Source organism: Amycolatopsis sp. NPDC101161, assembly GCF_044768185.1.
Classification (GTDB): domain Bacteria; phylum Actinomycetota; class Actinomycetes; order Mycobacteriales; family Pseudonocardiaceae; genus Amycolatopsis.
On the sequence record NZ_JBIWPI010000003.1, the window covers coordinates 706,960 to 764,381 of the forward strand.

Annotated in this window: 48 protein-coding genes and 1 pseudogene (2 of these 49 only partly in view); 27 read left to right on the forward strand and 22 right to left on the reverse strand. The window is 72.7% G+C overall.

The window, feature by feature from the left end:
• From ACIRSS_RS25100 to ACIRSS_RS25115, 4 genes are all read left to right on the forward strand, one after another.
• Positions 1-655, forward strand: partial view of an amino acid adenylation domain-containing protein gene (locus ACIRSS_RS25100; RefSeq protein WP_400898880.1) — the 3' end only. It extends 791 nt beyond the left edge of the window; 655 of the gene's 1,446 nt are visible here — the last part of the coding sequence; the start codon falls outside the window, past its left edge; it ends in the stop codon at positions 653-655.
• 10 nt (positions 656-665) lie between these two features.
• Entirely contained in the window at positions 666-1,043 is a 378-nt protein-coding gene (locus tag ACIRSS_RS25105; protein WP_400898881.1) for a MerR family transcriptional regulator, read from the forward strand.
• 106 nt (positions 1,044-1,149) lie between these two features.
• Positions 1,150-2,073: an NADP-dependent oxidoreductase gene (locus tag ACIRSS_RS25110; RefSeq protein WP_400898882.1), complete on the forward strand. Its 924-nt coding sequence runs from the start codon at positions 1,150-1,152 to the stop codon at positions 2,071-2,073.
• Between the two features lie 140 nt (positions 2,074-2,213).
• Positions 2,214-3,521, forward strand: a complete 1,308-nt coding sequence (locus ACIRSS_RS25115) for an FAD-dependent oxidoreductase (RefSeq protein ID WP_400898883.1) — start codon at positions 2,214-2,216, stop codon at positions 3,519-3,521.
• Here the strand turns inward: ACIRSS_RS25115 and ACIRSS_RS25120 are convergent.
• On the reverse strand, positions 3,464-4,243 hold the full coding sequence (locus tag ACIRSS_RS25120; RefSeq protein ID WP_400898884.1) for an inositol monophosphatase family protein: 780 nt from the start codon (positions 4,241-4,243) through the stop codon (positions 3,464-3,466). The two genes, ACIRSS_RS25115 and ACIRSS_RS25120, sit on opposite strands and share 58 nt — an antisense overlap.
• Before the next feature lie 128 nt (positions 4,244-4,371).
• A complete protein-coding gene (locus ACIRSS_RS25125; protein WP_400898885.1) occupies positions 4,372-5,592 on the reverse strand; it encodes an acyl-CoA dehydrogenase family protein in 1,221 nt (406 codons plus the stop codon).
• Positions 5,593-5,678: 86 nt separating this feature from the next.
• Here ACIRSS_RS25125 and ACIRSS_RS25130 point away from each other — a divergent pair, with 86 nt between their 5' ends.
• The gene (locus ACIRSS_RS25130) at positions 5,679-6,308 is read left to right on the forward strand and encodes a TetR family transcriptional regulator (protein ID WP_400898887.1); all 630 of its coding nucleotides are present in this window, start codon (positions 5,679-5,681) and stop codon (positions 6,306-6,308) included.
• Between the two features lie 26 nt (positions 6,309-6,334).
• On the opposite strand, the gene ACIRSS_RS25135 is transcribed toward ACIRSS_RS25130, so the two are convergent.
• Both ACIRSS_RS25135 and ACIRSS_RS25140 read right to left on the reverse strand, forming a co-directional pair.
• Complete coding sequence (locus ACIRSS_RS25135; RefSeq protein WP_400898889.1) at positions 6,335-7,879, reverse strand: CoA transferase; 1,545 nt, start codon at positions 7,877-7,879, stop codon at positions 6,335-6,337.
• Between the two features lie 14 nt (positions 7,880-7,893).
• Positions 7,894-9,654, reverse strand: coding sequence for an acyclic terpene utilization AtuA family protein (locus ACIRSS_RS25140; RefSeq protein ID WP_400898891.1), 1,761 nt, complete (start codon positions 9,652-9,654; stop codon positions 7,894-7,896).
• A gap of 62 nt (positions 9,655-9,716) precedes the next feature.
• Here ACIRSS_RS25140 and ACIRSS_RS25145 point away from each other — a divergent pair, with 62 nt between their 5' ends.
• From ACIRSS_RS25145 to ACIRSS_RS25160, 4 genes are all read left to right on the forward strand, one after another.
• Complete coding sequence (locus ACIRSS_RS25145) at positions 9,717-10,277, forward strand: TetR/AcrR family transcriptional regulator (RefSeq protein WP_400898893.1); 561 nt, start codon at positions 9,717-9,719, stop codon at positions 10,275-10,277.
• Between the two features lie 240 nt (positions 10,278-10,517).
• Entirely contained in the window at positions 10,518-11,051 is a 534-nt protein-coding gene (locus tag ACIRSS_RS25150) for an RNA polymerase sigma factor (RefSeq protein WP_400898895.1), read from the forward strand.
• A gap of 55 nt (positions 11,052-11,106) precedes the next feature.
• Complete coding sequence (locus ACIRSS_RS25155) at positions 11,107-12,393, forward strand: ABC transporter substrate-binding protein (protein ID WP_400898897.1); 1,287 nt, start codon at positions 11,107-11,109, stop codon at positions 12,391-12,393.
• A gap of 35 nt (positions 12,394-12,428) precedes the next feature.
• Positions 12,429-13,124: a hypothetical protein gene (locus ACIRSS_RS25160; RefSeq protein ID WP_400898899.1), complete on the forward strand. Its 696-nt coding sequence runs from the start codon at positions 12,429-12,431 to the stop codon at positions 13,122-13,124.
• Positions 13,125-13,135: 11 nt separating this feature from the next.
• Here ACIRSS_RS25160 and ACIRSS_RS25165 read toward each other — a convergent pair whose 3' ends face one another.
• A complete protein-coding gene (locus tag ACIRSS_RS25165) occupies positions 13,136-13,969 on the reverse strand; it encodes a MarR family transcriptional regulator (protein WP_400898901.1) in 834 nt (277 codons plus the stop codon).
• A 95-nt stretch (positions 13,970-14,064) separates the two neighbouring features.
• Complete coding sequence (locus tag ACIRSS_RS25170) at positions 14,065-14,514, reverse strand: hypothetical protein (RefSeq protein WP_400898903.1); 450 nt, start codon at positions 14,512-14,514, stop codon at positions 14,065-14,067.
• A gap of 120 nt (positions 14,515-14,634) precedes the next feature.
• On the opposite strand from ACIRSS_RS25170, the gene ACIRSS_RS25175 reads away from it, so the two are divergent.
• Both ACIRSS_RS25175 and ACIRSS_RS25180 read left to right on the forward strand, forming a co-directional pair.
• Entirely contained in the window at positions 14,635-16,191 is a 1,557-nt protein-coding gene (locus tag ACIRSS_RS25175) for a Na+/H+ antiporter (protein ID WP_400898905.1), read from the forward strand.
• Positions 16,192-16,261: 70 nt separating this feature from the next.
• Positions 16,262-17,533 (forward strand): APC family permease, encoded by a 1,272-nt coding sequence (locus ACIRSS_RS25180; RefSeq protein ID WP_400898907.1) that lies wholly within the window; start codon positions 16,262-16,264, stop codon positions 17,531-17,533.
• A gap of 63 nt (positions 17,534-17,596) precedes the next feature.
• On the opposite strand, the gene ACIRSS_RS25185 is transcribed toward ACIRSS_RS25180, so the two are convergent.
• The gene (locus tag ACIRSS_RS25185) at positions 17,597-22,498 is read right to left on the reverse strand and encodes an RHS repeat-associated core domain-containing protein (RefSeq protein WP_400898909.1); all 4,902 of its coding nucleotides are present in this window, start codon (positions 22,496-22,498) and stop codon (positions 17,597-17,599) included.
• A 342-nt stretch (positions 22,499-22,840) separates the two neighbouring features.
• Here ACIRSS_RS25185 and ACIRSS_RS25190 point away from each other — a divergent pair, with 342 nt between their 5' ends.
• From ACIRSS_RS25190 to ACIRSS_RS25220, 7 genes are all read left to right on the forward strand, one after another.
• The gene (locus tag ACIRSS_RS25190) at positions 22,841-25,075 is read left to right on the forward strand and encodes a hypothetical protein (RefSeq protein WP_400898911.1); all 2,235 of its coding nucleotides are present in this window, start codon (positions 22,841-22,843) and stop codon (positions 25,073-25,075) included.
• A complete protein-coding gene (locus ACIRSS_RS25195) occupies positions 25,068-26,330 on the forward strand; it encodes a hypothetical protein (protein ID WP_400898913.1) in 1,263 nt (420 codons plus the stop codon). Before ACIRSS_RS25190 ends, ACIRSS_RS25195 begins: the two co-directional genes overlap by 8 nt.
• 17 nt (positions 26,331-26,347) lie before the next feature.
• Entirely contained in the window at positions 26,348-26,884 is a 537-nt protein-coding gene (locus ACIRSS_RS25200; RefSeq protein WP_400898915.1) for a hypothetical protein, read from the forward strand.
• A gap of 37 nt (positions 26,885-26,921) precedes the next feature.
• Entirely contained in the window at positions 26,922-28,217 is a 1,296-nt protein-coding gene (locus tag ACIRSS_RS25205; protein WP_400898917.1) for a hypothetical protein, read from the forward strand.
• Between the two features lie 5 nt (positions 28,218-28,222).
• Positions 28,223-29,215: a hypothetical protein gene (locus tag ACIRSS_RS25210; RefSeq protein WP_400898919.1), complete on the forward strand. Its 993-nt coding sequence runs from the start codon at positions 28,223-28,225 to the stop codon at positions 29,213-29,215.
• Positions 29,194-30,345: a hypothetical protein gene (locus ACIRSS_RS25215; RefSeq protein ID WP_400898921.1), complete on the forward strand. Its 1,152-nt coding sequence runs from the start codon at positions 29,194-29,196 to the stop codon at positions 30,343-30,345. The genes ACIRSS_RS25210 and ACIRSS_RS25215 overlap by 22 nt, the downstream gene beginning before the upstream one ends.
• Positions 30,346-30,445: 100 nt before the next feature.
• The gene (locus ACIRSS_RS25220) at positions 30,446-30,634 is read left to right on the forward strand and encodes a LuxR C-terminal-related transcriptional regulator (RefSeq protein ID WP_400898923.1); all 189 of its coding nucleotides are present in this window, start codon (positions 30,446-30,448) and stop codon (positions 30,632-30,634) included.
• Here the strand turns inward: ACIRSS_RS25220 and ACIRSS_RS25225 are convergent, their stop codons facing one another.
• From ACIRSS_RS25225 to phoU, 11 genes are all read right to left on the reverse strand, one after another.
• Entirely contained in the window at positions 30,635-31,816 is a 1,182-nt protein-coding gene (locus ACIRSS_RS25225) for a cytochrome P450 (protein WP_400898925.1), read from the reverse strand.
• An 88-nt stretch (positions 31,817-31,904) separates the two neighbouring features.
• Positions 31,905-32,798: a sucrase ferredoxin gene (locus tag ACIRSS_RS25230; RefSeq protein ID WP_400898927.1), complete on the reverse strand. Its 894-nt coding sequence runs from the start codon at positions 32,796-32,798 to the stop codon at positions 31,905-31,907.
• The gene (locus tag ACIRSS_RS25235) at positions 32,795-34,090 is read right to left on the reverse strand and encodes a cupin domain-containing protein (protein WP_400898929.1); all 1,296 of its coding nucleotides are present in this window, start codon (positions 34,088-34,090) and stop codon (positions 32,795-32,797) included. Before ACIRSS_RS25235 ends, ACIRSS_RS25230 begins: the two co-directional genes overlap by 4 nt.
• Entirely contained in the window at positions 34,077-34,298 is a 222-nt protein-coding gene (locus ACIRSS_RS25240) for a hypothetical protein (RefSeq protein WP_400871560.1), read from the reverse strand. Before ACIRSS_RS25240 ends, ACIRSS_RS25235 begins: the two co-directional genes overlap by 14 nt.
• A 215-nt stretch (positions 34,299-34,513) precedes the next feature.
• Positions 34,514-35,029, reverse strand: coding sequence for a DUF2231 domain-containing protein (locus tag ACIRSS_RS25245; RefSeq protein WP_400898931.1), 516 nt, complete (start codon positions 35,027-35,029; stop codon positions 34,514-34,516).
• Between the two features lie 44 nt (positions 35,030-35,073).
• A complete protein-coding gene (locus ACIRSS_RS25250; RefSeq protein ID WP_400898933.1) occupies positions 35,074-35,817 on the reverse strand; it encodes an FAD:protein FMN transferase in 744 nt (247 codons plus the stop codon).
• Positions 35,814-36,242, reverse strand: a complete 429-nt coding sequence (locus ACIRSS_RS25255) for an FMN-binding protein (RefSeq protein ID WP_400898935.1) — start codon at positions 36,240-36,242, stop codon at positions 35,814-35,816. Before ACIRSS_RS25255 ends, ACIRSS_RS25250 begins: the two co-directional genes overlap by 4 nt.
• 13 nt (positions 36,243-36,255) lie before the next feature.
• Entirely contained in the window at positions 36,256-37,638 is a 1,383-nt protein-coding gene (locus ACIRSS_RS25260; RefSeq protein ID WP_400898938.1) for a ferric reductase-like transmembrane domain-containing protein, read from the reverse strand.
• Between the two features lie 48 nt (positions 37,639-37,686).
• Positions 37,687-39,066 (reverse strand): ATP-binding protein, encoded by a 1,380-nt coding sequence (locus tag ACIRSS_RS25265; protein WP_400898940.1) that lies wholly within the window; start codon positions 39,064-39,066, stop codon positions 37,687-37,689.
• Positions 39,063-39,755 (reverse strand): response regulator transcription factor, encoded by a 693-nt coding sequence (locus ACIRSS_RS25270; RefSeq protein ID WP_400898942.1) that lies wholly within the window; start codon positions 39,753-39,755, stop codon positions 39,063-39,065. Before ACIRSS_RS25270 ends, ACIRSS_RS25265 begins: the two co-directional genes overlap by 4 nt.
• 41 nt (positions 39,756-39,796) lie before the next feature.
• Complete coding sequence (gene phoU / locus ACIRSS_RS25275) at positions 39,797-40,444, reverse strand: phosphate signaling complex protein PhoU (RefSeq protein ID WP_400898945.1); 648 nt, start codon at positions 40,442-40,444, stop codon at positions 39,797-39,799.
• A 59-nt stretch (positions 40,445-40,503) separates the two neighbouring features.
• Between phoU and ACIRSS_RS25280 the strand changes: the two genes are divergently transcribed.
• The 4 genes and pseudogenes from ACIRSS_RS25280 to ACIRSS_RS25295 all read left to right on the forward strand — a co-directional run bounded on the left by ACIRSS_RS25280 (position 40,504) and on the right by ACIRSS_RS25295 (position 47,480).
• The gene (locus ACIRSS_RS25280) at positions 40,504-41,247 is read left to right on the forward strand and encodes a PIG-L deacetylase family protein (RefSeq protein ID WP_400898947.1); all 744 of its coding nucleotides are present in this window, start codon (positions 40,504-40,506) and stop codon (positions 41,245-41,247) included.
• A 46-nt stretch (positions 41,248-41,293) separates the two neighbouring features.
• Positions 41,294-41,650: pseudogene (locus tag ACIRSS_RS25285) on the forward strand (class I SAM-dependent methyltransferase); the annotation flags it as partial.
• Between the two features lie 214 nt (positions 41,651-41,864).
• Positions 41,865-44,006 (forward strand): DUF6351 family protein, encoded by a 2,142-nt coding sequence (locus ACIRSS_RS25290; protein ID WP_400898949.1) that lies wholly within the window; start codon positions 41,865-41,867, stop codon positions 44,004-44,006.
• Between the two features lie 78 nt (positions 44,007-44,084).
• The gene (locus tag ACIRSS_RS25295) at positions 44,085-47,480 is read left to right on the forward strand and encodes a TM0106 family RecB-like putative nuclease (protein WP_400898951.1); all 3,396 of its coding nucleotides are present in this window, start codon (positions 44,085-44,087) and stop codon (positions 47,478-47,480) included.
• Here the strand turns inward: ACIRSS_RS25295 and ACIRSS_RS25300 are convergent.
• Complete coding sequence (locus ACIRSS_RS25300) at positions 47,452-48,180, reverse strand: M50 family metallopeptidase (RefSeq protein WP_400898953.1); 729 nt, start codon at positions 48,178-48,180, stop codon at positions 47,452-47,454. The two genes, ACIRSS_RS25295 and ACIRSS_RS25300, sit on opposite strands and share 29 nt — an antisense overlap.
• A gap of 374 nt (positions 48,181-48,554) precedes the next feature.
• Between ACIRSS_RS25300 and ACIRSS_RS25305 the strand changes: the two genes are divergently transcribed.
• Both ACIRSS_RS25305 and ACIRSS_RS25310 read left to right on the forward strand, forming a co-directional pair.
• On the forward strand, positions 48,555-49,874 hold the full coding sequence (locus ACIRSS_RS25305) for a GH25 family lysozyme (protein ID WP_400898955.1): 1,320 nt from the start codon (positions 48,555-48,557) through the stop codon (positions 49,872-49,874).
• Positions 49,875-49,897: 23 nt separating this feature from the next.
• The gene (locus tag ACIRSS_RS25310) at positions 49,898-50,638 is read left to right on the forward strand and encodes a D-Ala-D-Ala carboxypeptidase family metallohydrolase (protein WP_400898957.1); all 741 of its coding nucleotides are present in this window, start codon (positions 49,898-49,900) and stop codon (positions 50,636-50,638) included.
• 137 nt (positions 50,639-50,775) lie between these two features.
• Here ACIRSS_RS25310 and ACIRSS_RS25315 read toward each other — a convergent pair whose 3' ends face one another.
• Positions 50,776-51,726 carry a helix-turn-helix domain-containing protein gene (locus ACIRSS_RS25315; RefSeq protein ID WP_400898959.1) on the reverse strand — a complete coding sequence of 317 codons (951 nt, stop codon included), beginning with the start codon at positions 51,724-51,726 and terminating at the stop codon, positions 50,776-50,778.
• 257 nt (positions 51,727-51,983) lie between these two features.
• On the opposite strand from ACIRSS_RS25315, the gene ACIRSS_RS25320 reads away from it, so the two are divergent.
• The 3 genes from ACIRSS_RS25320 to ACIRSS_RS25330 all read left to right on the forward strand — a co-directional run bounded on the left by ACIRSS_RS25320 (position 51,984) and on the right by ACIRSS_RS25330 (position 55,460).
• The gene (locus tag ACIRSS_RS25320) at positions 51,984-53,381 is read left to right on the forward strand and encodes a hypothetical protein (RefSeq protein ID WP_400898961.1); all 1,398 of its coding nucleotides are present in this window, start codon (positions 51,984-51,986) and stop codon (positions 53,379-53,381) included.
• 106 nt (positions 53,382-53,487) lie between these two features.
• Positions 53,488-54,633 carry an acyl-CoA dehydrogenase family protein gene (locus ACIRSS_RS25325; RefSeq protein ID WP_400898963.1) on the forward strand — a complete coding sequence of 382 codons (1,146 nt, stop codon included), beginning with the start codon at positions 53,488-53,490 and terminating at the stop codon, positions 54,631-54,633.
• Complete coding sequence (locus ACIRSS_RS25330; RefSeq protein ID WP_400898965.1) at positions 54,630-55,460, forward strand: MaoC family dehydratase N-terminal domain-containing protein; 831 nt, start codon at positions 54,630-54,632, stop codon at positions 55,458-55,460. The genes ACIRSS_RS25325 and ACIRSS_RS25330 overlap by 4 nt, the downstream gene beginning before the upstream one ends.
• Here the strand turns inward: ACIRSS_RS25330 and ACIRSS_RS25335 are convergent.
• Complete coding sequence (locus tag ACIRSS_RS25335) at positions 55,457-56,695, reverse strand: prolyl oligopeptidase family serine peptidase (RefSeq protein WP_400898967.1); 1,239 nt, start codon at positions 56,693-56,695, stop codon at positions 55,457-55,459. The genes ACIRSS_RS25330 and ACIRSS_RS25335 overlap by 4 nt on opposite strands.
• Positions 56,696-56,721: 26 nt before the next feature.
• A protein-coding gene (locus ACIRSS_RS25340) for a molybdopterin-dependent oxidoreductase (protein ID WP_400898969.1) crosses the window boundary here: on the reverse strand, positions 56,722-57,422 show its end. Its footprint extends 1,531 nt past the window's final position; 701 of the gene's 2,232 nt are visible here — the last part of the coding sequence; its start codon lies off the right edge, out of view; it ends in the stop codon at positions 56,722-56,724.

Sequence of the window (57,422 nt, forward strand, 5' to 3'; positions counted from 1 at the left end):
CTTCCGCGAGCTCGCCGGGCGGCTGCACCCGGGTTCGGTGGTGGTCAACGCTTACGGCCTCACGGAGACCACTGTGGACTCGCTCCTGCTGCGCCCGGACGTCGACGTGCTCGGCGACGCCGCGATCGTGCCGCTCGGCACGCCGATACCCCGCGTCCACGCGTACGTTCTCGACGATCGCCTCCGGCCGGTCGAGCCGGGCGGGATCGGCGAGCTCTACATCGGCGGCGCGGGCGTGGCCCGCGGGTACCGCGAGCGACCCGCGTTGACCGCGTCGCTGTTCGTCGCCGACCCGTTCGTGGCGGGTGCGCGGATGTACCGCACCGGCGACGTCGTGCGCGCCCGCGCCGACGGCAACTACGACTACCTCGGCCGCGGCACCGACCAGATCGAGCAACGGGGTCTGCGGATCGAGCTCGGCGCGATCGAGGACGCGCTGCTGCGGGAGCCGGGGGTCGTCCGCGCCGCCGCCGCGGTGCGCGACGGGCGGGTGATCGGCTACGTCGTGGGCCCCGCCGACGCCGGGCACCTGCGGTCCGCCCTCGCCGGGCGGTTGCCCGCGCACCTGGTCCCGTACCGGGTGCTCGTCCTCGACCGGATGCCGCTGCTGCCCAACGGGAAGCTGAACCGCCGCGAGCTGCCCGCGCCCGAGTAACCTCAGGGGCATGAGGATCGGCGAGCTGTCGAAGCGCACGGGCGTGAGTTCGCGTTCACTGCGCTACTACGAAGCGCAGGGCCTGCTGACCAGTTCACGTTCCGGCGCCGGGCAACGGCACTACTCCGAGGCCGAGGTCGAGCGCGTGTCGCTCATCCGGCAGCTGTTCGACGCGGGCATGTCCAGCCGCGTGATCGCGGCCGTGCTGCCGTGCGTCGAAACCCCGGGCGACCCGGGCATCGTCGAGGAGGCGTTCGCCACGATGGCGCGCGAGCGCGACCGGATCGACGCCGACATCGCCCGTCTGCAGGAGGCCCGGAACGCGCTCGACGTGGTGATGGCGGCCAACCGGCGGCACCAGGAGGGGCTGGTGACCCGGTCGGCCTGACGCTGTGACCCGCGCCTCAGCCGGTTGCCCCTGACACCGGTGTGAACGGTGAGGATGGCCGCAGAGCCCGGAAACACCGGGCCGGTCACCCGGAAGGCAGCGGAAAATGGGACAGGCATGGGGTTTCGGCGCGCACGGCGGGCCCGAGGTGCAGGAGTTCTTCGATCGCCCCGATCCCGTCCCCGGTCCCGGTGAGGTGCTGATCCGGGTCGACGTCGCCGGGGTCAACCCGCTCGACCACCTCCTGCGCGCGGGCCTGGTTCCCGGGCTCGACGGCGGGCGTCCGTTCCCCCGCGTGCTCGGCATGGAGGCCGCGGGGACCGTGCTCGCGCTGGGGGAGGACGTCGACGGGCTCGAGGTGGGGGACGCGGTCTTCGGGTTCGCCCTGTCCGGCGGCGGCACCTACGCCGAGACGACGGTGCTCTCGGCGCCGAACACCGCCCGCATCCCGGCGGGCCTGTCCGCCACCGTGGCGGCGACGCTGCCGGTCGCGGGGACGACCGCGGTGGACGCCCTCGACCAGCTCGGCCTGCCCGCCGGCGCCACGATCCTGGTGAACGGGGTCGGCGGCGGGGTCGGCTTGGCGGTCGCCCGGCTGGCCGCCGCGCGCGGGCTGCGCGTGCTCGGCACCGGCAGTGCCGCCAAGCGTGAGCACGCCGAAGCCGTCGGGGTGCGGTTCCTCGACTACACCGCCGAGGACGTCGTCGCGGCGGCCCGCGAGCTGGTGCCCGGCGGCCTCGACGGAATCGTCGACATGGTCGGTGGCGCCTCGCTGCGGGCGGTCGCCCCGCTGGCGCGCGAGCCCCGCACCGTCATCGCCGTGGGTGACCAGTCCGTGCCCGACATCGGCGGCCGGTTCGTCGAGCGGCGCCTCGACCGTGAGAACCTCGAGCGCGCCGCCCGGCTTGCGCTGGACGGGGTCCTCGCGCCGGTGGTCACGGCGGTCCACCCGTTGTCCGACGCCCCGGCCGCCCTCGCCGCCGTCGAGAGCGGCCACCCCGCGGGCAAGGTCGTCATCAAGGTGACCTGAGCGGCCCGGCTGGGCCGTTCGTGCGGCAAAGCTGCCCCCGATTACTCCCGTCCACGCCGCGGGCCGAGGCGGCCGGCCGGTCAGGTGTAGAAGGTGGTGGGGGGCTGTGGTCACACGGCCGACGGGGGAATCGGGGCGCTGTGGAGCGGACGACGTGTTGCGTCGTGGGCGGGGGACCGGCGGGCATGGTGCTGGGCTTGCTGCTCGCGAGGGCCGGAATCGACGTCACGGTGCTGGAGAAGCACGAGGACTTCCTGCACGACTTCCGCGGCGACACCGTGCATCCGGCGACCCTGCGGCTGCTCGACGAGCTGGGCCTGGGCGAGCGGTTCGCGCGGCTGCCCCAGACCCGGATCACCGACGTGGTCCTGCCCGACGGAGACGGCGGGGTCCGGCGGATCGGCGACTTCGGGGCGTTGCGCAAGTGGGGAGTGCGGCATCCGTACGTGGCGATCGTTCCCCAGTGGGACCTGCTGAACCTGCTCGCCGAGGCCGCGCGGGCGGAACCGGGGTTCCGGCTCGAAATGGGGGCCGCGGTGACCTCGCTGGTCCACGAGGGCGGCCGGGTCGCCGGGGTCCGCTACCGCACGAGCGGGCCCGGCGGCGAGGAGGCCGAGATCCGGGCCGACCTCACGGTGGCGTGCAACGGCCGGAATTCGGTCCTGCCCGCGGCGGCCGGGTTGGGCGTGACCGAGTTCGACGTTCCCTTCGACACCTGGTGGTTCCGGCTCTCGCGGCGTGAAGGCGAGCAGGTCGAACAGCTGACCCGGCGGCCGGGCCGCGGACGGTTCGCGATCGTCATCCCGCGGGAGGGCTACTTCCAGATCGGGTACGTCGCGCGCAAAGGCATTGACGGCCGGCTGCGCGCTCGCGGCATCGACGCGTTCCGGCGGGATGTGGCCGAACTGCTCCCGGAGTACGCCGACCGGGTCGGCGAGCTGGTCTCGATGGACGACGTCAAGCTGCTCGACGTCCGGCTCAACCGGCTGCGCCGGTGGCACGTCGAGGGTTTGCTGTGCATCGGGGACGCCGCGCACGCCATGTCGCCGGTCGGTGGCGTGGGCATCAACCTCGCCGTCCAGGACGCCGTCGCGACCGCGACCCTGCTGGCCGGGCGGCTCCGGCGGGGTGCGGTGCGCGAGAGCGACCTCGCCCGGGTACGGCGGCGCCGGTTGCCGTCACTGCTGATGGTGCAGGCGCTGCAGCGGATCATGCACACCGACCTCGCCGGCCCGATCCGGTCCGGGAAGCAAGCGGGGCCGCCGGGGTGGCTGATGACCGCGGCGCAGTGGGTGCCGATCCTGCGGACGTTCGCGGTGTACCTGGTCGGCGTGGGGTTGCGTCCGGAGCGAGCCCCGGCGTCCGCCCGGCGCGGCGGCACGCCGGAAGATCAGCTCGTGAGGACGTCGAGCGCGGCGGCGTGCACCCCCGGTGCGGCGGCCAGGTAGCTCTCCGAGGTGATCGTCCACGGTTTCCCGTCGAGGTCGGTGACCACTCCGCCCGCCTCCAGCACCAGCAGCACACCGCCGGCGTGGGCGCGGACGTTGTCGAACTGCCAGTGCAGGTCCATCCGCCCCGCCGCGACCTGGGCGAGCTGGTGGCTGACCGGCACCGAGATCCGGACGTAGAGCGCGGCCTTCGACATCGCGGCGAACGAGGCGGCCGTGCGGTCGGCCAAGGCGACGGCCGTGCCGGGCTGCGCCTGGCCGGTTCCGGTCAGCGCACCGTCGAGTGACTGCTTGTCGGAAACCCGAAGAGGCACTCCGTCGAGGAAGGCGCCACCGCCCTCGGAGGCGGTGAACATCTCGTCGAGCAACGGGAAGTACAGCACCGCGAGCACCGGACGGCCGTCGCGGACCAGGCTGACCCCGATGTTCCAGTCGGTCATCCCGTGCACGGCGTTGAGGTTGCCGCCCACCGGATCGATCAGCCACCACGCGCCGTCGGGCAGCGGGCCGGAGCCGTGCTCGTCGTTGAGAAAGCGCGCTTCGGGGAGGATCTCGGCGAGCGCGGGTTCCAGCACGTCGACGACGGTCAGGTCATTCGCGTGGAGCGCGTCGAGCAGCTCGGGCAGTCCCGGCTGGCGGGCGGCGGTGGAGTACCGCTTCAGCAGCCGGGCGCCCGCTTGGCGGACGGCGGCGGTCGTGGCCCGCACCAGGTCCTGGGACATGGGTATCTCCTGAGTCGATTGTCGAAAAGGGGGTGCGCGAATCTTCGGATTCGGCAAAAGCGCGACTGGTGTTTTCACCCTAGGGCGATCCGACGGCCACTTCAAATGATCGCTTTGCACTTGTGTGCTTACCCGAGCGCAACCGTGGGTGCGCTCGCCGAGGGAATCGGGACGAGCAGCCGTCCGTACTGTTCGCGGTCGAGTTCGGTGAGGAAGGCGGGGTGGCGGGTCGCGGTACCCAGATCGCGCCAGATCCGCTGCGCCGGATCGGATTCCGCGAACCGTCCGGCGCCGCCGACATCCAGCAGCTTGTCCACCGCCTGGCGGATCTGCCGCGCGGCTAACCCGCAGTCCATCCGGGAACGGGCGATGGCGACGGGAGACAACCGCGCGCCCGTGCGGGTGGCCCGGTCGACGGCGTGGGCGGTGCGCGCGGCCTGCAGGATCGCGCTGTCGATCAGCATGGCGGCGTCGGCGATGTTCGCCTGCACGGCGGGGGAGTCGATCGCCCGCGCGGGCGGTCTCCCCGCGGAGACCAGCGGCCGGCCGGCGCCGAGCCTCTCCACGACGCGGTCGTAGATCGCCATGCCCATCCCCAGCACCGGTGCGGCCAGCGCACCCATCAGGCCCTGCGGTCTCGGTACGCTCAGCGGTCCCTCGGAGGCGCCGGCCGACCTGGCCGGGAAGACGACCTGCTCCGCCGGGACGAATACGTCGTCCGCGATGATCGTGTCACTGCCGGTGCCGCGCATCCCGGCCATGTTCCAGGTGTTTTCGACCGACAGTTCGCTCGTCGCAACCAAAGCGAATCCGCTTTCCCGCCGAGACGCTCCGGCCTCGGTCACCACGGTGAGAATCGCCCAGGACGCGTGGTGGACGCCCGAAGCCCAGCCCCAGCGGCCGCTGAGCAGGTAACCGCCGGCGACCTCCCGGGCCGGCGCGGCACCGGCGGAGGAACCGCACACGGTCGCGTCGGGGTCCTCGGCCCAGACCCGATGCCTTACCTGGTCCGGGAAGAGCCAGAGAGCGATACCCGCGGTGTAGTACACCGTCAGCACCCAAGACGCCGATGAACAGCCGCGCGCCACTTCCGCGGCGACGGCCGTCGCCGCGCACGCGCCGGTCTCGTGACCGCCGTACGTCCGCGGTGTGGCGAGGCGGAGCAAACCCTCTTTGCGCAGCGCCGAAACATCGTCGTCGGGCAGTCTTCCGGTGGTGTCCGCTGTCTCCGCGTTGGCGCTCAAGGCCGGCACCAGCGATGTCGCGGCCGACACGAGCGCCAGTTCTTCCGCGGGCAGGTCGGCGGTGAGCGCCTCCAGCCGATCGTTCATGACCTTGCTCGGGTCCATCGCCGCACGTCTCCGCTCAGAATCTGACACTTGGTAGCGTTTGTGAAACTACAGTATCAGATTTGGGGTGTAGTACCATCGGCCCCGTGACCAGGCTGTCCGAGCGGGACGAACGTCGTCCCGGTGCACGCGAACTCGCCCGGCGTGCCATGCGGGCGCAGGTGGCCGAGATGGCGCTCGACTTGTTCCTGGACCACGGCTACGAGCAGACCACCATCGACGACATCTGCGCGGTCGCCGGAATCTCGCGCAGTACGTTCTTCCGCTATTTCCCCTCGAAGGAAGACGTCTTCGCGAGCGAGACCTCGACCGCGGTCGACGAGATCCTGCGGGCGTTGCGTCAGCGACCCGAGGACGAAGCCCCGTGGTCCGCGCTCCGCCACGCGATGGGCCCGCTCGTCGAGTACTACGCGAGCCAGACCGAACGCGCCCACCGACTGGCCGCGCTCGCCGTGTCGACCCCCGCCCTCGCGACGCTCCACCAGGAAAAGCAAGCGAGGTTCCGCGCCCTGATCGCCCCCGAGCTCGCACGACGGCTCGGTTCGGACCCGGACGACCCGGCCGACCCGCGACCCCGTGCCCTCATCGCCAGTGCCCTGGGGTGTCTCGAGGCCGCCGTCGCGGCTTGGATCGCCGGCGATGGAACGGAGCAGCTGGGCCGGTTGCTCGACCGCGCGATGGGCTCGATCAGCCCGGAACTGCCTGAGCTGCAGTAAGAGCTACCTTCCCCGCGCGCGCCCCTTCACGGCCGCCGCAACGCCTTGGCCAGCGCGGCGACGTCGACCTGGCGGGGCTTGGGCAGCCACGCCGGCTGGTCGGCGCCGCGCGGGGACAGCACGTTCAGGTAGTGGTGCGGGGTCCGGGAAAGCGTGATGTTCTCCGTGACACCCTGGTAGATCCCGAGTGGGGTCAGCGAAGTGAACAGCTGCGGGTCGAGCAGTTCGTGCTCGCCGCCGCTGCCGACGGCCGTCCGGACGTAGTCCCAGTCGAAGAAACCGAGCGTCACCGCCCACATCGCCGCGCGGGTCAGGGAGACGTGCACGCGGTAGCTGCCGCCTTCGGTGGCCCGGCGGGCCAGCGCCGCCAGGGCGCCGGTCGCACCGAGCCAGGCGACCAGGTAGTCGTTGATGATCGACGTCGGCGGCAGCTTCGGCTCCTCGAGGCTGCCTTCCGCGGCGACCATGCCGGTCACCGTGCCGGCGACCTGGTCGAACCCGACGCGGCGGGCCCACGGGCCCGTTTCGCCGTGGCAGCTGGCGGTGACGTGGATCAGGCCGGGCCGGACGGCGAACGCCTGGTCCGCGTCGACGCCGAGTTCGGTGAGCAGGCCCGGCCGGCGGTTGGCGTAGAAGATGTCCGCGTCGCGCAGCAGGGCGCGGAGGGTCGCTTGCCCGTCGGGGTTGCGGACGTCGAGGCGGGTCGAGCGGACGCCGACGTTGGCCGTGGCGATCAGCGGGTCCTCTTCGAACTCCATGGCACGCCAGACGTTGAGCGCGTCCGCGCCGAGCGACGCCAGGGAGCGGCCGATGCCGGCGCCGGCGATCACGTGGCCCATGCCGAGCGCGCGGATGCCGGACAGCGGGTGCGTTCCCCACTCCGGCAGCGGCTCCGGCGGGGTGTCGGCGACCTTCTCGATCTCGATCAGCGGCCGGGACGCGAGGTGCTCGAACACCGGCTCCTCGACGAACTCCTCGACGCTGCGGACCTTCGCGAACACGATCCCGTGCTCCTCGCCGAGCGCTTCCAGCTCGTCGGCGCTGTGGCGGGCGATGGCGCGGCCGAGAGCCTCGGGGTTGTCGGCGCAGTCGAGGACGGCGAGCATCTTCGACTTCAGCCCGGGGTAGATGTTGGCCGGGATGACGCGGCGGCCGTCGCGGGTGGGGTAGAAGCCGAAGAACGCGAAGACGCTGCGGTCGGACATGGCGGCGGGGTAGCCGTTGAGCGTCTCCCACTTCATCTCCGACGCCGGGGCGAGCCGGCGGATGGCCTGGCCGAGGTCGACGGTGATGTCCTGGCCGAGGCCGGTGCGCATCCGCCACAGCTTCGCGGCGATGACCGACTGCTGGGCCAGCGCGACCGCGGCGGCGCCGCCGATGCGCAGGCTGCTGGGCATCAGCGGGTCGCGCTTGAGGAAGGTGATGGTGCCGCCGCTGTCTTCGGGCGTGAAGCCGAGCGGGGCGAGGAGGGCGCGGAGCTCGGCGTGCGGGTCGAACGCGTCGTCGGTGGCGCGGTTCCGGACGGCCTCGAGCATGGCGGCGCGCAGGACGCGCGGATCGGTGGTTTCCACTGTGGACTCTCCGGTCAGGGCAGCAGGGCGGTCGGGACGTCGACGTGGCGGGCGCGCAGGAACTCGCCGAGCGACTTGCCGATCTGGTCGAGGGCGAGGTTGGCCGAGCCGCTGGGCGGGAAGTAGCCGCGCAGCACGAACGAGATGCCGTGCAGGTTCGGCTGTTCGTAGCGTTCGATGGCCACGTCCTCCGGGCAGTTCAGCAGCTCGCGGAGGCGGTCGGCGGAGAGGAACCCCGCGAGCCACGGCCACGCGGCTTCGTCGCGGGCCCACACGCCGAGGTTGGCGTTGGCGCCCTTGTCACCGGTGCGCGCGTAGACGATCTGTCCGAAGGGGACTGTCGCGGTGGGACCGCCCGGTTCCGGCTCGCTCGAGGGGGTTTCGGGCTGGCCGGTGAAGACGACGGTGTCCGGTGGGGGAGCGATGTCGAGGACCCGGCCGTCGGGCAGGTGGACCTGGTGGCGCAGGTCGGCCTGGCGGACCAGCCCGGGCCAGTAGTCGATCCGCGGCTGGCCGCCCATCGAGTACATCTGGGTCATGTCGATGTAGAAGCCGGGGATGCTGCCCAGGCCGTAGGAGCAGAACTGGTTCAGGAACCCGGAAACGGTCCTCTGATCCGGCGCGGCCACGGCGACTTGGACGGCAACGGTCGCTTGCCACTGGTCTTTCGGGTCGGGGACCGGTTGCCCGCAGACGAAGAAGTGCAGCTCCTCGACCGGGTGGTCCTGCCGCGCCCGCTCGGCCTGGGCCTTGAGGACGTCGATCTTGGCGCCGACGTCGAGGCCGGTGGGGAAGAGCCAGGTCGCGCCGCGGTAGCCGTGCTGGAAGTTGACGCCGACCTTGGTCGTCTCCGAGGCGGCGCTGCCGCGGGCACCGGTGACGCGCACGCGGCCGGGGCCCTCCTGGGCGAGCGTGATGGAGTCGGTGTGCCAGGTGACGTCCGGGTTGAGGTAGCGCGGGCCCTGGATCTCGTACATCAGCTGCGCCGTAACGGTGTCGACGGTGACCGCGCCGCCGTCGCCGCTGCGCTTGGTGATGACGAAGCTGCCGTCCTCGGCCACCTCGGCGATGGGGAAGCCGGGCAAGGTGTTGTCTTCGATGCCGGTGAAGCCGGCGAAGTTGCCGCCGGTGGCCTGCGGCCCGCACTCGATGATGTGCGCGGCGGCGGTCGCGCCCGCGATGCGGTCGAGGTCGGCGCGGTCCCAGCCGTGCCACCAGGCGGCGGGCCCGGTGACGAGGGAGGCGTCGGCGACGCGGCCGGTGATGACGATGTCGGCGCCTTCGTCGAGCGCGGTCTTGATGCCCCAGCCGCCGAGGTAGGCGTTGACCGCCAGCAGGTCGTCGACCTCGAGCGGGGCCCCGGTTTCGAGGTGGTTCAGCTGGCCGTCGGCGACCAGCTCCTTCGCGGTGTCGGTGAGGTCGTCGCCGGTCACGTACGCGACCTTCAGGCCGAGGCCTTTCGCGGTCACTTCGGCGCGGATCGCCTCGGCCAGCCCCGCCGGGTGGTAGATCCCGGCGTTGGTGACGACCTTGATGCCCTTCTCGGCGATCGCTTCGAGCTGCGGGGTCAGCTGGCGGAGGAAGAACTCCGAGAAGAACCGGCGGCGGCCCTCGGGGTTGCCGGTGAAGCCGGCGACGACCATCGACATGGTGATTTCGGCCATCGAGTCGCCGATCACGACGTCCACCGGATCGCCCTGCACGGCTTCCTCGAAGGCGGAGAACCGGTCGCCCATCGCGCCGGAGAAGTTCGCGATCCGGACGGGACGTGCCATGCCGGCCACCTCGTTTCATTGACACCTGTCGTCGAAATCGACGCTACTGCTATCGTTGACACGTGTCAACGAACGAGGCTTTGCGGGCGCCCGCCCGGACCGGCAGCGCCGATCCCCGGGCCGCGCGGGTGCGCGACCGGTTGCGCCGGGCCGCGTTCGAGCTGATCGAGGAGCGCCGGGTGGAGCGGATCTCGGTCAGCGACATCACCCAGCGCGCCGGGGTCAGCCGGCAGGTCTTCTACCAGCACTTCCGCGACCGCGACGACGCCGTCGCCCAGTCGGTGGCGGCCGCGTTCCGCGAACTCGCCCCGGCCGGTGAGCCGGAAGGCCCGCGCGCGGTGATCCACCGCCTGTGCGACTTCTCCGCGCGGCACGCGGACCTCTACCGCAACCTCTACCCGAGCGCGGCCTCGCAGCAGACGGCGAACGCCTACCGCGATCTGTTGCACCCGGCGTGCGTCCGGCTGGTCGATCACCTCCCGAACCCGGCGACCCTGGCCGACTTCGTCCTGGGCGGCATCATCGAAGTGATCCGGCTCCCGGCCGAAGCACCCGGCGGCGAGGTCGCCGCGGAATCGCTGCGTCGGCGGGTCGACGTCTGCCTGGACGTTTTCGCTTCCTGACCCGGATCCGACGAAAACCGTCAATGGCTTGACTTTTCCGCTACTACTGAATCGGTATCGGCCGATCGGGTGACATTTGTCGCGGCGGCGGGATCGGCCCGTCTGTTCAGGCATGAGCGTCGACCCCACCGATCAGGAATCGCCTGTGAATCGCACGGCCACCGGGTACACCTTCCGTCCGACGCAATTCCGGACCGTCGGTTTCCGCCCGGGCCGGCGGCTCATCGAAGGCGAGTGAGTGTGACCAGTGACTGGGAAACCGTGCCCGCCGGTCAAGGAAGGAAGGATCTTGCCGAACTCCACGCGCTCGTGAACACGCCGGTCAAGATATTCGCACGCGCTCGGACCAGCCGGGTGGACCCGGACGAGATCGTGCACGAAACCGTCCTGCGGCTGAGGCGGCACCTGGACCGCAACCCCGGCGACGAGCCGGCGAACCTGGTTCCGTTGGCGTTGAGGATCGCTCGCAACCTCGTGATCGATCACTCGCGAGCAAGCCGTCGCGAAGTGCTGCTTTCCGCGGATGACCTGATCGCCGTCGAAGCCCTCCGGGAAGACGACTTCGCGGACCGGAGCGTCGAGATCATCGACGCCCGCAACGCACTCCGCGCCCTGCCCGACGACCTGCAAGAGGTCGTGACGCTGGTGTGCCTGAACGAATGCTCGGTCCAGGAAGCGGCGCAGATCTTGGGAATCGCCGAACGGACGGCTCAGCGCCGCTACAAGAAAGGCCGAGAAAGGCTCCGGCGCGCCCTCGGGGCGCAGGGCAGCTGAGACCGGTGTGAGCCGACGAGGAGCAATGGACAAAACGAACAAGGGAGCGGGAAGCATGGTTCTCGGATGGTTCGGCCGACGCGCCGTCGAAATCGACGAGGTCGAGCTCGACCGGCGCCTAGCGGATCTTCGTCGCGCGCTGAGCGGCGCGCCACCGGAACGCGGTGCCCTCGGTCCCGAACACACCGGGCGTCGCCGCCGGTCCGGGAGCCGGGAACTGCTCGCCATCAGCGGCCACGGGCCGGGATCGCGGCAGCCGGCCCCGATCCCGGCGAAGCTGCAGGTGGTGCGGTCGCGGCAGAAAACCGGACGCCGCGGCCAAGCCGTGCACCACCTCGCGTGGGGCAGCGGACGGGCCCGCCGCAAGCGCCGGCACCAACCCGCCGCGGTCGTGCTGGTGGTCTTGCTGGCGTTGTCGGCGGTAGTGGGCGGGTTCTACTGGTACCGCGGGTCCGGGCAGCCGGCGGTACCGCCGCCGACTCTGGTCCGGGTGGGCGTGCTGCCCCTCGTCGACGTCGCGGCGTTCTACCGGTCCGTCGACGAGGGGTACTTCCGGAAAGCCGGCCTGGACGTCCGGATCATCACCGTGGCCAGTGGGCCGGAGGCGGTCCGCGGGCTCGAGACGGGCGAGCTCGACGTCGCGTTCAGCAGTTACCCGGGGATGTTCATGGCCCAGTCCACCCACGCGGCCGACTTGAAGATCATCGCGCCGGCCTACACCGCGAAACCCGGCCACCTGATGCTCGTCGGGGCGCCGAACCGGTCGTTCACGCGGCCCGACCAGGCCGCGCACAAGCGGATCGGGGTCACCAGCCGGGGCTCGATCTCGGACCTGCTCGCGATCTCGGAGATGCGGCAAGCCGGCGGGGACCCGGACAGCGTCAGCTGGGTCAGCATGGACATGCGGGCGATGGTTCCGGCGATGCGGCGCGGCGAGATCGACGGCGCTGTCGTCGCCGAGCCGTTCGTCACGATGGCCGACGAAGCCGGAGCGGTCCAGCTGCTCGATCTCGGGCTCGACCTGAACTTCGAGATCGCCATGTCCGGCTGGGTGGTGCCGGCCGGTTTCGCCGCGAGCCGGCCCGACGTGATCGACGCCTTCCAGGACGCCCTCGCCCGCGGCGTCGGCGATGTGCAGAACCGCGACGTCCGCGAGCAGGTGTTCCAGCAGGACCTGGGGGTCGACGCCCGGACGGCCCGGGAGGTCCGGGTCGGCAGCTTCCCCGCCCACCTGGACCTCGGCGATCTTCAGCGCGTCGCCGACCTGATGCTGAACCAGCAAATGCTGTCCAGGCCGTTCAAAGTCGCGTCGATGCTCCTGCCCGGGCTACCGGGCTCTTGACCGGCCACCCCACACGCCAAACCTGGAGGAACACGATGCCGAAGCTCGAGACCTTGGGCCTTCGACGGAACATCGGTCAGCTGTTGGCCCGGCTCGGTCCGGTAGCGGACGCCCTGCACTACACGATCCTCGCGGTGGACGTCGAAAGCTTCAACGCTCCCGGCCGGACCAACCCCCACCGGGTCGTCGTCCGATCCGGGCTGTACCGGGCGGTCGAGGACGCCCTGGCCGCCTCGGGCGTCCGGTGGCGAGGCTGCCATCGGACGGACCTCGGTGACGGCGTGCTCGTGCTGGCGCCGGGGGCCTACCCCAAAGCGGTTTTCGGGGAACGGGTACCGCAGGAACTGGCGAAGAACCTCGGCGCGCACAACAGTGGGCATGCTCCCGAGGAGCGGATTCGGTTGCGGATGGCGCTGCACGCGGGCGAGGTGACCCGCGATGCCCACGGCTTCACCGGATCGGCGATCATCCACGCGTTCCGGCTGCTCGATTCCCCTGCGGTCAAGGACGCGCTGGCGGGGTCCGACGGGGACATCGCCGTCATCGCGTCGAACTGGTTCTACGAAGAAGTCATCCGCCACAGCAAGTTCGGTGATCTCGCGGGCTACGTGTCGGTGTTCGCCGCGGTGAAGGAGACCGCGGCGCGCGCCTGGGTGCACGTCCCGGCCATCGACGCGCCGGCGATGTGCGTGACCAGGTCGCCCACGCGTCCGGCCTCCTCCGAGCAGTAGCGGCATCGCTCCTACGACGGGAAGGCCGTCCGGAAAGCGGCGGAAATCGGTGCGAGGTCGGCGATGAGGCAGCCGAGTTCGCCGGCGGTGAGGGCGTCGTACGGCGGCTCCGCGAGCCGGTCGGTCAGGGCCTCGACCCGCTCCTTCGTGGCTCGGCCGGCGGTGGTGAGCCAGCCGTCCGTTCCGACGAGACCGCGGTCGCGCAGGCCGTCGATGACCGCGGTCAGCTGGGCGGCGGGGAGGTGCCAGACCCGGCCGAACTCGTTGGCGGGCATGTCCACGGACAAGGCGTGGAGCACGTGGGCTTCGGTGCCGCCGATGCCTTCGGTCACCAGGGCGACGGTGTGGCCGTCGCCGCGGTGTTCGCGCAGCAGGGTGGCCGCGTGCCACAGCCGGGCCACCGGCTCCTCGGGTACCGGAAGGGCGCGCAGGGCGGCGTAGAGGGCGCGTCCCTCGACGCGGGCGCTCGTCGCCGCCTTCAGCAGCAGGTCAGCGGCGCGCGCGACGGCCGGGTCGTCGGCGAGCTCGCCGAGGATCCGCCGCATCCCGGCGACGCAGCCCCGTTCGCGGGCGGCCAGCGCGGCCTCGGGCGTGGTCAGCTCCCAGACGCGCGGGAGGTGCCGGGCCACCTCGCCGGGGGCGAAGTTGTAGAAGATGGCGTGGACGACGTCGGCCGGCACCCCGCGACCCAGCGGCGCGGCCCGGCCGGCGAAGTAGGCGTCCCACGGGTTGCGCAGGCCCAGCGCCATGAGGGCTTCATCGGCCTCGTCGGCGAAGTAGGGGACCAGGCCGATGGGCTCGACCAGGTCGTACATGCGGCGGGCGACCGGTTCCGGGTGCGACATCTCGTCTCCTGAGGTTCGTGGCGGCGGTTCACCCACTCCACGAACGGCCACCACCGGATCCGACAACCGACCTCGAGCCGATTTTCTCGACCGTCTTACTGCCAGCCGAGCTCGGTCAGCCGGTTCCGGACCTTGCCCACGGGCCAGAAGGTCACCTTGTCCAGTCGACCGGACGAGGTCCGGAACTTGAGACCGCGGCTGAAGGGGCCGCGCACCCACCGCACGCCGGTCACCTCGGCGCGGGCGATCCGGATCGGTACGAGGGTCCGGACGCGCAGCTCGATCTGGGTTCGGCTGACCAGCAGGTCGGCGAACGGCCACGTCACGTTGACGCCGTTCACCCAGGCGCCGCCCCGCAGGACGACGTCGTAGTCCTCGTCCCGCAGCGCGGCGACCTGGCGCGCGTGCTCCGAGGCCGGCGGCGGGACTTGGCCGACACCTCCGGTCTTCTCCCGCCGCCGGCTCTCGAAGAACACCGTCGTCACCAAGAGAGCGCAGAGCGCCAGCAGGACGATCCCCACCGCATGAGGGCTCTCCCACGTCACCGGCGAAGTGTCCCAAGCGCCCGGCCGATCGACCCGCACGGGCGGGCGCGTCGCGTAGGCTGATCGCGGCGCGCCGGGAAGTCTGGTCGGCATCCGGAAACCGGATCGGGAGGGCCAGCCGTGCGCGGAGTCGAAACCGTACTTTTCCTGGTGGTCGTGGCGACCGTCGTGGCCACCTTCGCGCGGCGGCTGCGCATTCCGGCGCCGTCGCTGCTGGTCGTCGTCGGGGTGGTCGTCGGGTTGCTGCCCGGTGTTCCGGCGGTGCAGGTGACCCCCGACGTGATCAGCCTGATCGTGCTCCCGCCGTTGCTCTTCGCCGCGGGGGAGGAGCTGCCGTGGCGGGACCTGCGCGCCGTCGGCCGTCCGGTCGCGGTGCTCTCGGTCGGTTTGGTGCTCTTGTCGGCGGCCGCGGTGATCGGGACCGCGGTGGCCGTGACGCCGTTGCCGGTCGGGATGGCGTTCGTCCTCGGCGCCGTGCTGGCGAGCACCGACCCCGTCGCGGTGACGGCCCTGGCGCGGCGGCTCGCGCTGCCGCCGCGGGTGCAGGCGCTGATCCAGGCCGAAAGCCTGTTCAACGACGCGACCAGCTTGCTGCTGTTCCGGGTGGCGTTGTTCCTCGCGGTCGCCGGCGGGGCCGCGTCCTGGGGCCGGACGCTGGGAGAGTTCGGCCTGCTCGCCGGCGGCGGCGTCGCGGTCGGGGTGCTGACGGCGATCGGGGCGTTCCTCATCCGCCGGCGCACCGAGGATCCGGTCCTGGAGACGGTGATCTCCCTGGTGACGCCCTACGCGGGGTACGTCGTGGCGGAGTCGGTCGGCGGGTCGGGCGTCACCGCGGTCGTCGTGGCGAGCGTGATCCTCGGGACCCAGGCCGAGCGGCTGACGACGGCGCGGATCCGGCTGCAGGTCGGCGCGGTCTACCAGACCGTGGTGTTCCTGCTGGAGAGCGTCGTGTTCGGCCTGATCGGGCTGCAGTTGCCCGCCCTCGTCCGCCGGGTGGCGGGCGGCGGTGCCTGGTGGCTGCTGCAGGCGCTGGCCATCGCGGCGACGCTCGTCCTCGCCCGGCTGCTGCTGGTGTTCGTCCTGTCCGCGCTGCGCCAGCGGCGCCTGGACGGCCGGCTCTCCTGGCAGGTGCCCGCGGTCGTGTCGTGGGCCGGTGCGCGCGGGGTGGTGCCGCTGGCCGCGGCGCTGTCCCTGCCGGTGGCCACGATGGACGGTTCGGCGCTGCCGGCGCGGGACCTGGTGCTGCTGCTGACGACGGCGGTGATCGTGCTGACGCTCGTGGTCCAGGGGTTCACGCTGGCGCCGCTGGTGCGCCGCGCGGGCATCGCGCTCGACCCCGCCGACCTGCGCACGGAGTACGCCACCGCGCGCCGGCGGCTGGCCGAAGCCGGCTTGGACCACCTGGACCACCTGGCCGAGACGGAGTCGGTGCCGGCGTTCGTGGCCGACCGGCTGCGCGCGGGCTGGCAGGCCCGGCTCGACCGCGTCCGCGCCGACGTCGAGGACCGCGGCGCGGACCTGGGCACCGGGATCGACGAACGGGCGCTGCGGCGGGAGCTGATCGACGTCGAGGCGGCCGAGCTGGCCCGGCTGTTCGAAGCCGGCGAGATCACCGACGCCACCCGGCGGCGCATCCAGCGCCTGCTCGACCTGGAACACGCCGGGCTCGAGGACTGAGCGGCGCCCGTCCACCCGAGGTTTCCGCGGAGTTCAGATATATCAATCTGGTTTGATGTATCGTCCTGGCGTGCCCGATACCGAAGTCCCGCCGCCCTCGTTGGAACGCCGGCTGGGCACGAAGGACGCCGTCGTGATCGGTCTCGGCTCGATGATCGGCGCGGGGATCTTCGCCGCCTTCGGGCCGGCTGCCAAGGCCGCGGGGACGGGTCTGCTGGTCGGCTTGGCGCTGGCGGCCGTGATCGCCTACTGCAACGCCGTCGCGTCGGCCCAGCTCGCCGCGCAGTACCCGGTGTCCGGCGGGACCTACGTCTACGGGCGCGAGCGGCTCGGGCCGTGGTGGGGGTTCACCGCGGGCTGGGGGTTCGTCGTCGGCAAGACCGCGTCGTGCGCCGCGATGGCGCTGACCTTCGCCACCTACGCGGTGCCCGGACCGGTGTGGGTGCAGCGGCTGGTCGCCGTCGCGGGCGTGCTCGGCCTGGCCGCGCTGAACTACCGCGGGATCACCAAAACCGTGGCGCTGACGCGGATCCTGGTCGGCACCAGCCTGGTCGCGCTGGCGGTGGTGGTCGCCGGGATCGCGTTCGGCGGGGGCGCGACGACCCGGAACCTCGGTGGGGTGGAGTCGCTGACCTCGGCCGGGTTCTACGGGATCGTCCAGTCCGCCGGGCTGCTGTTCTTCGCCTTCGCCGGGTACGCGCGGGTCGCCACGATGGGCGAGGAGGTCCGCGATCCCCGGCGGACCATCCCGCGCGCGATCCCGATCGCGCTGGGCCTGGCCGTGGTGCTCTACCTCGTCGTCGCGGTCGCGGCGCTGCTCGCCGCCGGACCGGACGGCCTCGCGAACGCGGCCGCCCCGCTGGTCACCGCGCTCGACGGCGCCGGTGCCGGGGGACTGGTTCCCGTGGTCCGCGTCGGTGGTGCGCTAGCCGCGCTGGGCGCGCTGCTCGCGCTCATCGCCGGGATCGGCCGGACGAGCCTGGCGATGGCCCGCGAACGCGACCTGCCCACCTGGCTCGCGGCGGTCCACCCGCGCTTCCGCGTGCCGCACCACGCCGAGCTCGCGCTCGCGGTGGTGGTTTCGGTGCTGGTGCTCACGGTGGACCTGCGCGGGGTGATCGGCTTCTCGTCGTTCGGCGTGCTGGTGTACTACGCGATCGCCAACGCCTCGGCGTTCACGCAGGGCGCGGAGAACCGGCGCTGGCCGCGGTGGCTCAACGTGCTCGGCCTGCTCGGCTGCCTGCTGCTCGTCGCGACCCTGCCGTGGGAGTCGGTGGGCGCGGGGCTGGGGATGTTCGCGATCGGACTGGCCGGCCGCGCTTGGGTGCTGCGCGTCCGCTGATGCCGCTCGAGTTCCCTTGAGCGGCATCTCCACCCGGCTGACCAACTTCCCCGGACAGCGCAGCTAACCCAACCTCGGCCGCTTCGCCGGCGGTCCGGTCGGCGACGCCGGTGGGGTGTGGACCGGCGGGAGACCCGACCCCGGCCGTTCGCTGGTCGGCGCGTGCGGCATCGGGGTGCCGTCGGGCAGGACGCCCGACGAGCCCGGGGGCAGGCCGTTCGGCGCCTGGGGATAGGACGGCCACGGGCCGCCCGTGTGGTTCGGCGCGCCCGGGTTCGTGTACGTCGGGTGGGAACCGCGGTCGGGGCGCGGGGGCATGTACTTGTCCTCGTGCGCGCCGGTGCCGGACGAGCTCTTCGAGTACTCGACCTGGCCGTAACTGCTGCCCTGGCGGTTGTAGTGCTTGTTGTCCTCGATGGGCAGCTTGTGCCCGGTCTCGTTGAAGTAGGTCCCCGCCGCCTTGTTGTGCCCCATGATGGCGTTCTTCTTGGGGACGATCTGGTCCGGCGTGCCGTCCTGGTGGTAGGTCTGGAACTGGCCGTGCTTCTGCATCCACTTGTTCTGCGCGTCGGTCTTGAGGCCGGGCGGCATCTGGTGCTTGTTGACCAGCGCGTCTTCGAACATCGGCCGGATGTTCTGGTGCGTCCAGCTCGGGTTGTCCATGCCCGCCGCCGGGCGGTTCTTCTTGTTCTTGTTCGGCCCCGCCGGCGCCGACTCCTTGTACCAGCCGCCGCCCGGGGACTGGCTGTACTTCCCGCCGCCCGGCGACTGCATGATCGGGTTGTTCCCGATGTTCGTGTCGAGCGTCAGCTTCGGCTTGCCGCAGGACTGCGGCGCGAGACCCAGCGGGTCGATCTGCCCGAACGGGTTGTCCACGTAGGCGTAGGGATTGGGCCCCGGCACCAGGCCGAGCGGGTCCGGGCTGAGGTAGCGCGCGGTCACCGGGTCGTAGTAGCGCTGGGCGTTGTAGTGCAACCCGGTTTCGGCGTCGAAGTACTGCCCGGGGAACCGCAGCGGGGTCGCCGCCGGGGAACCCGCACCGGCGGGGGCGCCGTACACGCTCGTGCGCGCGCACCACGTGATCCGGCCCTGGTCGTCGACCAGCTCCGCGGGACTGCCCGTCAGGTCGGCGACGATGGCGTCGAACCGGGTGTCCACCCACGCCTGTCCCGGCCGGGACAGGCGGCCGCGCTGCGCGAGCGGCCGGTAGTCGCCGGGCTCGTAGTCCCACACCGTCGCCTGCACGGCGTCGGGCGTGTGCCGGGCTTCCTCGACGAGCAGCTGCCCGTCCCAGGTGAACTCGACGCGCTCGAGCGGCGTCCGGCCGTCGGCGGCCAGGTGCTCCTTGGCGACGCGGCGGCCCAGCGCGTCGTAGGTGTAGTGCCAGCGGCTGCCGTCGGGAACCCCGGCCGCGACGAGCCGGTCGTCGTCGTCCCACGTGAACCGCCAGGTCAGCTTCGCGCCGCCGGGCATCGTGCGTTCCCGGAGGACGACCCGCCCGCGCCGGTCGTGCCCGTAGCGGGTCCCGCCGGCCGCGGTGACGAGCGGGCCGACGAACGTCCGCCGGCCCACGAGGTCCGGCTCGGCCGTGGGCCACGACGCTTCGGTGACGTTCCCGGCTTCGTCGTAGCGGTAGGACTCGGCGCCGCGCGGGGACCGCACCTCGGTGACCCGCCCGAGCGGGTCGAGGCCGAACTCGCGCGGACCGGCCGCCTGGTCGTGCAGCGAGACCAGCTCGCCGTCGGCCCGGTAGCCGTAGGAGCGCTGTTGGCGGGCGGCACTGGACCGGTCGGTGATCACCTGCGACGCCAGCTGCGAGTTCGGCGTCCAGGTCTGCAGCAGGGTGGCGCCGGTGCCGAGGGTGCGGCGCACTTCGCGCCCCGCGGCGTCGTGGGCGAACCGCAGGTCCCGGCCGGCGAGCCGGGCCGCGACCGGCAGGCCGGCGGCGTCGTACTCCCACGCGCTTTCCGCGCCGGACGGCGTCATCCGGTGCACCCGGCGGCCCGCGGCGTCGTAGGCGGAGCGTACCGTGCGGCCGTTGACCGTCTCGGCCAGGACCCGGCCCACTGCGTCCCGCTCGTAGCTGACCCGGGTGGTGCCGTCGTCGGCCGAGAGCAGCTGCCCGGTCGCGCTGACCTCGAACCGGGTGGTGCGGCTCCCGTCGCTCTGCTCGACGAGGTGGCCGGCGAGGTCGTAGCGGAACGTCGTGCGCTGCCCGTCGGGGCGGACGCGTTCGACGAGCCGGCCCGCCGCGTCGTAGCCGAAGGTCGTCACGCCGCCGGCGAAGTCGGTTTCCCGCACCAGGTTCCCGGCCGCGTCCCGTTCGTAGCGCCAGACCCGGCCCTGCTCGTTGGTCACCGCCTCGACCCGCAGCTCGCCGTCGTAGCCGACCGAGATCCGGCTGCCGTCCGGGAGGATCTGCGCCGTCGGCTGGTCGAAACCGCCGTATTCGTAGCGGGTGACGCCGCCGGCCGCGCTCGTGTGCATCCGGTTGTTGCCCTCGCCGTCCAGCACCCACCGGTCCTGGGTGCCGTCGGGGTTCTGGTGCCAGGCCAGCTTTCCGTCCACGGAGTAGCCGAAGCGCTCGACGCCGCCGACGGGGTCGGTGATCGCGACGACGCGCCCGAACTCGTCCCGTTCGTAGCGCGTGACGCCGCCCAGCGGGTCGGTCACCGCGACCGGCAGGCCGGCCGCGTCGTTGACGATGGTGGCCGTGGCGCCGGCGGGGTCGGTCAGCGCGACGGTGAACCCGTGGTCGTCGTAGCGGTACCGGGTGGTCGCGCCGTCCGGGGCCACGACCGCGGTGAGGTTGCCCCGCTCGTCGAACTCCTGGCGCGTCGCGACGCCGGGGGCGTCGTGGACCGTCACGGACCGCCCGTCCGCGGCGCGCTCCCAGGTGCGTTCCGTGCCGTCCGGGCGGATCTCGGCCAAGAGGTTGCCGAGCTCGTCGTAGCGGTAGCGCGTGGTGCGCCCCACCGGGTCCGTCGAGCTCAGCAGGTGGCCGCGGGCGTCCCACTCCGAGAGCGTCGCCTGCCCGAGCGGGTCGACCTCGCGGACCACCTGGCCGGCTTCGTTGAAGTGGAATTCGGAGGTGTGGCCGAGCGCGTCGGTGGAGCGGGTGACGCGGTTCTCCGGGGCGTACTCGAGCACGCAGTCCAGGAAGCCGCCCGAGCCTTCGGTGCGGACGACGCGGCCGGCGTGGTCGTAGTGGTAGCGGAACCACTCGTCGTTGCGGTCGGTCCAGCCCACGATGCGCCCCGCGCGGTCGTAGGTGTAGGTCATCGCCTGTCCCGACGGATTCGTGACCGAGACGAGGTTCCGGCGGTCGTAGCCGTAGCGGACCAGCTCGACCTCGCCGTCGCCGGTGACCGCGAACAGCGCGGTGACGAGCCCGTCGACGGTTTCGAAGCGGACGCGGTGCCCGGCGGTGTGCCGGATCTCCAGCGGCCGGCCGTCCTCGGCGCGCACGACCTCGAAGGCGTTGTCGTTGCGGTCGGTCACCGACGTCAGCAACGCGCGCCCGGCGCCCGGCGCGAAGTAGAGCAGCCGGCCCAGCTCCTGGTCGTCGACCAGGTAACCGCCGTCCGGCGCGCGCTTCAGCGGGCGCAGCGGACCGCTTTCGGCGACGACCCAGTCGTCCGTGCCCGGCGTCGGGTAGCGCAGCAGGGTGCCGTCTTCGGCGGCGAAGCTGACGCCGTGCGCGTCGGCCTCGATCCGCTGGTCCACAGTGGACACCCAGCTGCCGCCGAGGAAGAGTCCCGCGCGGTAGCCGGAGAAGTGCGTCCGCCGGAACACCAGGGGCAGCACCCCGAGCAGGCTCGCGTCGACCTCTTCCATCACCATCTGCCCGGTCGAGACGGCGACCGGGTCGGTCACGCAGACCTCGTCGCCGATCGAGCGGTTGTTCTCCCCCTGGTCGCGGATGCCCTGCGGCTTGGTGTCGTCGGGGTTGCCGCGGGAACCGGTGCCGCCCTGGTGGTTCCCCGAGGTGTCCGGGCCCTTGCCGGGCGCGCCGGACGGGGTGGTGGAGTCGCCGTGGCCCGGGGACCCGTTGCCCTTGTCCCCCGCGGAGTCGCCCTTGTGCCCGTTCGGGCCGCTCCCGCTGTGGTCACCGGCGGTGCTGGTGGAGTCGCCGCCCTTGCCCTTGGGCCCGTCGAGGCCCTTGGGGCTGCCGTTGATGTCGGCGTGCTTCGGTGTCGGCGCGGCCTTGCCCGGCTTGATGTTCTTCAGCGCCTTGCCGGCGTCGTCGAACAGCGAGCCGGCCCGCTTCAGCAGCGGCATCAGCGCCTTGAGCGCCTTGACCAGCTTGGTGGTGAGCCCGCTGATCTTCGACGCCGTCTTCGCGACCGCGGCCACCACCTGCGGGACGACCCAGGTCAGCCCGATGCCGAGCGTGAACACGACCTGCAGCGCCCAGGAGATCAGGTGCCCGACCAGTTCGGCGATGATGTCGCGCACGAGGGCCCGGACCGCCGCGACGACCTCGCCGGCCGTCTTGACGCCGCTGGCCGCGCCCTCGCTGCCCTTCTGGGCGGCGGTGAGCAGCGTCGAGGTGTCCTCGGCGCGCGTCCGGTAGGCGTCGGCCGCCGGGCCCGACCACCCGCCGAGGTCCGCCTTGACCAGGTCCACCAGATCGGCGGAAACGCTTTCCAGCTCCTTGGCGACGTTCGTCCAGGTCTCCGACTGCGCCGAGATCTCGTCCGCGTTGCCGGTGAGGGCGTTGAGGGCTTCCTTGAGCGGGCCGACGTGCTCGATGAGCCACCCGACACCGGCGGCGAGGATGGCACCGAACGGGTCCATCGCCATCGACAGCGCGTCGAGCGCGGTCCCCACGGCGCCCATGGCCACGGACGCCCAGTCGCCGCTCTCGATCGCCGACTTCAGGTCGGAGGCGCTTTCCAGCAGCGACACCCCGGAAATAGCCGTCGTCGAATCCTTGACCGGCGCAACCAGCGGATTACTCACCGCGCGGGGCCCCCTACTGCAGAGTTCACGATCAGGTCGTCGGAACAATCGACAGTAGCGAAACTCGGTCTTCCGGTGGGCGAACCGTGCCCGAAGGGGCACCCAGGAGGAGTCGGAGACGCACAGCCTGTGGAAATCGGTGCTCCCGGGGCAACCGGAACCACGCGCCGGTACCTGGCGGAAAAGCCACTGGTGACCACGGAAGCGGCCGTGTCACGCTGAATTCACATCGTCCGTCCAGACAGGACGCACGCGGAGGTTCGTGCGGCCCCGCCGGCTCCCGCGATGGCGAACTCGTCGCGCCGGCCCGGGGCTGGGGCGGTCAGCTGTGGAGGTTTCCCGATGAGCGTGCCCGTGCTCGACCCGTACGGCGAAGAAGTGACCACCGAGATGGGCGCGACATCGCCGTTCGCGCCGGTGAGCCTGTCGGGCATGGCCGAGCCCGCGCCGGCGCCGCCGCTGCCCGGTCAGGTGCTGCGGTCCCCGTTCGCGGAGGCCGCGGTCGCCGCGGGCGACGGCGACCGCGCCGCCGAAGCCACCGATGCCCTGCTCGCCGAGCTCGAAGACCCCGGTTTCACCGAGGCGCTGGAGGCGCTGGCGGACGAAGCGGCCGCCCGCCACCTCAGGTCGGTCGGCACCTGGTCGAACGACTCGGAAGCGCCGACGCTCGCCACTGCGGACACCATGCAGTGGCTGGAGCACCTGGCCGGCGAGGCCGATCGGATGCTGGGCGCGCTCGAGGCGTACTTCGGCGACCGCCCGGCGGATTCGCTGCAGGAGGGCGAAATCGAGGCGGCCACCGGGATCGACGGGTTCACCGATCCGGCGGACGTGCAGCAGCTGTTCTTCGGCAGGTTGCTGGACAAGGCGAAGAAGCTCGCGAAGGGCGCGGTCAAGCTCGCGAAGAAGGGCCTTTCCGTCGTCGGGAACCTCGCGCTGGGACCGCTGTTCGGCCAGCTGCGCCTGCTCGTCAAACCGTTGCTGGGCAAGGTGCTCGACTCCGCGATCGGCAAGCTCCCCGAATCGTTGCGCCCGTTGGCCACCCAGCTCGCCGCCAAGCTCCGCGGTGAGACCGACAGCCACGAGGAGGAGCTCGCGGACACCTTCGACCGCAGCCTCGCCGAGCTGGTGACCGCTCCCGACGAGAACGCGGCCGCGCACTTGCTGGCCGAGCTGCAACCGGCGGACGAGGACACGTACGCCCCTTCGGCCGCGCACGAACTGGACTCGGCGCGCGTCCGGCTGGCCCGCGAGCTGACCGAGGCCGACCCCGGCGTCGCGCCCATCGCGCAGCTCGAGCAGTTCATCCCCGTGGTGATGGCGGCGATGCCGTTGATCCGCATGGGTGTCCGGCTGATCGGCCGCGGCCGGATCGTCGACGGGATCGCCAAACCGCTTTCACAGCTGATCGCGAGCATGGTCGGGCAGGACGCGGCGAACCTGCTGTCGCGGCACATCGCGAGCGCCGGGCTCGGCTTGCTCGGCCTGGAAGCCGGCGGCGGCGACCCGACGCTGGGCGGCGAGGCGCTCGCCGCGGCGGCCGAGGACACCGTGCGGAAGGTGCTGACCCTGCCGCCGGAGTCGCTGGAGAACGAGCTGCTGCTGGAAACCGAGATCCAGGACGCGTTCGGGGAGGCGGCCGCCCGCCACCTCCCCGCGAACGTGCTCCGCCCCGAACTGGCCGAGCCGGGCGTCGACGGCGAGCACGGCGTGTGGCTGATGATGCCGCGCGCCACCCGGCCGTGCTTCCGCTACAAGAAGTACAGCCGGGTCATCCCGGTGCGGATCACCAGGTCGATGGCCCGCGCGGTGCTCCTGTCCGGCGGCGACTCGCTGGAACGGCGGCTGCTCGACGACGGCGCCGAGACCTGGCCCGTCGACGGCGAAGTGGAGTTGTACGAGCTCCTCCCCGGTGGTGGGCTCGGGCACGTCTCGGCGTTCGAATCCACCGACGGGCCGATCGCCGCGGCCGAGGAGTTCGAGGAGCTCACCGAGTCCGCCGCGACCGTGCTGGCCGGCAATGCGCGCCTGGCCCACGTCGGGCACCACGGCCGTTCGGGCGGGCACCGCCGGCCGGGCAGCCGCTACTTCCGCTTCCGCCACCGCGGGCGTCCGCTGCACCGCCGGCACTTCCTCGGCGTGCTGTTCGACCTCACCGCGCCGCAACCGGTGCTGCGGGTGAACCTCGTGCTCGGCGAGCGGGACACCCACGAGCTCGCCGCGCACCTGCAGCGACGGCACTTCGTCCAGGTGGTCTCGATCGTCCGCCGGCTGCTCGGCCCGGCCGCGCTGAAGGCGCTCGAACACCGCCTGACCCGGCTGATGACCAAGCACGGCATCACCGCGGAGGCGGGATCCGCGGCCCGGCTCGCCCAGCGGCTCGTCGACGGCGTCCTGCGCGCGGTGTCGGACCAGCTTCCCGCCGCCGCGGCCACCCTCGCCAAGGCAGCGCAGGACCCGGCCCCGGGCGCCACGCTGACCTTCACGTTCGGGTTCGCCGACCGGGCGGCGCTCGCCGCGGGCACCCCGGTGAGCGACCCGGCCGTCGCGATCAGACCGGGGCGCCACCGTGACTGAGGCGGTGGACCGGCAGTCGGAGGCGGAGCTGGCCCACTGGCAGCTCGCGGTCGAGGCGCTCGCCGACCTCGACACGGTGGCCGCGCCCGAGGCGTGGCAGGCACTGGAGGACTACCTGCAGCGCCAGGTCCGCGACCGGCTGTCCGAGCTGGTCGCCGTGCTGGTGGCCGAGGGCAAGGCGGCGCGCCGCCTGCTCGGCCAGGGCGGCGACCCCGGGGCGGTGCGGCAGGCGGTGCTGAAGCTGCGCACCCGGTACCTCCAGGTGGAAACGATCCTCGACTTCTACGGCCACGCGGTGAACAGCCGGACCAACCCGGCGCTGCGGGCGGTGCTGCGCGGTTACGACACGCTCGCGGGCGACAGCATGGCCGCGATCCTGACCCGCGTCGGCCTCGAGCCACCGCCCGCGCTGGTCTACCTGGACCACGGGCTGGGCGCGTCGATCCTGCGGGCCGGCATCCGGCTGTGGGACCACAGCCACCCCTCACCGGCCGCGGCGATCAAGCTGACCCGGCACAACCTGGCCTACCCGACCGCGCTGCTGCACGAGACCGGCCACCAGGTCGCCCACCTGACCGGCTGGAACACCGAGCTCGCGGACGCGCTGTCGGCCCGGCTCGCGCCGCGATCGGCCGAGCTGGCGCAGACGTGGCGGGACTGGGCCGGGGAAATCGCCGGCGACGTCCACGCCTTCGTCCAGGCGGGGTGGGCGCCGGTCGCCGCGCTGGCCAACGTCGTCGACGGTCCGACGTCCGCGGTGTACCGGACCAGGTTCGGCGATCCGCACCCGTTCCCGTTCCTGCGGGTGCTGTTCAACGTCGAGCTGTGCCGCCGCTGGTTCGGGGCCGGGCCGTGGGACGACCTCGCGGCGGCGTGGCACCACCGGCACCCGGTCGACCGGGCCACCGGGGAGAGCGGAGCGCTGGCCCGCGCGAGCCTTCCGGTGCTGGGGGACCTGGTCGACGTGTGCACGCGCATGCCCATGGCGGCGTTCGGGGGCGAACCGCTCTCGGCGCTGCTCGACCCGGGCCGGGTGTCGCCGGCGGCGCTGGGAGCGCTGGCCCGGCAGGCCGGTCCCTCGCTGCTGACCTCGGCCTACCTGAGGCGGCGCGAGCCGTTGCGGATCCTCGCCCTCTTGTCCACGCGCGCGGTGCTCGCTCCCGAAGCCGCGGCGGACCACCAGGCGGCCCTGCTGGCCTGGGTCACCTCCGTCGGTGCGGACGCCGCACCGGCCGCCCCCCATCGTGCAGCTTGACCGGAACGAGGAACCCCATGACGAATCCGAAGACCACCGAATCCCGCGCCGTCGCCGGCCGCACCAAACAGGCCGCCGCGGAGGTGGAGCCCACCGGCGAGCGCGATCCCATGCTGGCCCAGCTGGTCTCCCTGACCAAGTCGATCGGCGAACTGGCCCGGCGGCAGAACGGCTCCGCCGGTGAGCGGGTGACCGCCGCCGCGACCGACGACTCCGCGGAGCTGGTCAGAGTCCAGTTCGCCTACAACTTCCTCGGCTTCGTGCTGGGCCGGCGGGCGCCGGCCGTCTTCCAGCTGCCCAAAGTGGACGTCAAGCGGACCAGCCGCAGGCTCACCTTCACCGGTCTCGGCGAGGCGACGGTGGCGAAGGTCCGCACGGCCGGCAACGTCACCCGGCTGCTGGAGGGGCTGGTGGACGGCCAGTACGTGATCGTCGACGACGGCAAGGACGCCATCCGGGACGACCAGCGGATCGACTCGATCGTCACCTTCACCGCGCGCGACGGGGAGCCGGTCGCGATCGGCCCGTGCCTCGACCCGGTCCCGGGCGAATGAGCCCCTGAACAACGGAGACAGCGTCATGTTCTTTCCCTTGGCCAAGATTTTCGGTGCGCAGCGGGTGTTCCGCCTGCATCCCTGGCAGATCGCGTACTTCCTCGACGAGGTGTGGGGCGGGGCCCGCCGGACGCCGCAGATCCCGGACCCGACCGGGCAGTCGGACCTCAAGTTCTTCGCCACGTTCTTCGACGACGCGGTGCTCGACGCGCTCGACCTGCCGACCCAGCCGGGCGACGACACCTTCACCTCGACCGACGGGCTCAACGCGTTCCTGGCCCCGTCCGGCATCAACAACGACGTGCCGTTCAGGTTCGAGTGGAGCGGGCGGCCGAACCAGCTGTTCTGCCCGCCGCTGCTCTGGCACCACCTGGCCTACGCCTACGTCCTCGAGAGCACGGGCATCGTCGAGATCTTCGCCGAGGTCGTGCGGCGGCTGCTGGTCGGCGAGACGATGGGGGTGCTGTCGCCGGACAGCATCGCCTGGCTGCGCGCGACCGAGCAGCTGTTCTTCCGGGACAGCCCGACGTTCTCGGTGGCCAGCGTGCTCAGCGAGGTCCGCCCGTTCGACCGGACCAACCGGCGCAACGCGTACTGGCGCATGTTCGGCCTGGACCTCGCGCACCCGGTGCCGCCGGTGTGGGCCGGCTCCGGCCCGCTGGCCGACTGGAAGGCGCTGACCGGCCCGGTGAACCTCGACTTCCGGCAGAAGTGGAGCGAATTCCTGCGCCAGGTCTGGATCGGCCTGGAGAACACGGCGAACAACAGCGGTCCCAACCCGACCGACCCGGGCTACATCGCCCTGCTGTCCACCGCGATCAAGGACCTGCTGGGCAACCGCCGCCGCGGCGGCTCCCTCGCCCGCGAGGAGTTCGCCTACGTGACGATGCTGAACTGGTTCCACCTGACCATCGACACCGACACGTCGGTGATCACCGACCTGCAGGCGCAGGCGAGCAACGCGGCCGACCGGCTCGGGGCGCTCGGGCAGAAGGTGGGGATCACCCCGGCCCTGCGCTCGCGGGAGCTGTTCGACCTCGCCGAACCGATGTCGACGCTGCTGCGCGGCATCGAGCTCGGGCTGTTCGACACCGAGGAGACCGCGGCGAGCCTGTTCACCGGCAAGAACAACCTCGTGAGCGACGCGCGCTCGGTGATCAACAACTGGCAGTCCGCCACCGGCGAGCGGGTCAAGGAGTCGCCGGCCTACCCGCGTCCCGTCGTCACCGGCACCCAGCCGTTGCGGGTGCCCGTGCCCGCTTCGCCGCCGACCGGCATGAAGGCGTCCAACGGAGCGACCCTCGCGCCGTCGGTCAACGGCCGGAAGGAGTGAGGACGGTGCGCGGCTGGACACTTCCCGAACCCCGGTGGGAGTGGGAGTGGACGCACGCGTCCGTGGCCGAGCCGGCCCCGGAGCGGGAAACCCCCGCGGCACCCGCGGTCGCCACCGTGAAGACGTGGGCCGGCTCGTTCACCGTCGACCGGTACACCCTGCAGGACGTGCTGTCGGACGACATCGACCGGGTCATCGGCCACGGCGCCGACATCGGCATCGCGTTCACGCCCGGCAAGTTCGCCGACGCCGAGCGGATCGAGTTCCTCCAGCTGGCGCGGTCGGTCAAGAACGGCTTGCCGCACAACAAGTACACCGCGAACGACAAGGAGCGCCGGACCGCCGAGAGCCGGATGGTGCCCGGCGACGGCGCGCACATCGACCGGTTCCCGCGGAACCCGGCGCCGTGGTACGAGCCGGCGACCCCCGGTGCTCGCCGCCAGGACGCGAACGGGCAGTGGCAGACGACCGACGCGACGATGCACGACCAGCCGAACCTGAGTTCCGGCGACGACGGCACGGCGGCGGACACGGTGCACACCGGGCTCTGGAGCCAGCAGTTCGAGACGGCGGCCGTCGTGACGGCCGGGACCCAGAAGGGCACCTACTACGGCTCGGTGCGCTGGGGCTGGACTTGGCCGCACCGCGGACCACTCGCGCTGGTGAAGTTCGAGGTCGTGTCCGCGGGAGTGCCGTCGCCGACCTTCCTGGCGGCGGCCCGGCTGTGGAACGCGAGCAAGACGTCCGGCGACGTCCCGTCGGAAGCGGTACCGATCGCCGAAAGCCGCAAGGTGACGGCGAAAGCCGCGCGGCTGTGGGACAACCTGGCCACACGCAAGACGATCGCGACCTTGCCGAAGGGCACGCCGCTGCAGCGGCTCGACGTCCGCCCGAGGTCGCCCGTGCCGTCCCAGTCGTGGTTCTGGACGAAGGTCACGGTGACCGGCGGCGCGCACGCGGGAAGGACGGGCTGGCTGTGGCTGACCGATCTTTCCTAGCCGGCCCGAACGGATTGCTCAGCCCGTTCGCCAGTGGACTGTCCGATGTGGAGGGTCACTTCTCGCTGGAGCGCGAGCTGGAGGACTGGGCCGACACCGTGGCGCGGCTGCCGATCCTGGCTCGCACCGCACTCAAGTCGGGCAACGCGGCTCTGGCCGTGCAGCTGCTCGTCTCCGGGGGAAAACGGGACGAGAACTGGCTGACCGACGTCGTCTTCCACGCTCGGCACCCGGAGCTGCGCGGGCGGGCGATCCGGCGCGGCGAGCGCGCGTTGACGCAGGAGTGGACCGCTGTCCGCACGAGCATCGTGCGCCCGGCGCTGCAGGCCCCGGTCGTCGTCGCGGCGCCCCCGGCGGCACCGGCGCGGCAGGTACCCGAATGGCGGCGGTTGGCTCTGGCCGCGGCCGGAATCAATGCAGCCGACTGGAAACCGGACGAGGGCTTCGAGCGCCAGCGGACGATCGTCGAGCGCGTCTACGCCTATTACGCGGGACTGTTCAATCGGAACGAGAACCTGCTGTGGGCCGGGATGGCGAAGCTCGCGGGCGGCGCCGTCTACCACGGGCTGCTCGAGACGCAGCAGCAGTTCGACGCCGCCAAGTGGGGAATCGGCCAGGATCCGAGCGCCGGGCTCATCGTGAACTACGCGCACGGGCTGCAGGTCGTGCTGCTCCGGACGCAGCAGGCGATCTTCGAGGACCTGGCTTGGCAGCACCAGGCCTTCGTCCAAGCGGGTCTGCCGGAACTGGTGGCCACCGCCGGTGCGCAGGCCGACGCGTGGCGGGACATCGCTTCCGGAGATGCCGGCCGGGTCCGGCGGGGAAATCACGAACTGCTGCTGCGGGAGCAAAAAACCGTCGTGGCGCCGTTCTACGCTCAGATCCGCGACATGAAGGACTTCGACCTGATCCCCGACCAGATGTCCCGCGAAGCGCTGTCGCCGGTACCCGGCGGGAAGCCGTTCCGTGAGGTCGTCCCCGGCGGCGACATCACGGTGTTCGAAGACCGGTGGAAGTGGATCGAGGCCGACATGCTCCCGGCGTACGAACGGCTCACCCCGCAACGCCGGCGCCAGCTGGTCAACACCCCGCTGGGCGAGCTGGCCGCCCGCCGCTGGCCGCCCGGCTGACTGTCGACGGATTGTCGACGGGGCCTGGGACGCTGGGGGCGTTCGCAGGTGTGAGGGGGAGACAGTGGAAATCGCCGTGTTGTGCAGTCCGGTCGGGGTGTTGAGCGACCGGGAGCTCGAAGTGCTCGCGATCGTCGCGGAGGACAAGACGGATCGGGAAATAGCGAGCCGGCTGGTGATCAGCGAGCGCACGGTCCGGGCGCACGTCAGCCGGATCATCCGGAAGCTCGGAGTCGCGTCCAGAGTGGGCGCGGCGGTCGTGTTCGTCGAATGGAAGGTCCGCGTTTGACTACCAGGTGACGGGCAGGCTCGCGACCCCGCGCATCAGTCCACCGCGGCGCCACTCGAGGTCGTCCGCGGGGATCGCGAGGCGCAGGCCCGGCAGCCGGTGGACCAACGTCGAGAGCAGGACGCGCAGTTCCAGCCTCGCCAGTGGCGCGCCGACGCAGTGGTGCACGCCGAAGCCGAACGCCACGTGGTGGTTGACCTTGCGGCCGAAGTCCAGGTCCTCGGCCGCGGCGAACACCGATTCGTCGCGGTTGGCCGAGTCCAGCTGGACCAGGACCGCGTCGCCGGCCCGGATGGGCTGGCCGCCGATTTCGAGGTCCTCCTTGGCGATCCGTGCGAGGTCCGCGACCGTCGCCAGCGGGACGAACCGCAGCAGCTCTTCCACCGCCGACGGGATCAACTCGGGATGGGCGACGAGCGTCGTCCACCGTTCGCGGTCGGAGAGCAGCTCCACCAGGAAGCTGCCGGTGAGGTTCGCCGTGGTCTCGTGCCCGCCGGCCAGCAGGGCCACGCCGAGCATGAGCAGTTCGTTGTCGCTCAAGCGGTCTTCCTCGTCGCGGGCGGCGACGAGCGCGGTCAGCAGGTCGTCGGCGGGCTCCGCCCGGCGCTGCGCAATCAGCGTGTTCAGCGCTCCCGCCAGCCTTCCGCGCGCCTCCGTGACGTCCGCGGCGGTCACGGCTCCGCCCGAGGCGACCAGCGTTTCGGTGCACTCGCGCACCATCCGGCGCTGGTCCGCCGGCACGCCGAGCAGCTCGCTGATCACCAGCACGGGCAGCTCCCACGCCACGGCCGACGCGAAGTCGACGGGCGGGGTGAGGCCGTCGAGGAGCGTGTCGGCGATTTCCCGGATCCGCGGCTCGAGCAGCTCCACCCGGCGGGCGGTGAACGCCTTGGCCACCAGCGCGCGGATCCTGTGGTGCTCGGGCGGATCCATGGCCAGCAGGTTGCCGGCCGGTTCGAGGCCGGGACGCCCGCGCGGCACGTCCGCCCCGGCCGCGGCGGCGCGCGAGAACCTTGGGTCGGACAGCACGAACCGCGTCTGCTCGTAGCGCGTCACCAGCCAGGCGTCGCCGCCGTAGGGCATCGTGACGCGGACCGGCGCGCGCGCCTTCCGCAGCTCGGCGAACCGCGGGTGGACCTGCAGCGCCACGGCGTCCCCGAAGGGGTAGGGGTGGACCTCCATCGCCTCATCGTGGGGCACGCCCGCGCCGGGGCGTACCGCCCAACGGTGGTCCCCCCGCACTCCTTGACCAGGCGCCGCGAACGACGGGCTACCGGTCGACCGGGCGGAACACTTCCACGGGATCGAAAACCCGGACCCGGCCCGGCGGCCGGGCGGCACACGTCAACGGCCGGTCGACCGTCACGAGCCGTTCCCGGAGCAGGACAGTGCAGTCGGGCCGCGCCAGCGTGACGCGCCAGGCGCTGTCGTCCTCCCGGGTGCAGGCGACCGGGTGCAGGTCGTCCACGCCCGTCGCGCCGGTGGCCACGCGCGCGTGGTGTTGTGCCGCTTGGACGACCGGGGAAACCGAGGACCGTCCGCGCAGGGCGTCCGGGGTGAGCGTTCCGCGCGCGTAGCCGCGCACGAGGGCGAGCGCCTCGGCCGGTCCGACGCCGCCGAACGTGAACCCGTGGGGCAGCAGCACGAGGGCCGGGGCGAACCGGCACCCGCCGATGTGGCTGCACTCCCAGGTGCCCTCCGGGTCGGCCGCGGCCAGCGCCGCCGCGAGCGGGCGGCCGCGGACCGCGCAGCAGGTGTCGTGCTTGCCGTGCGCGCAGACCAGCGTCAGCGGCCGCTCCGACCGGCGCCCGGCGAGGTGCGGCACGGCCGCGACCTCGGCGTCGCCGTGGTACTCGCCGGCCCGGATCTCCTCGCGGCCGGGGCGGGCGTCGACGCGGAACCACCGGCGCGGGCCACCCGCTCCCGGGGTGCGGCGTCCCGGCCGCCGGATCAGCACGACCCGGCCGCGGGTTTCGGCCGCCCAGCCGGAAAGAGCGGCCAGCACGTCCGCGTCGAACGCCGCTAGGGCGCTGCGCTCCCACGGCCTCGCGTGCTCGACGAGCAGCCACTGGTCCGCCGGCGGCGCCGTTCCTTCGCGAGCGTCGCCCGCGGCGTCGGCGAGGTCCGCGCAGCGCGGCCGTCCGGTGAGCGGCATGGGGGTCATGGAGTGCAGGCCACGAGTACGCCTTCCCGCAGCAGTCTCCGGACGAGGACGAGCTGGTCCGCCTCGGGCAGGCCCGGGAGCGAGCCGACGCGCCACGGCTGCCCGTCGAGCGCCGCGCGCAGCGCCTCGGCCGTGGCCGAGGGCAGCGTGATCCGGCGGTCGGCCAGCTCCAGCGCGATCCGGCCGTCGCCGGTCTCCTGGAGGCGGTGGCGCAGGCCGTGCCGGCGACGCACGGTGTCGCCGGGGGTGAGCTCGTGGGCGAACCGCGCGGCGGCGATCGGGCCGACGGGCTCGGGCCGGCCGCCCGGCCACACCCGGGCGCGGACGTGCCGGGCAACGTCGTCGGCGGTGACGGTAGTCAGCGCCTCGGCCAGCGTCGCCCGCACGACGTCGAGGTCGGCGGCGAGGTCGGCGGGCTCGGCGACGTCGACCCCCAGCGGCAGCGAGGTGCGCAGCCGCTCGTCGGAGGCGACGAGGTCGGCGAGCGCCTCGACCAGCGCGTACCGGGTGACGACGTGGACGCCGATGGTCAGGTGGGCGGAAACGTCGCCGAGCGCGGTGGCCGAGTGCAGCCAACCTCGCGGCAGGTACAGGACGTCTCCGGGCTCGAGCACCCGGTCGAGCACCGGGGCGTCGTCGCGCGCGCGGGCGGCGACGGCTTCCGCGCGCTCGGCCCACGGCTGGCCGCGTAGCGGGGCTTCGTGGACGGGAGCGTGCACCGTCCAGTGCTTGCGGCCGGCCAGCTGCAGCACGAACACGTCGTGCACGTCGTAGTGCGCGGAAAAGCCCTGCGACGACGGGGGCGTGATGTAGGCGTTGGCCTGGACCGGGTGGCCGAGCTCGTCGGTCAAGGACACGGCGAGGTCCGCGATGGCCGGCCAGGTGCGGTGCAGGCCCTGCAGCACGATCGTGCTGCCGTCGCCGAAGAGGGCGGCGACCTTGTCGTCGCGGACCTGGTCGCCGATCTCCGCGCCGACGCCGCCACCGCCGGTGAACGCACTGGAGTCGAGCACGGCGCCATCGCGGGCGAGGCGCAGGAACGGCGTGCGCAGGCCGCGGCGGGAGAGGAGCTCGTCGACGCCGTCGAGGTCGAGCAGGTCGGGGAAGCCGTTCTCGCCGGCACCGGTCCGGACGAGGGGCTCGCGGCCCCAGTGCCGCGCGGCGAAGCCGTCGACGTCCGGGCCGACGAGCCGCCGCAGGGTGGCCTGGGGGCGAGCGCCCGCCGGCACCGAGAAGCCCGTGTCCGGGTCCTCGGTGCCGGCGACGGGCTCGCCGAGATCAGCGTGCGCCACTGTCCGCGCCGCCGTCGGCTCCGCCGTCGTGCTGGCCGGGGGTGCCTTCGCCCGCGCCGGAGTCGGCCGGGCCTTCGGCGCCGCTGTCCGCTCCGCCGTCGGCTCCGCCGTCGTGCTGGCCCGGGGTGCCTTGGCCGGCCCCGGAGTCGGCCGGACCCTCCGGCCCGCCGCCGGAGGTCGTGGAGATGTCGTCGTCGTTCAGGCTCATGTCGGGTCCCTTCGGTCGTCCCGGCCGGACGCCGGGGTGATCGCGGCGGGGTTACCCCGCACGACCGCGGGTCATGCACACGGCGTCCGATATGGACGCGGAGGGTGAACGGCGGGCTCGCGCGGGTCGGCTCTAGGTGGTCCGGCCCGGGGATTCCACCCGGTCAGAGGCGGAGCCCGGTCCTCGTGAGCCGTTCCTCCCGTCCGGTCTCGGGCTCAGCCGCCGGGCCCGCGCGGCGCCGGGGTCGAGCTGAACTGGCCCTGCCAGCTGGCCTGCGCGCCGGAGTCGCCGATGCGGTAGATGTCGTAGACCGCCGCGCCCGCGGCCACGACGGCGAGGACCGACAGCACCACCGTCACCGGCGTCGACGCCGGGGCCAGGAACGTCCGGCTGGACGCGGGGGTCCGCAGGCTCTCCCGCCGGCGCCACCAGACGAGGAGCGCGAGCACGGCCACCGGGAGCGCGACCCACAGCGCGGTGTCGCCGAGCTCGGTGTGGTCCCGCACGAGCGGGGTCGAGGCGACGCGGCGCTCCAGCCATTCGCCGGCGTCGGTCGTGATCGGGACGAGGATCACGACGACGACGGACAGGATCGCGTTCGGGCCGGCGAGCTTGCCGCGCGCGGCGGGCCAGAGCGCGCTGAGGACCAGCAACAGGGCGGACAGCGGGAGCAGGACGACGATCGCGTGCACGAGCAGCACGTGGGCGGGCAGTCCGTTCAGGGTGGTCATGGTGTCCTTTGTGGAGGGTGACGGGATCGGGGACGCCCACGTGCTCAGGGAGCGCGGGCGAGGACGGCGACGCGGTAACCCGGCGCGTGCGTCGAGACCCATTCGGCGACGTCTTCGCCGCCACGGGCGAACGCTGCCGTCGCGAAGACGTCCGCCCAGAGCAGGGTCGGCCCGGTGACCGTCACGGCGAGCAGCTCGCTCGGGTGGGTGCCGGTGCGCGGATCGACGATGTGCGCGCCGCGAGCGGCCGAGCCGGACGTCGCCACGCCCCCGGCGCGGAGGTCGAGGATCGCCAGGAAGGCGGCCGTGCCGGCGGGGTCTTCGACGGCGACCCGCCACGGCGGGGCACTTGCGGTGCCGACCCGGCCGGTGATGTCGCCGCCGACGTTGAGGTAGTGGTCGAACCCGGGGAGGCGGGCGACGTGGGCGGCGGCGTGTTCGGCCGCCCAGCCCTTCACCAGCCCGGACGGGTCGAAGCCGCCGGGCAGTGCCGCGTCGAAGTAGCCGTCGGTGCGCTCGCGCGCTTCGTCGCACAGCGCCACGACTTCGGTGAGCCACGGGTGCCACTCCGCACGCGGCAGCTCGCCCCGGCGGAGCGCGCTGACCTGGCTGTCCGGCCGGTAGGTGCTGAACAGTTCGTCGGCGGCCCGCAGGTGCCCGAACACCGCCGCCACGGCCGGTTCCACGGCGGGGTCGGTGTCGACGCGTGGACCGCGCACGTGCAGGCTCGCCGCCGTGCCCATGACCGGCCGGGTCCAGGACCGGCGGGGCCGGTGCGCGGCGGTCACCGGTGGGCCTGGTCGATCGCCGACTGCAGTGACTGCTGGTAGCCCTCGGAGGTGTACGTCGCGCCGCTGACCGTGTCGATCTGCGCGCTCTGGGCCTGCAGTGCCTCCTGGTTCAGCTCCGGCACGGCCGCCGAGTTGATCCGGACGTCGCGGCCGCTTTCCTGCGGGTACTCGATGGCCTGGGCGTCGGTGATCCTGCCGCCCGCGACGGTGATCCGCACCTGGACCGGGCCGTAACGGGTGTCGGCGGCGTCCCCGGTGAACGTCCCGCCGGTCCCGGCGGTGGGCGCTCCAGGGGCGGGCGGGTTCGTCGTGCGGGCCGGCCGGCTGGTGGCGACCGGCGTCTGGTCGGTGCTGGTGCGGTAGCTGAACAGCAGCACGACGACGGACACGGTAGCCGCGAAGGCGATGGTGATCCTGCGCATCGGAAGTCCTTTCCTACCAGGCGAACCGCTCGGCGTGGACGCGGTCGGCGGGTACGCCGGCGCGGCGGGCGCTCTCCAGCACGGCGCCGGTCCAGGCGTCGGGACCGCACACGTAGACGTCGTGGTCGGCGATGTCGGGCACGAGGTGGCGCAGCACCTGCTCGTCGGGCACCGGCGCGTACCCCGCGGGCAGCCACGACGCGCGGTCGCGCGAGCGCCGCCCCAGCAGGTAGTGGATCCGGATCCCGCGGCGGGCGGCGAGTTCCTCCAGCTCCCGCCGGAACAGCAGGTCCGCCGGGCGGCCGGCGCGCTGGAACAGCACGGCTTCCCCCGGCTGGTAGGGGAGTTCGTCCAAGAGCGCGCGCAACGGCGTGATCCCGATGCCGGAGGCGAACAGCGCGAGCTTCCGTCCTTTTCGGACAGTCCCGGTCAAGCGGCCGTACGGGCCTTCGAACAGCGCGGGGGTGCCGGGGCGCAGGCCGGCGAGCCGGCGGCTGCCCGCGCCGAGGTCCTTCGCCGTGATCCGCAGCCGGTGCCCGTCCGGGGCGGCCGAGAGCGAGAACGGCTTGCCCCGCGTCCAGCCCGGCCCGGAGGCGAACCGCCAGACGAAGAACTGGCCCGCCGCCACCGGAAGCCGGTCGAGGTCACGGCCGCGCAGGTACACCGAGACGACGCCGCGGCCTTCGGGCACGACCTGCTCGACGACCAGGCGGTGCCGGACGTTGAGCCACACCGGCAGGCCGACGCGGAACACGAGCACGGCGCCGGCCGCCGACGCGTAGGCGGTCCACCAGAACGCGGTGGCGACCGGGGAAGCGGTGAAGTCGGCGCCGGTCCACAGCTGGTGCGGCAGGGCGAGCCCGGCGCCGAGGTAGGCGTAGAGGTGCAGCAGGTGCCAGGACTCGTAGCGCAGCCGCCGCCGGGCCGCCCGCACCGACGTCACCGCGACCATGGCGAGCGCGGCCGTGCCGGCGGCCGCCAGCAGCATGCCCGGGTAGGTCGTCACCAGCGCCCACGCCTCGGCCAGGACGCCGGAGCGGTCGGTCGCCGCGTAGCCGAGGGTGATCAGCACGAGGTGCGCGGCGAGCAGGGTGATCGAGGTGAACCCGGCGAGCCGGTGCCGGCGGGCCAGCTCGTCCTGGCCGTAGCCGCGCTCCACCCACGGGATCCGCGCCATCAGCAGCACCTGCAGCAGCAGGAGGTCCGCCGACAGCAGCCCGGCCAGCCGCCCGGTGGAAGTGAAGAAGTTCGTGCCGAGGTCCTGCAGGCCGCGGCCGGACACCCAGAGCGCGACCACGAACAGGACGCTCAGCCACGCCGTCAGGCCCGCGGCGTCCCGCCACCACGCGCGCACCGCGGGCCGCGCCACGCGGCGGGCGGCGAGAGTGGCGGACATCGGGCTCCTCGGGTGATCGCTTCCGCGGTCCACCCTTCCCGGGCCCGGTTAGCCGTCGACGTGACCGGGGTGAGAGTTCGGTAAGAGAAGATCGGCTCCGACGGTGAACCCGACCACCGCGCCACCGCCGGGCCGGGGTTCGGCGAACACGCGGCCGCCGTGGGCGAGGGCGATGTCCCGCACGATGGCCAGGCCGAGGCCGGAGCCGGGCAGCCCGCGGGCGCCGTCCGCGCGGTGGAAGCGGTCGAACACGCGGACCGCGTCTTCGTCGGCGATGCCCGGCCCGCGGTCGAGCACCTGGACCCGGCCGGCGCGGACGACGACCTCGACCGGCCCGTCGGGCGCGAACTTGACGGCGTTTTCCAGGAGGTTCGAGACGGCGCGTTCGAGCGCTTTCGCCTGGCCGTTCACCGCCGAGGTGTCGGCCGTGACGGTGATGGTGCGTGCCGACCGGCGCCGGACGCGCTCGGCGGCGTGCTCCGCCACCTCCCGAAGTTCGATCTGCGCTGGCTCTTCGGCTTCGTAGCGGCGGGTGGCGAGCTCGACCAGCTCGTCGACGAGGTGGGTCAGCTCGCGGGTCTCCCCGTCGACGTCGTCGAGCAGGCGGGCGCGGGACTCCGGGGTGAGCTCGGCGAACCGGCGCAGGACGCTGGCGTTGGTGCGCAGGCTGGTCAGCGGGGTCCGCAGTTCGTGCGCGGCGTCCTGGACCAGGCGGTCCTGGTCGGCGCGGGCGTCGGCGAGCCGGCCGAGCATCCGGTCGAACGAGGTCGCGAGCCGGCCGACCTCGTCGCGGCCGCCGGTGGGCACGGTGACGTCGTCGAGGCGGCCGTCGCTGACCTGCTCGGTCACGTCGGTGAGCCGGACCAGCCGCCGGGTGATCTGGCGGGCCAGCAGCCAGCCGGCCAGAGCCGCGACCGCCAGGACCAGGGCGCTGACGCCGGTGATGCGGGCGGCCAGCTCGCCGAGCACGTGCCGGGACTCGTCGACGTCGATGCCGAGCTGGACGGCGCCGCGCCCGGGCCCGAGCGCGACGGTGATCGCGCGGTAGTCGTCGCGGCCGGCGGTGAAGTTCCAGTAGCGGTGGTCGCCGAGCGCGCCGGTCGCGGCCAGCGCGCGGTCGTCGTCGCCGACGTCGAGGCGGACGGGGCGGCCGCCGATCGCGCGGACGCCGCCGTCCGGGGCGATCGCCTGGGCGACCATCGGCTGGGCCTCGTCGTGGTCGTCGTCATCGGGGCCGCGGGTGACCGGGCTCGGCGCGAGCACCTGCGTGGCGCCGGCCGCGACCTCCGCCGACGTCGTGAGCAGCGACCGGTCGAGCTCGGCGTCGATGCGCTGGGAGGCGGCCTGGTAGCTGAGCACGCCGACGAGGATCGCCGCGGCCGCGCCGACGCCGGCGAAGGCGATCGCGAGCTTGCTGCGCAGGTTCACGCCGGCCGCACCGAGTAGCCGACGCCGCGCACGGTGTGGATCAGGTCCGCCGCGCCGGCCTGCTCGAGCTTGCGCCGGAGGTAGCCGATGTAGACGGCGAGGTTCTTGGAGTCCGCGCCGAACTCGTACCCCCAGATGCGCTGGTAGATCGTGGTGCGGTCGAGCACGATCCCGGCGTTGCGCACCAGCAGTTCCAGCAGGTCGAACTCGGTCTTGGAGAGCGTGATCTCGGTGCCCTGCCACCACACCCGCCGGGCGGCCGGGTCGACCGCGAGCTCGCCCAGCCGGAGCGTGCGCCGCGCGTCGGGCTCCGCCGACGTGCGGCGCAACAGGGCGCGCAGCCGGGCGAGGAGCTCGTCGAGCTCGAAGGGCTTGGGCAGGTAGTCGTCGGCCCCGGCGTCCAGCCCCGCCACGCGGTCGGGGGTTTCGACCCGCGCGGTCAGCATCAGGATCGGCGTCTGGTCGCCTTCGGCGCGCAGCACGCGGCAGACGCCGAGGCCGTCGACGCCGGGCATCATCACGTCGAGGATCAGCACGTCGAACTCGTCGCGCCGGGCCGTGGCGAGCGCGCTGACGCCGTCGGTGACCTCGGTGACGTGGTAGCCCTCGAGGTCGAGGGCCCGGACGAGGGACTCGCGGATGGCGCGGTCGTCGTCGGCGAGCAGGACGCGGTGCGGCATGGCCGCCATGATGCCCGCGCGGGGTTTCCGGTGCGCCGCGACCTCGCGGATCAGCGGGACGGCAGGCCGCCGGTCTCCGCGAACTCGAGCCGCTTGGCGACCGACACCGCCTGGTCGGCGAACCGTTCGTAGAAGCGGGCGAGAAGCGCGAGGCTGGTCGCGGACTGGACCCCGTGTTCCCAGCGGTCGCCGGTGATCAGCCGGAGCACCCCGGCGTGCAGGGAGTCGATCGTGTTGTCGGTTTCGTGCAGTTCGGCGTACGCGCCGGTGGCGTCGCCGGTGATCCGCTCCGCCAGCCGGTCGGCCATGCCGGCGGCGACGTCGCCGAGTTCGGCGAACGTGGCTTCCAGCTCGGCGGGGACCACCCGGTCGGGGTGTCCGAACCGGGCGGTGTCGGCGATGTGGGCGGCGAGGTCGCCCATCCGCTCGATCTTCTCCGCGCAGTAGACCGCGGCCAAGGTGGTGCGGAGGTCACCGGCGACGGGAGCCTGCAACGCCAGCAGCGACTGGGCGTGGATCTCGCACTCCGCCCGGGCGTCGTCGAGGTCGCTGTCGCTGCCGAGGACCTGCTCCGCGAGGGCCAGATCCGCGGTCAGCAGCGCGGTGTTCGCCCGGCGCATCGACTCCGCCGCCAGCCGGCACATGTTCGTCAGCTGGTTGCCCAGCTCGGCCAGCTCGTCGTGGAACTTTTCCCGCATGGGGTGAAGTCTAGGGGCGGAAGGTCTTCGGCCCTCCGGGACGGGCCGGACACGGCAGGATGGCCCGCATGACGTTGCCACCTCTTCCCGACGAGTCCTTCCGGCGCGTGCTCTGCGTGGTCGCGCACCCCGATGACATGGAGTACGGCACTTCCGCGGCCGTCGCCCGCTGGACCGCACGCGGCATCGAGGTCGGTTATCTGCTGCTCACGCGCGGCGAGGCCGGCATGCCGAACCCGCCCGAGGAGACCGCTCGCCTGCGGGTCGCCGAGCAGCGGGCCGCCTGCGACGTCGTCGGCGTCGAGCACCTGACCGTCCTCGAACACCCGGACGGTGTGCTCGTCTACGGCTTGGACCTGCGGCGGGACATCTGCCGGGAAATCCGCCGGTTCCGGCCCGACGTCGTGTTCGGCAGCGCGTTCGAGGTCGAGACGCCGTACGGGTTCGACCAGGCCGACCACCGCGCGGCCGGGCTCGCGACGCTCGACGCGATCCGCGACGCGGGCAACCGGTGGGTCTTCCCGGAGCAGGTCGAGGACGAGGGCCTCGAACCGCACTCCGCGCGCTGGTACCTCACCGCGGGCATGACGGAGCCGACCCACGGCGTCGACGTCACCGGGGAGCCGCTGCGCCGCGGGGTCGCGTCGCTGGAGGCGCACGCCGAGTACCTGGCCGCGCTCCCGGACCACCCGGCCCCCGCAGACTTCATCCCGAAGTTCGCCGCGATGGGCGGCGAGGCCATGGGTGTCGAGCACGCCGTCCTGTTCCGCGCCCACGACCTGCAGGCACCACCGGAGGTTTAGCGTGAACGACGCCGGTCTCGCCGGAGCGCGGAAGACGCTCAGCCCGGTGCTGCGGCCGAGCGGGCGATGCGCCGGTTCGGCACCAGCCAGCTGGGCCTCGTCGCGGTGGTGCGCCAAGGCGCACGACGACTGGGCGCGGGACTTCCTCGCGGAGCACCCCGACGCGGTGGTGCTGCACCTGGGCCGCGGCCTCGACGCCCGCGTGTTCCGGATCGACCCGCCCGCCACGGTCGAGTGGTACGACCTCGACTACCCGGCCGTCATCGCCCTGCGGGAGCAGGTCCTGCCGCCGCGGGAGCACTGCACGCTGATCGGGTCCGGCGTCACCGACCCGACCTGGCTGGACCGTGTCCCGCGTGGCCGGCCGGTGCTGGTGATCGCCGAGGGACTGGTGCCGTACCTGACCGAAGCCGAAGGCGCCCGCGAACGTACGCCGCCTCTGCCGGCTCCTGAACCTGTTGCCGGGTATGGAACGGTCGTCCCGCATCGTGCGGTTCCGGTTCCGAAACCCGCGCCACGGCTCGAAGGCGGCGGTTGTTCCGCCCGGCCCGCAGGTGCTATACCGGCACCTGCCCGGTGTCGCGACGACGCGGTGCCACGAGCGAGCGGAGTCTCCGGTGGCGAACCGTGCTGTGCGCTCATCCGTCCTCGTGGCGGCCCTGACCGTGCCCGTCCTGCTGACGGGGTCCGCGGTGGCATCCGCCGGCCCCGCACCCGGGCGGCAGCTGACGATCGAGACGGTGTCGAACCCGCGGCCCGCGCTCGTCAGCGGGGGACAGGTGCTCGTCAAGGTCGTTCCGCCGGAGCGAACACCGGCCGCGCGGGTCCGCGTCAGCGCCAACGGCCACGACGTGACCTCGAGTTTCCACGCCCAGCCGGACGGCAGCCTGCTCGGTCTGGTGACCGGCCTGCGAAACGGTGCCAACGACCTGAGCGCCCGGGCGACCGGACGCGGCGCGGACCTGCGCGTCACCAACCACCCGATCACCGGGCCTGTCTTCTCCGGTTCGCAGCAGGTTCCGTTCTACTGCGAGACCCAGGCGTTCGGCCTGCCCGCGGCGTCGCAGCCGTTGTGCAGCGCGCCGACGCAGGTGAGCTACCAGTACAAGACCACCGCCGGGGCGTTCGCGCCGCTGGCGGACCCGGCGACCCGGCCCGCGGACCTCGCGACGGCCACCGTCAACGGGCACGCGGTGCCGTACGTGGTCCGCGTCGAACGCGGCACGATCGACCGCGCTGTCTACGAAATGGCGGCGCTCTACGCCGGCGCGCCGTCGCCCTTCGCACCCGATAGCAGCTGGAACGGGAAGCTGGTCTACACCTTCGGCGGCGGCTGCAACGCGGGCTACCACCAGGGCGCCTCGACCGGCGGCGTGGTCAACGACCTGTTCCTGGCCCAGGGCTACGCGGTCACGTCGTCGAGCCTGAACGTGCTCGACAACAACTGCAGCCCGATCATCTCGGCCGAAGCGGCGATGATGGTCAAGGAACACTTCATCGAGACCTACGGCCCGGTCGCCCACACCATCGGCTGGGGCGGCTCGGGCGGGGCGATCCAGCAGTACGACATCGCGGAGAACTACCCCGGCATCGTCGACGGCATCATCCCCGGCGTCTCGTTCCCGGACCCGCTGAGCGTGGGCGGCCCCGTGTCGGACTGCCGCCTGCTGAACCGGTACTTCGCCGGGCCGGGGGCGTCGTTCACCGCGGCGCAGAAGCAGGCCGTCGCGGGCTTTCCCAGCTACGACACCTGCGTCTCCTGGGACCAGACCTTCGCCAGCCGCGCCACCGCGACCGGCAGCTGCAACGCGGCCATCCCCGTCTCTGCTCGGTGGGATCCGGTGACCAACCCGGGCGGGGTGAAGTGCAACTCGAACGAGCAGCTGGTCAACCAGGTCGGGCGGGACCCGCGGACCGGGTTCGTGCGCAGCACCCTGGACACCACCGGCGTGCAGTACGGCCTGGCCGCGCTGAAGGCCGGCACGATCACCGCGGCGCAGTTCGTCGACCTCAACGCGACCATCGGCGGCCTCGACTACACCGGAAAGCCCGTGGCGCAACGGATCGCCGCCGATCCCAAGGCGCTCGACGCGGTGTACGCCGACGACATCGTGAACTCCGCGTCCCAGGGTTTGCGGGAAACGCCGATCATCGACCAGCGGACCGACCTCGACCTCGCCGGGTTCGGCAACGACATCCACACCACCGAGTGGTCTTACGTGATGCGGCAACGGCTTCTGCGGGCCAACGGCACGGCGGGCAACCAGGTCATCATCGAAAACCACGCCACCGCGGCCGAAGCGGCGGCGGCCAGTGTCTACGAGCTCGGCGCGATGGACCGCTGGCTGACCGCGATCGACGCCGACGGGTCGCACCGGAGCCTCCAGCAGAAGGTCCTGGCGAACCGGCCGGCCGACCTCGGCGACGGCTGCTACCTCACCGCGGCGTCGCGGATCACCGAGAAGCTGACGTACCCGGCGAGCGGCCAGTGCGGCGCGCAGTACCCGGTGGCGGCCAACACCCGCATGATCGCGGGGGAGAGCTTGTCTCTGGACGTGCTGAAGTGCCGGCTCCGGCCGCTGGACTTCCGCGACTACCCGGTCACTTTCACCGCGGCGGACCGGAAGCGGCTGCGGACGACGTTCCCGGACGGCGTGTGCGACTACCACCGTCCGGGAGTCGGGCAGCACGCCCCGACCGGGACGTGGCTCAGCTACGGCGACGAACGGACCGGCACCACCCCGCCGACGAAGCCCTGACGAAGGTGGGCCGGCCGGACGGCGTGTCCGGGGCGGGCTGCTCCGACCGGGTGTATCGCCGTGTCAGACTGCCTGGCGATGCTCACCCCAGCCGATCTCGCCGACCTCCTCGAATGCGAACACCGCAGCCTCCTCGACCAGGCCTTGGCCGCCGGCCTGCCGGGTGCGCCGCGGCCCGTCGAGGATCCCGGTGCCGGGCGGCGGAGGCGGGCCGCCGCGCGGGCCATGCTCGCCCGGCTGCGCCGTGAGGGCCACGACGTCTTCGAGGTCGACGTCGAAGACCGCGTCGGCGCGGCCGAGACCACCGCGGCCGCGCTGTGGTCGGGCGCCGCGGTCATCCACCAGGCCGTTCTCCACGACCAGGACTTCTCCGGTGTCGCGGACTTCCTGATCCAGGACGCCGAAGGCCGCTACGAAGTCCACGACGCCGAACCGGCCCGGCAGGTCAAGCCGGCGGCCGTCGTCCGGCTGGTCGCGTTCGCCGACGCGCTGCGCCGGGCCGGGTGGCCGACCGGTCCGCACGTCCACCTACGCCTCGGCGACGGCGGTACCCGGACGTTGCGGACCGAGGACTTCCGGCCCCTGGTGGACCGGCTGCGAGCCCGGCTGGACGGCCGCGCGCCGGTGCTTCCGACGCCGTTGTGGGCGGACGAACGCCCGGCCTGCTCCGGCTGCGGGTACGCCCGCCACTGCGCCTCGGCCCGGGAAGCCGATCGGGACCTGCTGCTCGTCGCCGGGATGCGGGGCGACCAGCGCCGCAAGCTCGTGGCCGCCGGGCTGGGGTCCGTCGAGGCGCTCGCGGCGGCGGCACCGGGCGACCGGCCGCGGGATCTGTCCGCCACCGCGTTCACCACCCTGCGCGCCCAGGCCGCGCTGCAGGTGAAGCAGGACGCCACCGGCGAAGTCAGCTACGAGGTCGTCGACCCCGATGCCCTGGCCGCGTTGCCGGCGCCCGATCCCGGTGACGTCTTCGTGGACCTCGCGGGCGATCCGCACGCCCTCGCGGGCGAGGGGCTGGAGTTCCTCTTCGGCGCGCTCACCCCCGACGGCGAGCGGCGCTTCACCCCGTTCTGGGCGCACAGCCGGGCCCAGGAGAAGCGGGCCTTCGAGGAGTTCGTGGACTTCGCCGCCGCGCGGGTCGCCGAGCACCCCGGGGCGCACGTCTACCACTACGGGCCCTACGAGGTGACCGCCGTCAAGCGGCTCGCCGCCGTGCACGGGACGCGCGAGGAGACGGTCGACCAGCTGCTGCGCGGGGGCGCGCTGGTGGACCTGCACACCGTCGTCCGCAAGGCCTTGCGGGTCTCGCAGCGGTCGTACTCCCTCCGGCACCTCGAACCGCTCTACCGGCCCGGCACCCGCGAGGGTGATGTGAAGAGCGCCCTGTCGGACGTCGAGGCCTACGAGGAGTACCTCACGCTGGCCGCCGAGCCGGGCCGCGCGGAGGAGGTCCTGCGCGGCATCGCCGGGGACAGCGAGGAGGACTGCGTCTCGGCGCTGCGGCTGTTCGAGTTCCTCCACCAGGTCCGCGCCGGCTCCGGCATCGAGCTCGTGGCCCCGCCGGAGGAGTCGCCCGAAGACGCGCTGCTGCGCGCGGCGGAGGAGGACGTCGCGGCCGAACGGCGGGCCGAACGCGCCGCCCGGCTGGCCGCGCTCGTCGATCCGCTGCTCGACGGGCTGCCGGACGACCCGGGCGAGTTCACCGCCGACGAGCGGGCCCGCGCGCTGCTGGCCGCCGCGGTCGGCTACCACCGCCGCGAGACCAACCCCGCCTGGTGGGAGTACTTCCGCCAGCTCGCCGCGCCGCTCGGCGACCTCGAGGTCGACACCTCGTGCACCGTGCCGGTGTCGCTGGAGGCGGGGGAGTGGGTCCCGCCGGCCGGCCGCGTCCGCACCGCGAAGCGGACCCTCGTCCTGGCGTGCGACCCGGACCGGCCGCACCCGTTCGCGCCCGGCGACGAGGTGCGGCTGCGCTACGACGGCGGCACCCGCGACGCCAAGGTCGCGGCCGCGTCGGCGGTGGAGCTGACGCTGGAGGAGAGCTGCCCGCCCGACGCCACCAGCGCCGACCGGCCGTCCGCGGTGCTGCCCGGCAGCCCGGTGCGGCCCTTGCCCAAGGACGAGGCGGTCGCCGACCTCGCGCAGCTGGTCGTGGACACGCTCCCGGCGCTGCCGCGGCACCCCGGCGTCGACCTGCTCCGGCGGACCCCGCCGCGGCTGCGCGGCGGAGCGGCCCTGCCGGAGCCGGGGACGGACCTGATCGCCGCGGTGATCGACGCGGTCGACGCCCTCGACGGCTCGACGCTGGCGGTGCAGGGACCGCCGGGAGCGGGCAAGACGTTCCTCGCCGGAAAGCTGATCGCCCGGCTCGTGCGGGCCGGGCGCACCGTCGCCGTCACCTCGACCAGCCACAAGGCCGTGGAAAACGTGCTGAGCGCGGCGAAGAAGAGCGCGCCCGAGCTGCCGTGCGCCAAGCGCGCGAAGCGGACCCCGGACCCGGCCGCGCCGTGGGAGCAGCCGAAGAGCAACCCGGCGCTGGTGAAGTGGCGCGACGAGCACGACACCGGGCACCTCGTCGGCGGCACGGCGTGGACGTTCGCCAACGCCGCCATCCGCGAAGAACCCTTCGACCTGCTGATCATCGACGAGGCCGGCCAGTTCGCCCTGGCCGACGCGCTGGCCGTGTCGATGTGCGCGAAGAACCTGCTGCTGCTGGGCGACCCGCAGCAGCTCCCGCAGGTCGTGCAGGGAACCCACCCCGCGGGCGCGGAGGCGTCGGCGCTGGGCCACCTGATCGGCGAGGCCGACATCATGCCGGCGGACCTCGGCTACTTCCTCGACGAGACGCGGCGCCTGCACCCCGCGGTGTGCGAGCCGGTGTCGAAGCTGTCCTACGCCGGGCAGCTGCGCGCCCACCCGACGGCCGCCGAGCGCGCCCTCGAGGACGTCCCCGCCGGGCTGTACCTCGCCGAGGTCGACCACCACGGCAACACGACCCGCTCGGTCGAGGAGGCCGCGGCGGTCGTGGACGTCGTGACAGACCTGGTCGGTCGCCTGTGGACGGACCACGGCCCGGCGCGGCCGCTGGCCGACACCGACATCCTCGTCGTGGCGCCGTACAACCTGCAGGCGCGCACGGTGACGCGGGCGTTGGCGGACGCCGGTTTCCCGGGCGTGCGGGTCGGCACGGTCGACCGCTTCCAGGGTCAGGAAGCCCCGGTGGTCATCACGACGATGACGTCGTCCTCGGCGGTCGACCTGCCCCGCGGCCTCGACTTCCTGTTGTCCCGCAACCGGTTGAACGTCGCGCTCTCGCGGGCGCAGGTCCTGGCGGTCCTGGTGTGCTCGGCCAAGCTGGTGGAGGCCGACATCCGCACGGTGGAGCAGATGCGGCTGGTGGCGGGCATGATCGGCTTGCTGGGGGAGGCCCGGCCGTGGCCGCCGGTCACGGCCACAGCAACGGGAACGCCTTGACCAGCGCCCAGCCGATCACCGCGAGCCAGCCGGCGATCCAGACGACGTCGGGGATGTGGGTCTCCGCCGCGAGGTTGGCGGCGTCGTCGATTTCGGACACTTCACCGTGCCAGCGGGCCGCGGCGAGGTGGGCGAGGCCGGAAAGCTCGCTGGTGAGCAGCAGCCACGCCTCGAGGTAGGCGACCGTCGTCTGCGTCCACGGCGGCGCCCAGGCCAGCGCGGCGAAGGCGACCAGGCCGATGCCCGCGACGATGGCGAAGGTGAGCAGGTCGGCGGACAGGAACAGCAGCAGGCCGGCGGCGACCACGGTGAGGGTCAGCACGGCGGCGACGTGCCCGCGCTGCAGCTGCACGGCCGCCCCGAGCCCGGCCAGCGACGGCATAGCGTACCCGGCCGCGGTCGTGAGGATCGAGGAGAACCGCGAGGGGACCCAGGACCACGTCACCCCGGATTCCGGGCTGTCGATCCCGAGCCGGTAGACCCCGCCGCCGGTCAGCACGCTCACCAGCGCGTGGCCGCCTTCGTGCACGAACGTCCCCAGGACGTTGAACCGGGTCAGCAGGCGGCCCTGCCCGGTCAGCAGGGCGGACACGGAAGCCAGTGCCACGGCCGCGGCGGCCAGCCCGGTCGCGGCGACCAGCCACCAGCCGGGCGCCGGGAGGGTCGCGTTGACGATCTCGTCGAGCTTCCCGCGCTTCACCCGTCAAGCTCAGCAGCCGGGCCGCGAAGGCGGAACCGCCGGATCGACGTTGTCACGAAGCTGTCAACCCGGCGGAAAGCTGTGCGGGGAAACCACTCGCAGTGTTCTGGTCCCGGTCGACGCCCGACTCGCCTCGTCGAAGTGACCGGCCAGGACCCGGCGCCCTCCTCAGCACGGCCGAGGCCGCCGTCGTCCGGAAGCTGCACGACGGAGCCGAACCACCGGGAAACGCCGGACGATCCCGTGGCCCGCCGTCCCAGTGGCGTCCCACGGGGACCGCGTTCCCGCTGGTCCGGCGGGTGGGATCGTCCCGGCGTCCCGAATCGGGTGGTGACCGGCGACCGGTGGAGTGGACCACTGCCAGCCTCCTCGCCATGCAAAGACTCGCTCTGGCCGTCGCGGTGCTGCTGGTGGTCCCCGCCGCGGCCGCAACCGCGGTCGCGGCCGAACCCGTCGCGGTGTGCGGGCACACCAGCTCCCAGCCCACCCTGGCCCAAGGGGCGACCGGCACCGCCGTAGCCGAAGCCCAGTGCGAACTCAACCTGGCGACCAAAGCGAGCCGGTACACGCCCATCGGCGCGGACGGCTCCTTCGGCCCGGCGACCGACGCCCGCGTGCGCGTGTTCCAGAAGTGCGCCGCCTTGACCGTGGACGGCCAGGTCGGGCCGAACACCTGGGCCGCCTTGAACTCGTGGTCCGCGCGGCCGCGCAAGTGCGCCACCCAGGGCACGGCGGGCACCGCGCAGAGCGTCGTGTGCGGCCTGTCCACCGCCCGCCCGACCCTGCAGAGCGGTTCGACCGGCACGGACGTCAAGGAGCTCCAGTGCCGGCTGAACCTCGCCATGGAGCCGGGCCACTACCCGCCGCTGACGATCGACGGCAACTTCGGTGATGGCACCCGCAACCGGGTGATCGAGTTCCAGCACTGCGTCAACGCCAGTGCCGACGGCGTCGCCGGGCCCACCACCTGGGCGAAGGTCACCGACTGGTCCAGCCGCAACGCCTACTGCGTGCCGCCGAAACCCGCCGGGCACCCGATCGACGGCGTCGACACGGCGAAGTACCAGCACCCCGGCGGCGCGCCGATCGACTGGGGCGCGGTGAAGGCGTCCGGCGTCGAGTTCGCGACCGTCAAGGCGACCCGCGGCCTGAACGTCACCGACGACTACCTCGCCACCGACCTGCCCGCCGCGCGCAACGCCGGCCTGGCCGTGGGGCCGTACCACTTCTACACGGGCACGGCCGCCGGCACCGGCGGCGCGCAGGCGGACCGGTTCATCGCCGCCGTGAAGGCCACCGGGTACACCGGCAAGCGCGCCGGTGACCTGCCGCCCGTGTTCGACCTGGAGTGGAAGGACGACGGCTCCGGCGGCTGCCCGCCGTACGTCACCGTCGCCGACGCCAAGGCGTGGCTGGACAAGGTGCAGGCGGCGTTCGGCCGGACCCCGATCATCTACACCCAGAAGTCGTTCCTGGACGCGTGCCTGGGCGGCACGACGGCGTTGTCCGCGTATCCGATGCAGCTCGCCGACTACCGGCAGTCCGTCACGCAGCCGGCGCTGCCCGCCGGGTCGACGACCTGGCTGATGTGGCAGTACACCGACGCGGCTATCCCCGACGGCATCCCCGCGCCGGCGACCGGCGACGTCTTCAACGGTACCCAGGCCGATCTCGACCAGCTCGCCAACCGGTGAACCTCCCTACAGGAAGGACGAGAATGACCCTCCCCATGAGCCGCCGCACGGTGTTGCGCGGCGCGGTGGTGCTCGGCGCGGCCGCGGCGGTCAGCCCGCTGCTGCTGACCGGCACCGCCCAGGCGTACCCGTGGTCCCGCACCCTCACCGAGGGCAGCACGGGCGCCGACGTCACGGAGCTCCAGATCCGCGTCGCGGGCTGGGCGGCCGACCACGCCAGCCAGAGCCGGGTCTCGATCGACGGCGAGTTCGGCCCCGGCACGGCGGCGGCCGTCCGCAGGTTCCAGAGCGCCTACGGGCTCGGCGCGGACGCGCAGGTCGGCCCGGCCACCCAGGCCGCGCTCAACGCGCTGGAGCAGAGCGACGGGTCCACCGCGCACTTCAACTTCAGCGAGTTCACCGACCGGGACAGCGGCACCTTCAACGGCGGCAAGGTCAGCGCGGCCACCGCCAAGGAGAACGCCCGGCGCTGCATGTACAAGCTGGAGGCGCTGCGCAAGAAGCTCGGGAACACGCCGATCACGGTGAACTCCGGGTTCCGCAGCATCGCGCACAACGCGGAGATCGGCGGCGCCAGCGACAGCATGCACCTGTACGGCACCGCGGCCGACCTGAACGTGCCGGGCGTGGCCAACAAGACCGTCTACCAGAAGGCCGAGACCTGCGGGTTCTCCGGCCTGGAGACGTACAACACCGACCACCAGCACGTGGACAGCCGCGCCGATCTCGGCCGCTCGTGGTGGTGGGAGAACGGCACGGTCTGATCCGGCCACTGGGGGTCTGACGCCGGGAACCCCGCCAGTCCGGGGTTTCCGGCGTCAGCGTGCCGCGAAGCCCGCGCCCTCCAGGCCCTCTCCCAGGGGCCGCCCCTCGCGGAGGGCGCGGGCTTCGCCCTTCGCGCTCAGTGCGGTGGCGGGGTCTGCAGCGCCGCCGAACAGGACGGCCAGTCGTGGAAGTCGTGGCGCGCGCTCCACAGGCGGTGCGCCGCGTCGATGTTCCAGGCCGGGTCGAACGCCTGCCGCGGCGTGCCGCCCAGGTCCAGCAGACGGGCGTCGGAGATCTGGAATACCCCCCAGTTGCGGCTGCCGTTCGTGTTCGGCAGCACCCACAGCGGGTCGAGGAACGAGGCGCAGCGGGCGATCGCGACGGCGGTGTCCGGCGCTTCGGTGAACACGGCCCGGATCCGCTGCTCCACCATGGCCGGCGACCAGCCCGCCAGGCTGGTCCGGTGGTCGTAGAGCGCGTTCTTGGTGGCGTCGTCGACGACGCCGCGGGGCGGCAGCCCGGCCAGCACCTGGAACGCGGTGACCCGGCGCAGGGTCTCCGGGCCGAACGAGCCGTCGACCGAGAGCCGTCCCTGGGCCGAGGCCAGCAGGTTCTGCACCTCGGTGACGCACTCGTCGTGCTGGCCCATGCTCACCGGCGGCTGGCAGCCGGGCGAGAACAGCACCCGGTCGGCGTACCGGCCAGGAGGCGCGCCCGACCCGTCGGCGGTGACCCAGAACAGGCCGCCGGCGAGCAGGACGACGGCCGCGATGGCGACCGCGGCGTACCAGCGCCGGCGTCGCGGCGCGGGGGCCTCGACGGGTTCCGCCGGCACCTCGTCGACCCGGCCGGCGTCGGCGAGAGCCCAGAGCTGGTGCAGTTCACGGAGTTCGTCCGCGGAGGCGCCGCAGACCTTGGCGAAGGAGTGGACGACGCGGTAGTCGGCGGGGACGCTCTTGCCCGAGCAGTACCGGTGCAGGCTGGACCCGCTGGCCCCGGCCAGCCTGCCGAGCCGTTCGTAGCCCTGGCCGCTGCGGTCCTTCAACATGCGCAGGTAGGCGGCGAACTTGTCCGTGTGCACTGTCACGGTGACGGGAACACCTCGCTCGGGGCAGCGGATGACGGACGGAAGTTAACACCGTCCCGCTGCCTTCCGGGCGGAAACCGGCGGATTGGGCCACTTGGCGGACCGGGGGAACGGACCGGCCCCAGCCGGTTCACCGCGGCAGAACGCACAACTCGCGGCAAAGGTTGCCGTACCGGTCCAGCGGAATGTTCCGGTCTCCCCGGACTTCGGGGGCGGTCCTAGGTTTTCCCCTACAACCCAAAAGGGGGAAGAAAACCATGCCGACTGGCAGATTCACGCGGTCAGCTTCCGTGCTGGCCGCGGCACTCCTCATGACCGGGATGGCCGCCGCGCCGGCGCTGGCCGCCTCCGGGCCGAACCTCAAGGTCAGCGTCGTCGCCCAGCAGGGGCACTGGCTCCTGGGCGAGTACGTCGGGCTCGACGTGACCGTGAGCAACATCGGGGACTCCGCCGTCTCCGGTGCCTTCGGGACCGCCTTTTCGGAGTCCGGGACGGACTTCTGGGTCGACCAGCACCAGTGGGGCGACCTCGACGACAGCGGCAGCGGCGCCACCATCGCGCAGGGGGAGACCCGGACCCTCCACCTCACCGGGCAGCTCGGGTCGACGTACTACGGCGACTCCGTCGTGCACGTCGAGGTGTACGGCGCCGGCGACACCGACTACAGCGACAACGTCCAGCGGGTCACCGTGCCGCTCGCGACGGGCACCGAGCGGGTCGCCGGCGTGCTGTACGGGGACACCAACGGCGACGGCAAGCCGTCGCCCGGGGAAGCCCTGGCCGGGGCCCGGGTGCGCTTCTTCGGCGTCGGCACGACGCTCGAGATGTACACCACCACCGACGCGACCGGCCACTTCTCCTACGACGGCCTCCCGCTGACCCGGACCGCCTACCTGAGCTTCGACCGGCTGCCCGGCGGCTGGATCGCCCCGGACCTGCCGGACCTGCGGCTGGACGGCCGGGGCGCCTACACGGCGTTGGAGGTCGCGGCCACCCGGCCGCTGTCCGACGTGCTGCACGAGACCCTCACGCTGGACAAGACGAGCTACGCCGCCGGTGACACCGGCAAGGTGACGGTCACGCTGACCAACTCCGGCACCAAGCCGCTGACCGGTCTCTTCCTCACCTGCGACGCGGGCGGCTTCGGCTCGGCGCTGGCCGTGACCGACGACCAGTGGGGCGCGTTCGCCAACCAGCGCCGGGCGGGCTCGCTGGCCGCGGGGCAGTGGCTCGTGCTGACGGCGACGGGCAAGGTGCCCGACAAGGCGGCCTACACCGGCGTCACCGGGCTCGACTGCACCGCCCAGGACGGCCACACCGGCGGCGCGCCGTACGTGTCCGCCACCGCCAAGGTGCCCGGCAAGGTGGCCGACTCCCACGGCCAGGTCTGGCTCGACCAGAACGGCAACAACACGCCGGACGCCGGCGAGGGCATGGCGTACCGGAACCTGGTGCTGCTCGACAACGGCACCATCCGCGCGTACGCCCGGACCGACGCCAACGGCTACGCGACGTTCAAGGGCGTGCCGGTCGGCAACTACCAGCTGCGGGTGCTCGGCCCGTGGAAGGCGGCGGCCCCGGACAACGGCGAGCTGAACGTCGCCGCGCCGCCCTACAGCGGCGGTGACTGGGTCATGCAGTTCGTCGCCAGCTGAGCGCCGGGGGTGTTCCGGGCGGTGCGAGCCGCCCGGGACACCGCCGCGCGGCGGCTCGGGTTCGGTGGGAAGCTCGGAGCGCGACCACGTTCCGAGGAGAAAGCCCATGGATGACGCCGAACTGGCCATTGTGGACACGGTCCGCGACTTCGTCGACCGCGACGTCCGGCCGGTCGTGCGCGAGCTCGAACACGCCGACGCCTACCCCGAAGAGCTCATCGAGCAGATGAAGCGGCTCGGGATCTACGGGCTGGCGATCCCCGAGCCGTACGGCGATGTGCGCGTCTCCACCGAGTGCTACGCGCTGGTGACCGAGGAGCTCGCGCGCGGCTGGATGAGCCTCGCCGGGGCGATGGGCGGGCACACGGTCGTCGCGAAGCTGATCCTCACCTTCGGCACCGAAGAGCAGAAGCGGCGCTACCTGCCCCGGATGGCGACCGGCGAGCTGCGCGCGACCATGGCGCTGACCGAACCCGGCGGCGGCTCGGACCTGCAAGCCTTGCGCACGACCGCACGCAGGGAAGGCGGCGCGTACGTCGTCGACGGCACCAAGACGTGGATCAGCAACGCCCGCCGCTCCGGCCTGGTCGCGCTGCTGTGCAAGACCGACCCGCGGGCCGAACCCGCGCACCGCGGCATCAGCATCCTGCTGGTCGAGAAGGTACCCGGCTTCACCGTTTCCCAGGACCTGCCGAAGCTCGGCTACAAGGGCATCGAGAGCTGCGAGATCATCTTCGACGACTGCCGCGTGCCGGCGGACGCGCTGCTCGGCGAAACCGAGGGCAAAGGGTTCGCGCAGATGATGCGGGGCCTGGAGGTCGGCCGCATCCAGGTCGCCGCGCGCGCCACCGGGGTCGCGCGCGCCGCGTTCGACGACGCCCTGAAGTACGCCCGGGAACGCGAGTCGTTCGGCAAGCCGATCTGGCAGCACCAGGCCGTCGGCAACCACCTCGCGACGATGGCGACCAAGCTGACCGCCGCCCGCCAGCTGCTGCTGCACGCCGCCCGCCGGTACGACTCCGGCGAACGCGCCGACCTGGAAGCCGGGATGGCGAAGCTGTTCTGCTCGGAGACGGCGATGGAGGTCGCGCTCGCCGCGATCCGCGTCCACGGCGGTTACGGGTACTCCACCGAGTTCGACGTCGAGCGGTACTTCCGGGACGCGCCGCTGATGATCGTCGGGGAAGGGACCAACGAGATCCAGCAGAACGTCATCGTCGGCCAGCTCGTCGCCCGCGGCGGCCTGCAGTGAACCTCCGGGACGCGGTCGCCGGCTGGCAACCCGACGCCGTCGAGACGTCCGAGGTGATCGGCGCCTGGCCGGCGACGGCCTTCGCGGCCCTGCTCGACCAACCCGCGCCGACCGGGCCGCTACCGCCGTTGTGGCACTGGTTCCACTTCCTCGAGCCGACGCCGCAGGCCGCGCTCGGCGAAGACGGCCATCCGGCGGAAGGGCGGTTCCTGCCACCGATCCCGGACCGGCGCCGGATGATCGCCGGCGGCCGGCTGGAGGTCCGGTCGCCGATCGTCCTCGGCGACCGGATAGACCGCCGCAGCGCACTGGCCGACGTCGTGGTGAAGGAGGGCCGCAGCGGGCAGATGGCGTTCGTGACCGTCCGCCACGAATACCGGCGCGGTGGCGAACTCCTGCTCATCGAGCACCAGGACGTCGTCTACCGATCGCAGCCCGCCGGGCAGCGGCGGCAGCTCGCCGAGCCCGAACCTGCCGCCGAGCCGCCGCACGAGTGGAAGATCGGCACGCCGACCGGGCCGCGGTTGCTGTTCCGGTTCAGCGCGCTGACCTACAACACCCACCGCATCCACTACGACGAGCCGTACGCGACCGGCGTCGAGGGCTATCCGGGGCTGGTCGTGCACGGCCCGCTGCTCGCCTTGCTGCTGCTGGAGATCCCGCGCCGGCACGGCGACCGCCCGGTGACGTCGTTCGCGTACCGGTTGTCCAGCCCGGTGTTCTCCGGCGCGACGGTGCTGACCCACGGGCGTCACGAGGGCGGCGGGTTCGCGTTGTCCGCCATGGCCGAGGGCGGCGCCACCGCGATCACCGGCACCGCGGCCTAGGCTCGTTTCCGCGCCATCCACTGCCAGACGTGGGTGCCGTGGTCGCTCGGGTCGTTGCGGGCCACGTAGATCCACGACCAGTGGCCAGGGAACTGGTGGCCGTCCCAGACGACGTGGTCGTAGAGCGTCAAAGTCGAGCGCGGGATGAGGTCGTGCGCGTGGACGCTGTTGGCCTGCGGGTCCACCGTGTCGTCGTCGGCGGAGGCGACCAGCCAGGTCGGCGTGCGGATCGCGGTCAGCTCGCCGTCGGGGATCAGCGGTGGGTCGCCGGCCTTCCGGCCCGCGACGACGCCGCAGATCGGGACCGACGCCGCGAAAGTGGCCGGGTAGACCGTGGTCATCTTCAGGCTCATGTAGCCGCCGTTGCTGCAGCCGACGACGTAAACGCGCCCGGGATCGACCGCCCGCGTGCGGAGCACGTCCCGGACGACCTCCTGGATGAGCGGGGCGAAGCGGGGGCCGTCGTCCATCCAGGCCGCGGTGCACTGCGGCGTGACCACGTACGCGCCCTCGAAGATCTTCTGCGCTTCCGGTGTGGCGAAGCCCAGCGCGCCGCGGTTGGCGCGCAACGTCGTCTCGTTGTCGTAGTAGCCGTCGGGCAGGGACGCGCCTTCGCCGCCGCCGTGCAGCCAGACGATCAGAGGACGGCGGCCGCGTCGGGGCGCCGGGGAGTACAGCCGGTACTTCATGCCGGACCGTGAGACGTGGTAAGTGAAAGCGTCGACCTCGGGGTTGGCCAGCCGGCCCTGGGTGAACCGGGTGACGGTGACCGGCCGGCCGTACCGCCGGAGCGGGGCGTTCTGCGTGATGGTGTAGACCAGGTCGAGCCGGACGTTGCGGCTCTTGCTGTTGATGTACCCCAGTGTGCCGCCGCCGGTCTGGCCTTCGCCGTGGCTCAGCGCGAGCACGATGTTCCCGCGGCGGTCGAGCCGCGCGGCCGTCACCGCCCGGTCGAGGTCGTAGCCGATGTCCTGCCCGCCGGTGTCGATCGGGCTGGTGGCCTTCACGTGCACGCTGAACGTGGTGGTGGTCAGGCTCGCCGGGTCGATCGGCCCGAGCCGGGCGGTGTCGAGGGTAACGGAGGTGATCTGCTCGCCGCCGTCGAGCGTTTCGGCGTCGAGGGTGAACCCGACGCCGCTGTCCGGGGCGGCGTGGGCGACAGCGGGTAGTGCGAGGCCGGCGGTGACGCCCGCGCCGGTGAGCAGAACGGTGCGACGGCTGAACGCGGTGACCATGCGAACTCCTTTGTCCGCAGGCCAGTCTATCGCCGGAAAGCGGTTTCCGGACCGTGCGGACGCAGCGCCCGCACGGGCGGGAGCGGGCCTTCGAAACATTCGACTTCGACGGCCGCGTGCTGACCCGCGCAGCCCTGCGACAACCGCGACGACGGGATGTCGGCGGTCAGCACGTTCGGGTTGCCGTGCGCGCACAGCGGCCCGGTGGGGTGGTCGTCGACCGGGTCGAACCACGCGCCGGTCGCGAGCTGGACCACGCCGGGCCGGAGGGCGTCGTCCAGGACCGCGCCGGCCAGGCAGGCGCCGCGGGTGTTGAACACCCGGACGACGTCGCCGGCCGCGATCCCGCGGGCCGCCGCGTCGGCCGGGTTGAGCCGGATCGGCTCGCGCCCGGCCACTTTCCCCGCCTGGCTGACTTCGCCGGCGTCGAGCTGGCTGTGCAGGCGGGTGTGCGGCTGGTTCGCGATCAGCCACAGCGGCCCGGTTTCGGTGGGTGGCAGCCAGACCGGGTGGCCGGGGCAGTCCGGGTAGCCGAACCCGGCGACCGTCGCCGACGTGATCTCGATGCGGCCACTGGGTGTCTTCAGCGGGTGGGCGTCCGGGTCCGCGCGGAAGTCCTCGAACAGCGTGTGGTGCTCGCGACCGGGCGGCAGCCGCAGCTCGCCGGCGGCCCAGAACTGCTCGAACGACGGTTCGTCGCGCCAGCCGCTGTACAGGTGTTCCAGCC

Bases quoted from the DNA above. Each gene is read 5' to 3' on its own strand.
- ACIRSS_RS25105 (WP_400898881.1), top strand. From the start codon at position 666: ATGAGGATCGGCGAGCTGTCGAAGCGCACGGGCGTGAGTTCGCGTTCA.
- ACIRSS_RS25110 (WP_400898882.1), top strand. From the start codon at position 1,150: ATGGGACAGGCATGGGGTTTCGGCGCGCACGGCGGGCCCGAGGTGCAG.
- ACIRSS_RS25120 (WP_400898884.1), bottom strand. From the start codon at position 4,243: ATGTCCCAGGACCTGGTGCGGGCCACGACCGCCGCCGTCCGCCAAGCG.
- ACIRSS_RS25125 (WP_400898885.1), bottom strand. From the start codon at position 5,592: ATGGACCCGAGCAAGGTCATGAACGATCGGCTGGAGGCGCTCACCGCC.
- ACIRSS_RS25140 (WP_400898891.1), bottom strand. From the start codon at position 9,654: ATGGCACGTCCCGTCCGGATCGCGAACTTCTCCGGCGCGATGGGCGAC.
- ACIRSS_RS25155 (WP_400898897.1), top strand. From the start codon at position 11,107: ATGGTTCTCGGATGGTTCGGCCGACGCGCCGTCGAAATCGACGAGGTC.
- ACIRSS_RS25160 (WP_400898899.1), top strand. From the start codon at position 12,429: ATGCCGAAGCTCGAGACCTTGGGCCTTCGACGGAACATCGGTCAGCTG.
- ACIRSS_RS25165 (WP_400898901.1), bottom strand. From the start codon at position 13,969: ATGTCGCACCCGGAACCGGTCGCCCGCCGCATGTACGACCTGGTCGAG.
- ACIRSS_RS25190 (WP_400898911.1), top strand. From the start codon at position 22,841: ATGAGCGTGCCCGTGCTCGACCCGTACGGCGAAGAAGTGACCACCGAG.
- ACIRSS_RS25200 (WP_400898915.1), top strand. From the start codon at position 26,348: ATGACGAATCCGAAGACCACCGAATCCCGCGCCGTCGCCGGCCGCACC.
- ACIRSS_RS25225 (WP_400898925.1), bottom strand. From the start codon at position 31,816: ATGGAGGTCCACCCCTACCCCTTCGGGGACGCCGTGGCGCTGCAGGTC.
- ACIRSS_RS25230 (WP_400898927.1), bottom strand. From the start codon at position 32,798: ATGACCCCCATGCCGCTCACCGGACGGCCGCGCTGCGCGGACCTCGCC.
- ACIRSS_RS25240 (WP_400871560.1), bottom strand. From the start codon at position 34,298: ATGAGCCTGAACGACGACGACATCTCCACGACCTCCGGCGGCGGGCCG.
- ACIRSS_RS25245 (WP_400898931.1), bottom strand. From the start codon at position 35,029: ATGACCACCCTGAACGGACTGCCCGCCCACGTGCTGCTCGTGCACGCG.
- ACIRSS_RS25255 (WP_400898935.1), bottom strand. From the start codon at position 36,242: ATGCGCAGGATCACCATCGCCTTCGCGGCTACCGTGTCCGTCGTCGTG.
- ACIRSS_RS25260 (WP_400898938.1), bottom strand. From the start codon at position 37,638: ATGTCCGCCACTCTCGCCGCCCGCCGCGTGGCGCGGCCCGCGGTGCGC.
- ACIRSS_RS25270 (WP_400898942.1), bottom strand. From the start codon at position 39,755: ATGGCGGCCATGCCGCACCGCGTCCTGCTCGCCGACGACGACCGCGCC.
- phoU (WP_400898945.1), bottom strand. From the start codon at position 40,444: ATGCGGGAAAAGTTCCACGACGAGCTGGCCGAGCTGGGCAACCAGCTG.
- ACIRSS_RS25280 (WP_400898947.1), top strand. From the start codon at position 40,504: ATGGCCCGCATGACGTTGCCACCTCTTCCCGACGAGTCCTTCCGGCGC.
- ACIRSS_RS25295 (WP_400898951.1), top strand. From the start codon at position 44,085: ATGCTCACCCCAGCCGATCTCGCCGACCTCCTCGAATGCGAACACCGC.
- ACIRSS_RS25305 (WP_400898955.1), top strand. From the start codon at position 48,555: ATGCAAAGACTCGCTCTGGCCGTCGCGGTGCTGCTGGTGGTCCCCGCC.
- ACIRSS_RS25310 (WP_400898957.1), top strand. From the start codon at position 49,898: ATGACCCTCCCCATGAGCCGCCGCACGGTGTTGCGCGGCGCGGTGGTG.
- ACIRSS_RS25320 (WP_400898961.1), top strand. From the start codon at position 51,984: ATGCCGACTGGCAGATTCACGCGGTCAGCTTCCGTGCTGGCCGCGGCA.
- ACIRSS_RS25325 (WP_400898963.1), top strand. From the start codon at position 53,488: ATGGATGACGCCGAACTGGCCATTGTGGACACGGTCCGCGACTTCGTC.
- ACIRSS_RS25335 (WP_400898967.1), bottom strand. From the start codon at position 56,695: ATGGTCACCGCGTTCAGCCGTCGCACCGTTCTGCTCACCGGCGCGGGC.